This is a genomic window from Vibrio sp. 10N.247.311.14, from assembly GCF_041467715.1.
Classification (GTDB): Bacteria; Pseudomonadota; Gammaproteobacteria; order Enterobacterales; family Vibrionaceae; genus Vibrio; species Vibrio crassostreae_C.
The window spans coordinates 1-57,671 of record NZ_JBFSVE010000018.1 but is presented as its reverse complement, the minus strand read 5'-3'; the positions used below and the strand labels follow the sequence as shown (position 1 = coordinate 57,671).

At 46.0% G+C, this 57,671-nt stretch carries 38 protein-coding genes and 1 pseudogene (1 of these 39 running past the window's edge); 23 read left to right on the top strand and 16 right to left on the bottom strand.

The features are described 5' to 3' along the window. Positions 1-1,115, top strand: partial view of a GTPase HflX gene (gene hflX / locus AB6F11_RS08865; protein ID WP_102393531.1) — the 3' portion only. It extends 253 nt beyond the left edge of the window; only the last 1,115 of its 1,368 coding nucleotides appear in the window; its start codon lies beyond the left edge, outside the window; its stop codon occupies positions 1,113-1,115. A gap of 113 nt (positions 1,116-1,228) precedes the next feature. On the opposite strand, the gene pfaD is transcribed toward hflX, so the two are convergent. Genes pfaD through AB6F11_RS08845 form a run of 4 tightly spaced genes read right to left on the bottom strand, consistent with a single transcriptional unit; the run spans position 1,229 to position 18,439 of the window. Continuing rightward, complete coding sequence (gene pfaD, locus AB6F11_RS08860) at positions 1,229-2,866, bottom strand: eicosapentaenoate synthase subunit PfaD (RefSeq protein WP_102393530.1); 1,638 nt, start codon at positions 2,864-2,866, stop codon at positions 1,229-1,231. 38 nt (positions 2,867-2,904) lie between these two features. Further along, a complete protein-coding gene (locus tag AB6F11_RS08855) occupies positions 2,905-8,850 on the bottom strand; it encodes a beta-ketoacyl synthase N-terminal-like domain-containing protein (RefSeq protein ID WP_102393529.1) in 5,946 nt (1,981 codons plus the stop codon). Beyond that, a complete protein-coding gene (locus tag AB6F11_RS08850; protein ID WP_065583680.1) occupies positions 8,847-10,895 on the bottom strand; it encodes a PfaB family protein in 2,049 nt (682 codons plus the stop codon). Before AB6F11_RS08850 ends, AB6F11_RS08855 begins: the two co-directional genes overlap by 4 nt. After that, a complete protein-coding gene (locus tag AB6F11_RS08845) occupies positions 10,895-18,439 on the bottom strand; it encodes a type I polyketide synthase (protein WP_102393528.1) in 7,545 nt (2,514 codons plus the stop codon). The genes AB6F11_RS08850 and AB6F11_RS08845 overlap by 1 nt, the downstream gene beginning before the upstream one ends. Before the next feature lie 709 nt (positions 18,440-19,148). Here AB6F11_RS08845 and AB6F11_RS08840 point away from each other — a divergent pair. Next, a complete protein-coding gene (locus tag AB6F11_RS08840; protein WP_102393536.1) occupies positions 19,149-19,979 on the top strand; it encodes a 4'-phosphopantetheinyl transferase superfamily protein in 831 nt (276 codons plus the stop codon). 20 nt (positions 19,980-19,999) lie between these two features. Here AB6F11_RS08840 and AB6F11_RS08835 read toward each other — a convergent pair whose 3' ends face one another. Next, a complete protein-coding gene (locus AB6F11_RS08835; RefSeq protein ID WP_016795211.1) occupies positions 20,000-20,407 on the bottom strand; it encodes a thioesterase family protein in 408 nt (135 codons plus the stop codon). Between the two features lie 337 nt (positions 20,408-20,744). Between AB6F11_RS08835 and AB6F11_RS08830 the strand changes: the two genes are divergently transcribed. From AB6F11_RS08830 to AB6F11_RS08820, 3 genes are all read left to right on the top strand, one after another. Next, on the top strand, positions 20,745-21,740 hold the full coding sequence (locus AB6F11_RS08830) for a TRAP transporter substrate-binding protein (protein WP_017071719.1): 996 nt from the start codon (positions 20,745-20,747) through the stop codon (positions 21,738-21,740). A gap of 64 nt (positions 21,741-21,804) precedes the next feature. Further along, positions 21,805-22,560 (top strand): TRAP transporter small permease, encoded by a 756-nt coding sequence (locus AB6F11_RS08825; protein WP_048607896.1) that lies wholly within the window; start codon positions 21,805-21,807, stop codon positions 22,558-22,560. Positions 22,561-22,562: 2 nt separating this feature from the next. Then, positions 22,563-23,924, top strand: a complete 1,362-nt coding sequence (locus tag AB6F11_RS08820) for a TRAP transporter large permease (protein ID WP_017060625.1) — start codon at positions 22,563-22,565, stop codon at positions 23,922-23,924. 54 nt (positions 23,925-23,978) lie between these two features. Here AB6F11_RS08820 and AB6F11_RS08815 read toward each other — a convergent pair whose 3' ends face one another. From AB6F11_RS08815 to AB6F11_RS08805, 3 genes are all read right to left on the bottom strand, one after another. Then, positions 23,979-24,152: a hypothetical protein gene (locus AB6F11_RS08815; RefSeq protein WP_017060624.1), complete on the bottom strand. Its 174-nt coding sequence runs from the start codon at positions 24,150-24,152 to the stop codon at positions 23,979-23,981. 78 nt (positions 24,153-24,230) lie between these two features. Continuing rightward, positions 24,231-25,580 (bottom strand): sigma-54 dependent transcriptional regulator, encoded by a 1,350-nt coding sequence (locus AB6F11_RS08810; RefSeq protein WP_102393527.1) that lies wholly within the window; start codon positions 25,578-25,580, stop codon positions 24,231-24,233. 29 nt (positions 25,581-25,609) lie between these two features. Then, the gene (locus tag AB6F11_RS08805; protein WP_102393526.1) at positions 25,610-27,430 is read right to left on the bottom strand and encodes an ATP-binding protein; all 1,821 of its coding nucleotides are present in this window, start codon (positions 27,428-27,430) and stop codon (positions 25,610-25,612) included. Positions 27,431-27,593: 163 nt separating this feature from the next. On the opposite strand from AB6F11_RS08805, the pseudogene AB6F11_RS08800 reads away from it, so the two are divergent. The 8 genes and pseudogenes from AB6F11_RS08800 to AB6F11_RS08765 all read left to right on the top strand — a co-directional run. Beyond that, positions 27,594-27,776 (top strand): annotated as a pseudogene (locus tag AB6F11_RS08800) (hypothetical protein); the annotation flags it as partial. Positions 27,777-28,070: 294 nt separating this feature from the next. Further along, positions 28,071-29,369 (top strand): trigger factor, encoded by a 1,299-nt coding sequence (gene tig / locus AB6F11_RS08795; RefSeq protein WP_017060621.1) that lies wholly within the window; start codon positions 28,071-28,073, stop codon positions 29,367-29,369. 105 nt (positions 29,370-29,474) lie between these two features. Continuing rightward, on the top strand, positions 29,475-30,101 hold the full coding sequence (clpP, locus tag AB6F11_RS08790) for an ATP-dependent Clp endopeptidase proteolytic subunit ClpP (RefSeq protein ID WP_004736080.1): 627 nt from the start codon (positions 29,475-29,477) through the stop codon (positions 30,099-30,101). 81 nt (positions 30,102-30,182) lie between these two features. Further along, on the top strand, positions 30,183-31,463 hold the full coding sequence (gene clpX, locus AB6F11_RS08785; RefSeq protein ID WP_009847283.1) for an ATP-dependent protease ATP-binding subunit ClpX: 1,281 nt from the start codon (positions 30,183-30,185) through the stop codon (positions 31,461-31,463). A gap of 132 nt (positions 31,464-31,595) precedes the next feature. Then, on the top strand, positions 31,596-33,947 hold the full coding sequence (lon, locus tag AB6F11_RS08780) for an endopeptidase La (RefSeq protein WP_017060619.1): 2,352 nt from the start codon (positions 31,596-31,598) through the stop codon (positions 33,945-33,947). A 168-nt stretch (positions 33,948-34,115) separates the two neighbouring features. After that, a complete protein-coding gene (locus tag AB6F11_RS08775; protein ID WP_012604504.1) occupies positions 34,116-34,409 on the top strand; it encodes an HU family DNA-binding protein in 294 nt (97 codons plus the stop codon). A 218-nt stretch (positions 34,410-34,627) separates the two neighbouring features. After that, positions 34,628-36,493 (top strand): peptidylprolyl isomerase, encoded by a 1,866-nt coding sequence (gene ppiD, locus AB6F11_RS08770; protein ID WP_102393525.1) that lies wholly within the window; start codon positions 34,628-34,630, stop codon positions 36,491-36,493. Positions 36,494-36,717: 224 nt separating this feature from the next. Continuing rightward, positions 36,718-37,017, top strand: a complete 300-nt coding sequence (locus AB6F11_RS08765) for a helix-hairpin-helix domain-containing protein (protein ID WP_017060617.1) — start codon at positions 36,718-36,720, stop codon at positions 37,015-37,017. On the opposite strand, the gene rrtA is transcribed toward AB6F11_RS08765, so the two are convergent. Beyond that, positions 37,008-37,556, bottom strand: a complete 549-nt coding sequence (rrtA, locus tag AB6F11_RS08760; RefSeq protein ID WP_017060616.1) for a rhombosortase — start codon at positions 37,554-37,556, stop codon at positions 37,008-37,010. The genes AB6F11_RS08765 and rrtA overlap by 10 nt on opposite strands. Positions 37,557-37,565: 9 nt before the next feature. On the opposite strand from rrtA, the gene AB6F11_RS08755 reads away from it, so the two are divergent. Then, positions 37,566-38,165 carry a tRNA-uridine aminocarboxypropyltransferase gene (locus tag AB6F11_RS08755; RefSeq protein ID WP_017060615.1) on the top strand — a complete coding sequence of 200 codons (600 nt, stop codon included), beginning with the start codon at positions 37,566-37,568 and terminating at the stop codon, positions 38,163-38,165. Between the two features lie 26 nt (positions 38,166-38,191). On the opposite strand, the gene AB6F11_RS08750 is transcribed toward AB6F11_RS08755, so the two are convergent. The 3 genes from AB6F11_RS08750 to AB6F11_RS08740 form a co-directional block, all read right to left on the bottom strand. Next, positions 38,192-39,535, bottom strand: coding sequence for an anti-phage deoxyguanosine triphosphatase (locus tag AB6F11_RS08750; protein WP_017060614.1), 1,344 nt, complete (start codon positions 39,533-39,535; stop codon positions 38,192-38,194). Positions 39,536-39,590: 55 nt separating this feature from the next. Further along, positions 39,591-40,175 (bottom strand): 5'-deoxynucleotidase, encoded by a 585-nt coding sequence (gene yfbR / locus AB6F11_RS08745; RefSeq protein WP_017060613.1) that lies wholly within the window; start codon positions 40,173-40,175, stop codon positions 39,591-39,593. A gap of 344 nt (positions 40,176-40,519) precedes the next feature. Then, a complete protein-coding gene (locus AB6F11_RS08740) occupies positions 40,520-41,752 on the bottom strand; it encodes a pyridoxal phosphate-dependent aminotransferase (RefSeq protein ID WP_017060166.1) in 1,233 nt (410 codons plus the stop codon). Between the two features lie 296 nt (positions 41,753-42,048). On the opposite strand from AB6F11_RS08740, the gene AB6F11_RS08735 reads away from it, so the two are divergent. From AB6F11_RS08735 to menE, 6 genes are all read left to right on the top strand, one after another. Next, positions 42,049-43,356: an isochorismate synthase MenF gene (locus tag AB6F11_RS08735; protein WP_065583685.1), complete on the top strand. Its 1,308-nt coding sequence runs from the start codon at positions 42,049-42,051 to the stop codon at positions 43,354-43,356. Continuing rightward, positions 43,353-45,077 (top strand): 2-succinyl-5-enolpyruvyl-6-hydroxy-3-cyclohexene-1-carboxylic-acid synthase, encoded by a 1,725-nt coding sequence (gene menD / locus AB6F11_RS08730; RefSeq protein ID WP_102393524.1) that lies wholly within the window; start codon positions 43,353-43,355, stop codon positions 45,075-45,077. Before AB6F11_RS08735 ends, menD begins: the two co-directional genes overlap by 4 nt. A 9-nt stretch (positions 45,078-45,086) precedes the next feature. Next, the gene (gene menH / locus AB6F11_RS08725; protein WP_102393523.1) at positions 45,087-45,884 is read left to right on the top strand and encodes a 2-succinyl-6-hydroxy-2,4-cyclohexadiene-1-carboxylate synthase; all 798 of its coding nucleotides are present in this window, start codon (positions 45,087-45,089) and stop codon (positions 45,882-45,884) included. Positions 45,885-45,989: 105 nt separating this feature from the next. Further along, positions 45,990-46,856 (top strand): 1,4-dihydroxy-2-naphthoyl-CoA synthase, encoded by an 867-nt coding sequence (menB, locus tag AB6F11_RS08720; RefSeq protein ID WP_017064079.1) that lies wholly within the window; start codon positions 45,990-45,992, stop codon positions 46,854-46,856. 75 nt (positions 46,857-46,931) lie between these two features. Continuing rightward, positions 46,932-47,939 carry an o-succinylbenzoate synthase gene (gene menC / locus AB6F11_RS08715; protein WP_017060171.1) on the top strand — a complete coding sequence of 336 codons (1,008 nt, stop codon included), beginning with the start codon at positions 46,932-46,934 and terminating at the stop codon, positions 47,937-47,939. Between the two features lie 64 nt (positions 47,940-48,003). After that, on the top strand, positions 48,004-49,440 hold the full coding sequence (gene menE / locus AB6F11_RS08710; protein WP_017060172.1) for an o-succinylbenzoate--CoA ligase: 1,437 nt from the start codon (positions 48,004-48,006) through the stop codon (positions 49,438-49,440). Between the two features lie 124 nt (positions 49,441-49,564). On the opposite strand, the gene nagE is transcribed toward menE, so the two are convergent. Then, positions 49,565-51,010, bottom strand: coding sequence for an N-acetylglucosamine-specific PTS transporter subunit IIBC (gene nagE / locus AB6F11_RS08705; protein WP_170962372.1), 1,446 nt, complete (start codon positions 51,008-51,010; stop codon positions 49,565-49,567). Between the two features lie 193 nt (positions 51,011-51,203). On the opposite strand from nagE, the gene AB6F11_RS08700 reads away from it, so the two are divergent. Together AB6F11_RS08700 and AB6F11_RS08695 are read left to right on the top strand one after the other, a co-directional pair. Continuing rightward, positions 51,204-52,082, top strand: coding sequence for a LysR substrate-binding domain-containing protein (locus tag AB6F11_RS08700; protein ID WP_017064076.1), 879 nt, complete (start codon positions 51,204-51,206; stop codon positions 52,080-52,082). 106 nt (positions 52,083-52,188) lie between these two features. After that, the gene (locus AB6F11_RS08695; RefSeq protein ID WP_017060175.1) at positions 52,189-52,356 is read left to right on the top strand and encodes a hypothetical protein; all 168 of its coding nucleotides are present in this window, start codon (positions 52,189-52,191) and stop codon (positions 52,354-52,356) included. 133 nt (positions 52,357-52,489) lie between these two features. Here AB6F11_RS08695 and AB6F11_RS08690 read toward each other — a convergent pair whose 3' ends face one another. From AB6F11_RS08690 to AB6F11_RS08680, 3 genes are all read right to left on the bottom strand, one after another. Then, positions 52,490-53,410 (bottom strand): YeiH family protein, encoded by a 921-nt coding sequence (locus tag AB6F11_RS08690; RefSeq protein WP_017060176.1) that lies wholly within the window; start codon positions 53,408-53,410, stop codon positions 52,490-52,492. A gap of 146 nt (positions 53,411-53,556) precedes the next feature. Then, a complete protein-coding gene (locus AB6F11_RS08685) occupies positions 53,557-55,431 on the bottom strand; it encodes an MFS transporter (RefSeq protein ID WP_102393521.1) in 1,875 nt (624 codons plus the stop codon). Positions 55,432-55,448: 17 nt separating this feature from the next. Then, positions 55,449-56,039 carry a TetR/AcrR family transcriptional regulator gene (locus AB6F11_RS08680; protein ID WP_102393520.1) on the bottom strand — a complete coding sequence of 197 codons (591 nt, stop codon included), beginning with the start codon at positions 56,037-56,039 and terminating at the stop codon, positions 55,449-55,451. Between the two features lie 196 nt (positions 56,040-56,235). On the opposite strand from AB6F11_RS08680, the gene AB6F11_RS08675 reads away from it, so the two are divergent. Next, the gene (locus AB6F11_RS08675; RefSeq protein ID WP_017068945.1) at positions 56,236-57,144 is read left to right on the top strand and encodes a Tim44 domain-containing protein; all 909 of its coding nucleotides are present in this window, start codon (positions 56,236-56,238) and stop codon (positions 57,142-57,144) included. Positions 57,145-57,671: the final 527 nt, after the last annotated feature.

Here is a 57,671-nt window from a genome sequence, read left to right as displayed (position 1 = left end):
ATGAAGATTTTATCGATGAGTCTTTTGATTTTCGTGCTGGTATCGATGAGTTAGATTTTGATGATCTTCCATCTGAAGACGTGGAGTTTGGTACTGCTGACGTAGTGGTATTCGACTGTGATTTGAGCCCATCTCAACTGCGTAATGTAGAAGCTCACTTGGGTGTAGAGGTGTTTGACCGTACTGGTATCATCATTGAGATCTTCAGCCGTCATGCTCGTACTCGTACCGCACGTCTGCAAGTTGAAATCGCTCGACTAAACTACCTAGTGCCTCGACTGCGTGAGACGGCCGACGGTGATAAAGAGCGTCAAATGGGTCAGGGTGCTGGTGAAACCTCACTAGAGCTTGACCGTCGTAAAGTACGTGACCAAATTGCTGCGCTTAAGCGTGAGCTGGTTAGCGTACAAGATGAAATGAAGAACCGACGCACACAGCGTTCGGAACTTTTCACTGTTGCTCTGGTTGGTTACACCAACGCGGGTAAATCTTCGATGATGCGTGCAATGACCGCAACCGAAGTGAGTGGTGAAGACAAGCTGTTCGCAACCCTAGATACCACGGTTCGTGCACTTCAGCCGATCACTCAGCCGCGTATCTTAGTGTCAGATACGGTTGGTTTTATCAAGAAGCTGCCACATGATCTGGTTGCTTCATTCCACTCAACACTAGCAGAAGCGCATGATGCTTCATTACTGCTTTATGTGGTTGATGCTTCTGATGTTTCATTCCGCGCACAGCTTGATGTGGTACACGAAGTATTAGCGCAAGTGGGCGTTGAAGGCAGCGAAAAACTATTGGTACTGAACAAGTGCGATAGATTGAGCGAAGAAGAACAGTTAGAGCTGATTGAAGAATTCCCAGATGCAATGCTGACCTCGACTCGTGACCCGCTCGATATCACCAAACTACACAAGTACATTGTGGGTGTGGCTGAACAAGGCATGATCGAAGAAGAGATCACGATTCCTTATTCTGGACAAGGCATTATCGGTGAGATTCGCTCAAACATGAGTGTGGTGAAGGAAGAATACGACTACGAATGCATCAAGCTTACTGTACGCTCAAGTGCAATTGATTTAGCGCGCTTGAAAAAGTGTATGCAGAAGTCTTAATTTTGTAGCGAGCCTGGCAAGAACAACCAAAAGAAAAGCGACCCGATAAGGTCGCTTTTTTGTTTCCTGTCGCTGAGTAATTAGTTACTCGTCAACCAGTCCATTTAGGTCATTTACGCCATTCTTTGAGTTGGCTTCCATCGTGCTAGTTCTGGATCAAGCTTGATGCCTTGCGAAGTCAGCAGGTTAACACGTGCTAAGTAAGCCGCACCGTGCATCAGGTGCTTAGCAAGGTCGACCGCATTACGCTGCTGGTAATCATCTAGGTAGCTGTCTTTTGCCCACGCGTTGAATGCGCCAAGTGCAGGGCCAGCCCATACTTGATAATCCATTTCACGACCTTGTTCGCCCGTGTTTGACCAGCGGCTAGAAAGCCCCAAGTACCAGCGGAAAATCAACGCCATTTTACGCTTCGGGTTGCCTTCAGCGCGTTCGATCTGTTTAGGGTCGCGCTCGTTAAAGTGAGCAACAGTACCTGCCCAGATGTCATCCAATGTTGAACGGAATACCTGCTTCTCTAGCTTTTGACGTTCTTCAACTGGAATCGCTTCAATGGAGTCGTAGCGTGTGTAGATCTCGTAAAGCTTGTTTGCACGCATTGGGAACAAGGTACCGCGCTTAACCACTTGCAGCTTCACGCCCATTTCGAACATGTCTGCTGCCGGAGCCATAGTCACGTCAGCCATTTCAGTTGTCGAAAGCAGCTTACGTGTGTGTTCGCTCGCGCCAGCTTCAACACAGGCTTGGTTAATAGAACCAGTAACAATGTATGCCGCGCCCATGTTAAACGTTGCTAGAGCTGCGTCAGGCGTGCCGACGCCACCACCACAACCAACACGCAGCGGTGTTTTGAATTGGTACTGAGCTTGGATCTGTTCTTTCAACGCAAGAATCGTTGGTAACAGGGTGACTAGAGGGCGGTTATCGGTGTGACCACCAGAATCCGCTTCTGCAGTAATGTCATCCGCCATTGGAACCAACTGTGCTAGCTCCATCTGTTCTGCTGTGATTCGACCTTCATCAACCAAAGCTTGCAGCATTTTCACAGGAGCAGGCTGCATGAACTTGCTTGCGACTTCAGTACGGCTCACTTTTGCGATGACTTTGTTGCCAATCTGGATTTCGCCTTTTGCATCACGGCTTAGACCAGCAGCACGATAGTGAACAATTTGCGGTGTTAAACCTAAGAAGGCTGAAGCCTCAACCGTTTTCACTTTGTGCTTCAAAAACAGCTCTACACTGCCGCGCTCTAGTGCAGGTTCACTTGGGCTGTGAATCAGGTTAAACGCGTAAGGGCCGTTTGGTAGCGCTGCTTGAATACGGTTGATCGCTTGCTCAACGCGAGACGGGATTAAGCCTGCCGCGCCAAATGAACAAAGAATGCCTGCCTGACCAAGCGCAATTACAAGCTCTTCAGATGAGATGCCGTTGGCCATTGCGCCTGCGTAGTACGCGTATTTTACGCCATGACAGCGACGAAACTCTTCGTCGCCTAGGCTTTGTGTACCAAGAGCTGGAGCAAAGGCGCTAACAGGTTGGCTGTTCGCTGAGCTTGCTGAATCGCCCGATGCAATCTCAGATTTTTGGCTTACGCCTAAACCTTTTTCTGGGTGGTTCACGACGTAACAAGCAAGGCTTAAGTCTTTCAATATTGTCGACATTGCTGCGTTATCAAAGCGAGTTGTGCTCTCTTCGATCTGCCAAGGCCACGGAGATAGCTTTTCGTTATTGATAGTAGTTTGAGTTGTCATACTAAATTCTTTCCTAATTCTCTGTCTCTAATGGCGGCTTAAGCTTTATTGATACCAGAAGCTTTATCGGTAGCAGGGGCTTCTTCGATACAAATTGCGATGTCTTTCACTTCGTAAATACGCAGACCATCTTTGCTCAGGTTTGCGTCACCAACGATGATGCGTTTGCCGTCTTCGTCTTTAACCGCTGTGATATGTACATCGAGATACATCTGTTTGTTCAGAGGGTTAATCTGACCACGGTATTTCCATTTCACTTCAGATTGGATTTGACCGAACTTTGGATTGCGGAAGTCAGCGCCAAGATCTTTGTTTAGCGCATAGGTTTGCATCAGCTCGATGATCGCTTCGACACCTAGAGAACCTGGCATTACAGGATCTTGATGGAAGTGGAATTGGAAGAACCAATCACTTGGGTCAATCGTACGCTCAGCGTATAGGTAACCAAGACCGTCTTTACCACCATCGCTAGTGATCTGCACGGTATCGATAAAGTTCAAACGACCGCCGGCCAATTTGTAGTGCTCTTGTACTTCACCAGTAGACGAGACAGGTGCATTGAAGTAACGCGTCGTTTTGTCTAGCAGGTTGATGTTTACATCCGGCGTGCGGTTGTTATCAACGTGCCAAGGATGAGTCACCTTACCGTTGTCCAAACCCAGTTGGTCTTTCAGTGCTGCGCCTTTGAAGTAACCAAATACCGCTGTACCTTCGTAGAATGGCACGCCGTCAGTGCTCAGTTCGAAGCTAAAGCTCTGTACGATGTTTGTACCCATCATTACGGTTGAAAGCAGGCGAGAATCGTTGGTGATCGTTTTGCCACGCAAGTCGACGTTACGCAGCATTTTGCCGCTGCCGTCTAGGTTACGGAAAAACAGTTCTTCACCTGGGAAGCCTAGTGTGGTGCCCATGTAGCCAGAGATAAAGCCGTTTGGCTGCAGTGAAATCTCCATCAATACCGAATAAGGCATCAAGGTGTGGTGGCTGTTTTCATCAAAGTACCATGCATTTTCTGGCACTTCGTATTCTGCGATACACGATGAAGGCTTCTTGAAGTCGCCACGCTTGCCATCAATCTCTACGACACGAGTAGTTAGCTGCAGATCGCCACACGGAGTACGTGGTGGAATCATCCCACGGTAGATTGAGAAGTCAGGGCCGAAACATTTTTCGATATCGCCCGTTGCGAATTCGAACATGTGGTAAGGCGTGAATGGAACTGTATCTGGAGTGCGATTTGGGTAATCTGGAGTCACCGGCGCTTCAACGTGTTGAAGTGGAATCACACCTTTGTTTGGTGCAGTTTCTAGGTCTTCAATTTGCGCCATCAGTGGCGCATTTGCTGAAGCTTGTTGGTTCACTGCTGGCGTATGGCCTAAGCTTTTATGGTCCAAGTTTTCGATAACAGGAGTCGCGACAGCTGTTTCTAAAGAAGGTAGGTAACGAGTACATTCGTCGTCTTCTTTGATCATCACACCCAAGTTTTGGAAATCAACAATCACTTTGCCATTCAGCAAAATATCGATGTTAGCTTTCGCGTATGGGCGAGGGCTTAGACCAATCTCGGTCACTTCCATGCGGTAAGTCAGTTCTGCTGATTGTGGTAGAACTTGACCACGACAACGCACTTGTTGAGGGGCATTTTCAAGCGGTTGGAAACGACCATTTTGAACAAGCGTATGCATGCCAAGGTGCATCATGAAGAATTGAAGCAGCTGACCACAACCTTCTGCCATCAAAGATCCAGCCATTACTGAGTCATCTTTGAAGTGACAAGGGAAGTACCAGTGCTCAGGCTCTAGCTGCTTGTGACCTTCAATCAGACCAAGTCCCCATGTGCCGCCTTGCGGTTCAACACGGCTAACCTTTTCGATCATCATGAACTTCTCTGAGCTGAAGCACAAAGAAGGCTGGTGGCGATCAGATTGGTGAGTTGGGCCAAAACACTCTGCAATGTTTGCAGTCAGCAGGTGGCGCAGTTCTTGGTGGTTAAACTGCGTTTTAGGGCAGTGCAACATAGGGTCGAAGCGTTGCTTAGTGGCAAGTTTACGAGCCTTGATTTCATCTTCAGTGTGAATCACACCTTTGCCGTCTGCTAGCTCTTCGTCAGTGAAGAAGCCTGCACAACCGTTATCCATTTTCAGGATCATCTTGTCGCCAACGAAACATTCGTACGAGAAGAAGAACAGCAGCGTGTCGCCATTGCGAGCAAAGCTGTTGATTGAGATGTCGTAACGCAGCGTATCGCCACCACGAGGCAAGTCGCCAAGGAAGGTCAGCGTACAATCAAGCAGGCGATAAACACGCTCGCCTTTGTTTTCGAAGTCAATGCCTAAGTAGCTGATCAGCATTAGGTCACACTGACCTGATTCAACTGCAACAGCCCAAGGGATTTGACCATCAACAAGATACGGCGCATCAACTGGGATGTCGTATTCGGTGGTCATGGTGCTTGGCTTGTACTCGTTCACTGTCGCGTTGAGCTTGGTTACACGAGATACCAATAGGTAGTCTGTGGTTGGTAGTCGAACGCGGCGCGAGTAGCTATCGATGATCGCGTAGTCAGGGCCAAATACATTGGCGATGTCGCCTTCCGCGTATTCAACCAGATCATCGTAATCCCAGATACATGGCTTACGAACAGGTTTTACTGGTGCCGGTGTCGCAAGTACGTTTACCGGTGCTGACTGAACCTGAGCTGGTTGAGCTTGAACAGGCTGAGTTGATGTTTCGGCTGAGCTATCTAAACCAGACGTCACTGCGTTTAGCTGCGCCTTTAATAGTGCATCAGCCATCTGCATGCCTTGGGCTCGTGTGTGCAGGAATGCTTTGTGTACCTGTTGAGCCGCTTGCTGGTTTTGAGCAAACGCTTGGTTTTGGCTTAGATTTTGCGGCTGCTGTGAAGCTGCGTCGATTTGAGACACGCCATTTTTAGCGGATAGGACATGAGTCATATTGCTGTGGTTACCTGTTAGCTGACTGTGGCGAGTTGGCGCCAGAGTAGGGGATACTGATGTAGGAGTTTCGATGGCTGGTTCTACCGCGTTCTGCGCTAATACCTTCTTCTCTAACTCTTTTTGCACAAGGGCTGCTTGAATGCTTGCTGTCGTTGGAGCCGACGCCACTCTTGCTGCTTGTTTACCAGAAGCTTTCTGTTGAATGTGCGCTAGGTTAGCGATTGGTGTCTCTGCGATGTGTTGATAAATATCGCGACCACCAAGAGTCACTTGCTTAACCAACTGACGCTTAGCATCACTTACCAGTTCACTACTTAAACGAACAGAAAGTGATTGAGATTCAACACTCGATTGGCTTAGTAGCAGCTGTGAACATTGTCCTTCGCTGATGCTGGCAACAATCGCGTTTTTAGAACTGATGCTTGGATTCAGAGGGGCAAGGTTCAGGTTGAGGAGGCCGTGTAGTAGGCTTGCCATGCCAGAAGCTGCCGAGCAATGACCAACACGCTGACTCGCTTGAGTCGTTTTTGTGTTCGCGAAACTTAGAGACGTAGACTGATGTAATGAAGATTCGGGTGCATGGTTAAGCTCAAGCAGAGAAACATCGTTTGAGCTCATACCGACTTGAGTCAGTAACTCATCAGCAACGGCATTGTTACGCTCGCTTGAACCAAAGGCCAATGCGTTGATGCTGCCGTAAGCCATATCTTGGTTAGTCGTTACTCGACTCTCGTCAACAAGAACAATTGCACCTGCGCCTTCGCCGACATTCCAACTGCCGTCTTGCGGTTGTCCGAATTTAGGAGCAAGTGATACTGGGCTCACGCTGTTCTTCAGAATGACATGTTCTGCACTGCTACTAAGGTCAACGGCTGCAATTACAACGGCATCCATTGATTCTTGCGACATCAGGTTTTGCGCGACATCGATACAACGAGCAACCGACTGTTCAGCGGCAGAAATCGTAAAGGCAGGGCCGTTAAAGTCCCACAATGAAGAGATGCGCGAAGCCATGATATTGCCGATGAAACTGGTGTATTGGTTCAGCTTGGCTGCGTCCATCACACTGTCCATCGCGATGGTTTCTAGCGATTGGTATTCGTCTTGTGTTAGCTCAATACCCATGTTGGCAAAGCTGTCAGCCAATTGGCTATGCAGGTTTACGCGTCCACGGAATTGGTGCATCTCAAGCTCAGTTTCCATCGCTACCAGTACTGCAACCTTTTGGCCTGCCACAAGCTTGGCATCTTTGATCGCTTCGTCTGCAACTTTCATCAGTAGCAACTGCTGAGAGATCAAACGGTCATCTTCATTCGGCGGTACTTTGAAGCGTAGGAAATCGAGGTCGAATTGATCGATGTAAGCCCCGTTTGGAATGCCGTGTAAACCAAACTGATTCAGCAGTTCTGGATGTTGGTCTAAACCTTTCCAGCGCTTCTTAGGCAAAGCAATGAAAGCATCGTTGTTGGTTTCAATCGCAGTGCTCAGCGCGTTGATGCTTTGCAGAGAACCGAAGTGAGACGCTAGGCCAGTAATGCTTAAATTAGACGGCTGTAGTCTTGGAGACGCAGACTCTAGAGTCTGGTTTACATGACTCTTATCTGAGTACGCTTCAAGCAGTAAGTGTGCGTTACAACCACCGAAACCAAATACAGAAACACCCGAACAGCGCTCTGAGTTGCCCGCTTTACTTGGCCAAGGTTGAACTTGCGTTGGTAGCGTCTGTGAGCCAAATAAACCTTCTGGCGACGATAGCGGCTTGTCCAAATTAATACTTGGCGGAAGAACACCTTCTTTCATCGCAAAAATCATCTTCATGATCCCCGGCATACCCGCCGCAGTCAGTAAGTGACCGAGGTTGGACTTCGCAGAGCCAATCAATGGCGGGTTAGAACCATTCAGTTTGTCAGCAAAGAAACGTTCCATTGAGGTTAGCTCAACCTTGTCACCTAACGGTGTGCCGGTTGCGTGACACTCAATTACTTCGATGCTGTCTGGTGTTAGGTTAGAAGCTTCGTAAGCGCGTTCAAAGGCTTGTACTTGTCCTTTGCTATTTGGGCTTAATACGAACTGGCCACGGCCATCGTTCGACAAGCCAATACCGCTGACGACTGCGTAGATGTTGTCGCCATCACGCTCTGCATCAGCTAAGCGTTTTAGCACTAAAACACCGGCACCTTCGCCAGCAAACAAACCTTTACTGTTGCTATCAAACGGAACCGACACACCGTGGTCTGGGTAAGCGTGGAAGATTGAGAAACCCATGTTGATAAAGAATGGGTCAGCACCTGATACCGCGCCCGCCAACATCATGTCGGCTTTGCCCGTGTTCAAGTAATCACACGCTAACTTCAATGAATATACTGAACTTGCACATGCGGCATCTAGGCTAAGTTGCACGTTGCCTAAACCCAAGGCATCAGCCACTAACTTAGAGGCGTTATGTGCTGCAGCACCATTGATAGGGTTGAGGTCTTGAGCGTTTTCATTAGTTGGTAGCAGTGAAAACTGGTCATTAGCCAATTTAGCTTGTAGTGCTTTCTCGACCACCGAGTGATATATCGGCAGAAACAAGTCGTTTGAGCGTGTGGTTGGGAACGAAAGGGCACCCATGATCACGCCTGTGCGCTCTAAAACATCGGCATTCAGATCAATGCCAGCGTCGACTAAAGCCTTACGACTGGTGTCCAAAGCCCATAGGAAACTTTGGTCAACACCGTTGAATGACTCAGCTGTAAAGCGGTAGCCATTGCTGTCGAAATTGAAGTTTTCGATGTAGCCGCCTTTATCACAGTAAAAGCGGTCTGATTCGCCTTGCACGCCCTGATAGCTTTCAGGTTTAGCACCTAACTTTTCAGCGCTTAATGTGGTGCGAGAATCTTTTTTATCTAGCAAGTTTTGCCAAAAGTCTTTTGGCGTATCCGCTTCTGGATACTGGTTAGCAATACCAACAATCGCGATCTTATTGCACTTCACTTGCTGCTTATTCTTAGTTTGAGCCTGATACTGGTTCGATTGAGAACTCATACTAGCTCTCCTTGATGATTCACTGCGCTGCCTTGAGGCACACCACGTAATTGCTTAGCGGCGGTGATCTGTTGTTCTAGCCCTTGAATAAGTGGCTCGACAGACAGTGGAATTTGATGAGTAATGAGCTGGCCAATACACTTGATGAGCGTGACAATATCGTCACCACCCTTGGCATTGGAAGCGATTGTGCAGTACTGGTCGGCTACGTTGTCGCTACGATTGATCTTGTCGATCAATGTGCTGGTTTGACGATCGGCACCTACTTCGACAAACAGACGAGCACCTTGCTGACGCACACTCTGGATCAACGCGGTGAAATCCAGCGTCGAACAGAAAGTATCGGCAATTGAAAGGGCGATGCTGTCGCTGTCGATATTGATTGGTGCGCCCGTCGTTAGACCTGCTGCGCTGATAAAGCGGATATGCTTTGGCAATTCGTCGAACAGTGGTTGCGTGTAAAACTTACGCACTTGGCTATGTTGGCTCAATGCTGGTGTGGTGTGCATTGCGGTAACACGATTCGCGGCAATGCCACGTTTACCCAGTTTTTTGAGCAATGCACGACATGTGCTTTCACAACCTGCCAGTACGCAAGTGTCACCTTGGATGATAGCGAGATAAGCGCGTGGAAACTCTGGTAACAGAGCCTCAATCGCTTGCGCATCACTGCGAACCACAAAGCTGTTCCATTGGATGCTTTCGTCGCCGTTCAGCTGCCAATCTTGACGCACTGCAGTGAGTTCGCCAGAAATTGCCGTGGTGAAAATAGGGCTAGTTTGAGTCATCTCAATCAGCGCATGTGGGTTTTTCCAAACATTTAAGCTGGCCCACATGGAAGCCTCACCCTTGGAGTAACCCAAAGCGAAATCTGGCTGCACTTTGAATTCATCACATAGCAGTTGTGTTAACAGGTAACTACTGCCTACACCGGCAATTGCCAATTCACTAAGCGACATTTCTTGCGAATCTTCAGCGTAGGTTTTCTCTGCCTGCAGCATCTCTTTCAAGTTACCCTCACGTTCTAAACGAGCAAATAACTGTGGGAAATGGTGGTGAAAATCGCGCAACATACCGGGATAAACCGTGCCAACACCAGGGTAAACAAATGCAACGCCACCTTTGCTTTGAGGCTTTGGTGAGAAACAACTGCCTGCTGGAGTCTTGTATTGGCTATTGTCAGCCATTATTTTTGGCAACGCATTTTCTAGCGCTGTGATCTCTTGCAGTGCAGCATCGATTGAAGCCGCCTGAATCACGATATTCGCACCACAGTCAGCATTGTGTTGAGCGCTTTGGAAATGACTTAGGTTTGAATACATCAAGCTGGCGATAGCAAGTTCTCTGTCTGCCGAATCACTAACGCATTTAAGCTCAGCTCTTAGTGAGGCCAACTGAGAAACCAATTCAGTTTGCTCGCAGCCAGAAACCACAAACATCAAACTCTCGCTGGATAGCAATGGCTTTGGCTCGTGCAAACCGGTCGCTTGAGTCAATATCAGGCTGGTGGCTTTTGGGCTATCGTCACTGAAAGTTAACGCAGCAACACGTGCTTTGTTTGGCTCAGTGAACCAGTAATGGTTAGGTAATGAATGGCTCGGTAATGAACGGCTCGATATCGCATTAACTATATTCAACAATTCATCAAACTGCTGCGAAGCCGATAAGTCAGAGTGTTGCTGTTGATGACTTAAATCTGAAGCGGGGCGGCGTGCAATATCCAGAGCTAGCTGAATGCTATTTCCGGTAGCTGTATCTACAAAGCTCGCCAAATTCGCGTGTGGGTGAATCTTATTCTGAGCAGCATTCAGCGCACTTAACATCAACAATGATGGTGAGTGATGATCCAAACAGAGCTTAACGACATTACCTTGATTGACTGTCTCGATGGCGTGAGCAAGTGCTTGATTAAAATTGCCATCAACCACAACAGTTATCATCTCTGGGAACGAGGGAAATAAGTCGGCAGAAAGCTCAGCCGCGTTTGCTGGCTGAGCTAAAAGAGCGATGCGCAATGGCATCGCTTTATTAGTAGGAACAGTCACTATGACAATTGCTCCTTTTCTGGGTTCTTAGTCGCTTCTTTCTTCGGCACTGCTGAGCTAGATTTTGGCAAAAATGCGTCATTTAAGCTCTTGCTGATGGTGACTTTGGCACCTTTCATTACTGCGCTTAAACGACCATCTTGGTGGTAAAGCGAGATATCAGCTTGCAGTGAACGAGTCGTGCTTTTTATCACGCTCAGTTCTAGCCAACCTTGGTCACCATTGTGCATCGGTGCGTAACACACAAACTCACCGATTGCAGACGGTAGGCTTGCCGCGCCGTATTTCAATCGAGCCCATACCAACATGGCTTGCAACAGATAATCTTCAGCAAATGGTTGGCTATCGCCAAAGCCTTGCTTAGGAATAAATGATCCGCAGTCGCTGTTTTCAATCTGAGGCAACTGGCACTGAGCCAATAAGCCTAAGTCGTCAAAGCGCTCAACTGAGGTAATACCTTGCAATCTTGGTCCATGAAACAGAGTGCCGTCACTGTATAGAGCTTGTGCCGTTGTTACAGGTGCTGAAGTGCTGGCTTCAAAGCGTTTTGTCGACGCTTGTTGAACATCTTCAGACATTTGCACAGAGGCAACTTGCAACTGAGCTTGATACTGTGGTCGTCCTTGGCAGCTGATTACTGCTTTTAGCTGATCTTTTGATTTAGCATCAGAGGAAAGAACCAGTTTCAGCTCTTTCACTTCATCAGTATCAAAAATCACACCTTTCAGCAGTTTGTAGTTGTGAACGCTAACGTTCACCCCTAACAGTTGCTCTGCGACTTCACGCATCCATTGGATGGCACACACTGTCGGTAACACTGGGTTACCGGCAATGCAGTGATCTTGAATGAAAGGCAATGCCTTTGGATCAAGATGACGTGTCACAGTAATGCTTGTATTCAGCGGACTCTCTGCAAGGTGCACAGACTCCGCATTAAGCTTTTTTACAGCAGCTTCCTTGTTGTCAGAACCTTGCATGCTCGTACCAACCAGCAGTTGAATGCCAGTTTCGTTCAGTAGTTGAGAACTAAATAGCTCTGCACCCGCCTGAAGAGGAATTACGTACACACCGCGCTCTGTAAACATACGTTTCAGTGCTGCGTTGACCATGCCACCGTCCCACGGTCCCCAGTTGAAGCTCATCACTTTCGCTTGAGGGTTACGAGCAGACAGCTGTAGAGCCGCTTTGTTCAGGATCTCGTTGGACATTGAGTAATCGCTTTGGCCTGTGTTTCCGTAGAAACCCGCCGCCGAAGAGAACATCGCAATCAGTTTTAGCTTGCTGCTATCAAGACCACCAAGAACCGCTTCTAGTCCGCCCACTTTGGTGCCGTAAACCATGTTCAGTTCATCAAGCGTTTTGTCTTGAATATGCTTGTCAGCCAGCACACCTGCACCGTGGATAAGACCTGTGATGCCTTCGAAGTTTGCCAGTGTTTTTGCTACTGACTCATGGTTCGATACATCTAGGCTTAGGTATTCAGCGCTCGCGCCGATCTCATTGAAAGCGGCAAGTGCTGCGTTGATTTCAAGGCTGCTCAATACAGGTTTTAGCAAGGCATCTACTTTCTTCGGCGTTGGTTTGTCACCTGTTGCTTGTAGGTGAGCGATAGCCGCTGGTTTTAGCTCTTTCTCTTGCTTACCTTGTGCCCACTGAGGTAGCTCAACTGAAGTAATATGCTTACTACGACCTGCAAGAACGAAATGAGATTTACATTGCTTAGCAAGCGTCAGTGCACATTCAAACGTCACGCCTTTAGCGCCACCAGTTACGAGAACTTTGTCGCTCTTGGTGAGTTGAGCGCCTGTGTTTTTAGTTTGTGCAGCGCCTGGTGTTGTCGCAATCAGTGTTGCACGACCAGATTCACCGTTTTCCGTATGGCTAAGGCCGATTTCAACCGTGTTGGTATCGATATCGAACAGTTCGCCTGTGATAGCTTCAGCTAGGTGACGAGCATCAATCGAAGCGTCAGTATCCAATGCACGGCAGAATACGTTTGACCATTCATGGCTCAGTGTCTTAGTGAGACCAGACAGCGCGGCTTGGTTAAGTTCTGCGTTCGCTAATTGCTTAGTATCTAGGTAACCAAAGCCACCATCGATACGGCTTAGTGTGAAGAACACACTGCGACCAGAAACGGCATTCAGCTGACCATTTAGGTGCTTGGCGAATAGGAACGCTGTTGTCAGTGAAGCTCTTGAGTCTGCATTCAAGTTAACCGCTTGCTCACTGCTTTGTTTTGCATCAACGATAGCTTGTAGGTGAATGAAGCCAGCAATCACTTTCTTCGACGTTTTAAGGTCTGCTTCGATGTCGTTAATAACCGCAGTCACACCAGCATCATCGACGCTGTTGAGTGTGTAGCTTGCGATTTCACTGTTTAAAGGTGATGCGGCAGAAAGAGTACTACGCACTACAGCAACTTGAATGCCGTTAGCGGTCAACTTTTCTGCAAGAACACCAGCGTTGTGACCATCATCTGTGATCACGACACAAGCGTCTTTTGAGAAACAATCGACGAGTTTATCTGCCGCTGGTAGCTTTTTTAGCACTACCTCATTGTGTGGAGGAAGTTCCGCTGTCGCTTTTTCTGCGATAGGCGTTACTGATTCAGCTTTTGGAGTCGCTACGGGTGCAGCTGCGGATAACTTGCTTTGCATGTAAGTAACGATTTCACCAAGCGTACGACACTCAGCTAGGTCTTCAGGGTTTAGCTCTGGCAGCGTTGGTAGTTGGTCTTGAACCGTACCTAGAATTTCAACGCGTTTGATAGAGTCGATACCAAGGTCTGCTTCCATGTCCATCGCGAGGTCGAGCATTTCTGCTGGGTAGCCAGTTTTATCGGCAACCACTTCCATCATTGTCGATTGAACATGAGCAGGTTTTAGGTCGTTGCTCGTGCTTTCTACAGTTGCTGCAGCGACTTCTGGAGCCGGTGTTGCGTTAGGATCTTCATTAGCGCCTAGCTTGCTGTTCATGCTTTTAGTATTCATGTAAGCAACGATTTCACCCAGAGTACGACACTCAGCTAGGTCTTCAGGGTTCAGCTCTGGCAGTGTTGGTAGCTGGTCTTGAACCGTACCAAGGATCTCAACACGTTTGATTGAGTCGATACCAAGGTCTGCTTCCATGTCCATTGCTAGGTCGAGCATTTCTGTTGGGTAGCCCGTTTTATCAGCCACTACGCTTAGCATTGTGCTTTGAACTTGCTCTGCGTTTAAACCGTTTGATACTGCTTGCGCTGGTGCAGATGCTTGAGCTGCTACTGGAGCAGAAACCGGAAGCTTATTGTTCATGTAGTCAACAATTTCACCCAGAGTGCGACATTCAGCCAAGTCTTCAGGATTTAGCTCTGGAAGAGTCGGTAGTTCATCTTGAACCGTACCAAGAATCTCAACACGCTTGATTGAATCGATACCAAGGTCGGCTTCCATATCCATTGCTAGATCTAGCATTTCAGTCGGGTAGCCCGTTTTCTCTGCGACTACTTCTAACATGGTTTTTTGAACGACAGCCGCATCTAATCCGTTGTTAGCTGCTGCTGGCGCAACTAGTTCCGTTTGTGCTGCAACTGGTGCAGAAGTCGGAAGCTTGCTGTTCATGTAGTCAACAATTTCGCCAAGAGTACGACACTCAGCTAAGTCTTCAGGGTTTAGCTCTGGAAGAGTCGGCAGTTCATCTTGAACCGTACCAAGAATCTCAACACGTTTAATTGAGTCGATACCAAGGTCTGCTTCCATATCCATTTCTAGATCAAGCATTTCCGTTGGGTAACCTGTCTTCTCAGCAACCACTTCTAGCATGGTTTGTTGAACGACTTTTGCATCAAGGCCGTTAGCTGTTTGAACAGGAGCGGTTGCGCTTGGCTGTGCGGCAACAGGCGCTGCCGCTTGAGCCGCTACTTGTGGTGTAGGAACGGCTTTCTGTACTGGAGCTTGCTGAGCTGCTGTCTTTTGAAGCGGTGCAGCTTGAACTGGCGCAGCTTGTACAGGAGCAGCTTGTACTTGAGCTACAGGTTCTTGAACGATAGCTGTTGGAGCCGCTTGAATCACTGGTTGAGCATTTACTGACGCAACGAAGGTTGGTTGTGCCGTTTGTACTGAACCTTGCGTCAGCATATTAAGTGCTGAGTTGTTGCTGTGCGCTTGCATCTCTAGGTAATGAGCGTGAGCTTTTAGCGTCTCTGCTTGGTGCTGGTGGAACATCTCCATAGAACGTTGTAGGTTTTCAGGAATTGCTACGCCTGCTGTTGCCATTTTCGCTTGCTCAGACATTAGGGTGTTGAACGTGTCACCGTATTGCTGAGGAATCGCAAGGAACTGCTGATGTACTTCTGCTGCTTGTTGTTGAGCATTGAAGAACGACTGCAATGAAGACTCATCTACCGTTACTTGAGTTGTTGGCTGACTAGTCGTTGGGGCAGTTTGAACCACTTGTGATTGCGGAGCTGCTGTTGCCACTTGTGCACTTGGTGCAGGAGCAACTGACTGTTGTACATTTGAAGCTTGAGGAGCAGCCACAGGTACTTCAACGATTTCTGTTTTAATCACTTCTTTTTCCACGATTTTCTCGACTTCAACTTTCACTTCAACAATCTCAGTCTTTTCGGTGACGTTGCCTGAAGCCAATGATTGATCCATTTTCTTACGAGTAGCAGGGCTGATGTAGTTGGTTGCATTCAGCTTGATGTTCATTGGTGATGCCTTCGCAGGTTCAGCAATGTCAGCTTGGTAAGGGTCAATGTTGTCTAATGAAACACCTGCCACGCACAATTGAACCGCAGCTAAGCGAAGCTGTTGGTCACTGTCGCCTTTAGGGCTTGGGTTGATGCTGATTGCGTAAAGCTCTTCGTTCTTATCAGCCAATGTTTTCTCAACCAGTTTTTGAAGAATGTTCTTAGGACCGAACTCAACGAATACGCGCGCACCTGCTTCATACATCGCTTCAATTTGCTCGCTAAAACGAACCGATTGCAGCATGTGTTGCTTGAACGCTTTCTTGATCGCTTTCGCGTCTTTGCTGTGCAGTTTGCCCGTTGCGTTTGAGTAAAGCGGCAGCGTTGGAGCGCTGAATGAAGCTTTATCAATTGCAGAAGCAAATGGTTTTTGAGCGTGAGCAACAAGCGGTGTGTGGAAAGCACCAGACACTGGCAGAGCAATCGCTTTGAAGCCTTGTTCTGTCAGCGCTTGTGCTGCTTGTTGAACCGTCGCAGTTGGACCTGCAATAACCAGTTGAGTCGGAGCGTTGTAGTTGGCAATGCTCACGCCTTCGAATTGGCTGATGCAGCTTTCAACGGCTGGAAGTTTGTCTGCGTCTAGGATGACCGCAAACATCGTACCGCTGTCGCCTTGTTCTGGTGTCGCTGCCATCGCATCGCCACGAGCGAAAGCTAGCTGGTAGTAATCGTCCTGCGAGATAACACCCGAAGCACATAGTGCGCTTAATTCACCAAAGCTGTGGCCTGCGACCATGTCAGCTTTGAAGCCAGCTTGAGTCATGATGTCGAACTGACCCATAGACACAGTACCAATCGCACTTTGAGCATTGGCCGTGTTGGTTAACACAGCTTCTTGAGCTTTGGTTGCTTCTGGTGTGAAGGTTGGAATGGGGAACAGAATTTGCGACAGAGCCGTTTTCTTGTGCTGACCAAATACCTGATCCGCTTGAGCAAGCTGTTGACGCATCTCTGGGTAATGACAAGCAAGCTCGCGACCCATGTTGAGGTATTGCGAACCTTGACCTGCAAATAGTGCCGCGACTTTACCTGCACTGTTTTCAGCAATCAGTGCTGACTCACGGTAGCTAGTACCGCTCGGCATCTGCCAATGTGTTTTGGTTTGGCTCTCAAGCATAGAAATCGCTTGAGTCAGTTGCGCTTGAAGGTCTGCTTGGTCAGTCACGACTAAACCAAGACGAGCATGCTGAGCGTTTACTTCACGTAGAGAGTGTTGCTCAGCAAGTGCTTCCAGTTTGAACGCAGCATCGGCAGCTTGAGTTGAAACCTGTTTTAGCTCGTCGATCAGTGCTTGGCGAGATTCTGCGCTGAACAACAGAGTTTGCGGTACTTGGCGCTGACGGTATTTGTCACCGCGAGCGTGCTCTGGCGTGTACTCTTCTAATACAACGTGGAAGTTAGTGCCACCAAAACCGAATGAGCTGATACCTGCACGGCGCGGTGTGCCGTCGACACGTTGCATCCAAGGGCGCGTTTGTGTGTTTAGGTAGAATGGTGAGTTCTCGATGTCCAGTTTAGGATTCGGAGCCGATACGTTGATCGTTGGCGGCAGTACTTTGTGGTGCAGTGCCAACGCAGCTTTGATTAAACCTGCAGTACCCGCAGTTGATTTGGTGTGACCAATCTGAGATTTCACAGAGCCTAACGCAATGTGTTGCTTCTCTTCATTGTTCTCGCTGAATACCGAGTTCAAGCCACCAAATTCAGCAACATCCCCTGCTGCAGTACCTGTACCGTGCGCTTCTAGTAGTCCAAGCGTGTGCGGTGCGAAACCTGCATCATCATAAGCACGTTTGAGTGCTTTTGCTTGTCCTTCAGGGCGAGGCGCGTAAATACTCTTGAACTTACCATCCGAAGAAGAACCGACACCTTTAATCACTGAGTAGATTCTGTCGCCGTCACGTTCAGCATCTTCAAGGCGCTTAAGAGCAACCATGCCGATGCCTTCACCAATCATCATGCCTTTTGAATCGATGTCGAAAGGTTGAATGGTTTCATTGGTAGTGAATGCTGGGGTTTTAGAGAAGCTCATGTACATGGTTGGTGAGTTATCAGTACACACACCACCAGTGATCATCATTTCACTGCGGCCTTCAACCAGCTCGCTCAGTGCCATGCGCATTGCGGCTAGAGAACCTGCACACGCAGCATCTACTACACAGTTGATGCCACCAAGGTCAAAGCGGTTAGCAATACGACCTGAAATTACGTTACCTAATGAACCAGGGAATGAGTTCTCTTCCCAGTGGATGTATTGGTCTTGGAATTTTTTGATCAGCATTTCGCTGTCTTCGTCGTTGATGCCACTGCTCTTGAAGACTTTTTTCAAAACAGGGTATTGAAGACGAGCATTCAAGCTTTGAGCGATCTTCTGACCACCGCCTACACCGAGTGTAATACCGATCTTATCGCGATCGTAACCTTCAGGAAGTTTCGCATCTTCAAGTACTTCTTTTGCCACGATCAGAGATAGCAGCTGTGACGTATCAGTCAGTTCTAGGATATTTGGCGGAAGGCCGAACTCCATAGGGTTGAAGTCAACTTCTGGGATGAAGCCACCGCGCTTACAGTAAGATTTGTCTGGCGTAGTACGATCTGAATCGTAGTAATCTTCTGGGCGCCAGTGTGTATCAGGCACTTCGGTAATTGCATCGATCTTTTCGCTGATCAAATCCCAGAATTTGTTTAGGTAGCGAGAGTTCGCAAACATGCTTGCCATACCAACGATAGCAATAGGCATGTCTTTAAGACGTTTATTAAGTCGAGTGTCGTCGACTGATTCCGGTGTATTTTTTTCGGGTTGGCTCATTATGAGTCTCCACTTGAAATCACTGAGGGCGATGTCGTGTTTTGAGGCTGCGCTTTTAATTGAATCGAAAATAAATCTGAAACAGATTTGGGCAAACGCAGCTGAAGAGTAAGGCTGCCGAAAGTTGGCCACCTGACTGAAATAGGGGGTGCGAAGTTCATTGACTTGCAGACGTTGAGAACGTGTTTCATGCGTGAAGGGGGTATTCGAATGTGAGGTTAATGTCCATTTAAATCCTGTCCAAAGTACTGCTTTATGCAAAGCAGGTATCCGCAATAAAAACGTGTGAATTTGTTTAATGGTTGAGCAGGCTACCCGAGGTGAGTGGCCGATACAATGCTCCCAGAGGCCACTATGATCTGTTCAGACCAGATGATTTTACTGAACTTTTGTTTTTTGTATTTTTAATGCAATTAACTTATTGATAATTAATGGATATGGGTAGTTTTTTAGTGTTTATGCTCTATTTTTTGACTTGGTGAGATCTATGTCAGATTTTTGTAAGTAACATTTAATAGATAACTGTTCTGTAAGGCTAAGTGTGATCTGTGTTTTAATTTGTTATTATTTGAAAAATTAGTTTTAAGTCCGCATATGAAGGGTGTTTCTTGCCCAAATTCTCTATGTTTCTCTTAAAACATAGGTGAGTTAAATTTGTTCGTTTTGATGTTTTTTTGATAAGTGGTTTGAAGAAGTGAGCGTGAGTAAATTGGAAAACCCAGTGGTTGATTTGTGGCTATGTTCTTTGAGTGATTTGCGTGATGATATCGGCAGTAAGTCACACCTCAAACAGACACTTACGGCCGATGAAATAGCGAAAGTCGAGCGTTATCGAGTGCCCTCATCTCAAGTTCAAGCTCTGTATGTTCGTAACTACCTAAGAAAGGTGTTGTCGAGCTATTCTGATTTAATGCCTGAAGCGTGGCGGTTTGAATATGGTGAGAAAGGAAAGCCAAGTTTAGTCGCCGAACAGCAACTCAAGACGGGGTTAAATTTCAATATCAGTCATAGCAAAGAACATTTGTTAGTCGCGGTTTGCCAGAGAGAAGGGAAGCGAGTTCAACTGGGTGTCGATATCGAACATGCAAGAAGCTCGACCAATATCGATTCGATCGTGAAGCACTATTTTTCAGATAAGGAATTGGCGGATTTACTTAAACTTAGTAAAGAGCTGCAGAGAGAGCGCTTTTTCGATCTATGGGCGCTGAAGGAGTCGTATATCAAAGCGACGGGCAGGGGGCTAGCCACATCGTTGCGAAGCTTTTCGTTTGATTTCTCCAATCTGACGGAGCAAACATTGCCAATTCACCCTTCGAATTTTCAACCAAAGTTGCAGGATGAAATTAGATTACACGGTGAAATCATCGTATATAACGGAGTTGGGTTGAATTTGGACGCTTCTGAAGACCCCCTTTCTACAGATTGGCAATGTTGCTTGGGCCGATTAGATGACCAATACCGTTTTGCGGTGACTCTTGGTGGAAATTTGCTACCTATGCAGATAGAGATGAGAACCTTTTCGTCGTCTCATCTCTTCTAATCTAGTTTGGTGAGACGAAGTTAGCTCGACTCTCCAAGCATCGCTTTTAATACTTCAGCAGGCACTGGCTGCAGTTGCTTGTCTTTATCAAGACAGACCATTTCAATATCACCAATCACGGCAGGCTTAGTGGCATTTTTACGCCAAACCTCTTGTCGCCATAAGGTTTTGTATTTTCCATCGAGTTCAAAAGAGGTTCGGATGTCGCAGATCTCAGCGAACTCGACCCCATCTTGGAAAGTCATGTTGGCTTTATACACCGCAAAACCCAGTCCATGCTCATTCCACAACTCCGCCAGCTTATCGCTACCCAAGACATGCTCGCGCGCGCGCTCGAAGTATTTAAGAAAGTTAGGGTGATAAACCACACCAGAGTGATCGGTATCTTCATAGTAAATTTGTACTGGGTGATGGTAGATCTGACTCATTGGTATCAACTCTTATTAAGTGTAAATCTGACTAAGTTGTGCAGCACTCTACAGGATAGGTCGAAATTACTTCAAGGCATCATCGTGAAAGGGGCTTTTGGTCAGACCTCATTTATCACTGATGCTTTGGTCAACTCCCACCCATTTACAAATATTCTATGTGTCATTTTCCACCCATTAATTTTTGTAGCGAGTTAGCGACAACTGCAGGCAGATCTGATGAAGCCTTGCGGTTAAAGGCTTGTTAATGAATTGTGTCAATATGGCGCGCTAATTGCCTTAGTGAAAGCACGCAGTTCCCATTGAAGGGCTGCTTTGTTTACTAAGGAGAATAATAATGTTTAAGCCTCTTACCCTGCTGTCTGTATCTGCTCTGGCGCTCACAAGTTTTAATGCTGCTGCAAACTGTGACCCTGGTGAAATCGTGATTAAATTCAGTCATGTAACCAATACCGATAAGCACCCGAAAGGCATCGCCGCTTCTTTACTGGAAGAGCGAGTAAACACAGAAATGAATGGAAAAGCTTGTATGCAAGTTTTCCCTAACTCAACACTTTACGATGATAATAAGGTACTGGAAGCCCTGTTAAATGGTGATGTTCAAATGGCGGCGCCATCGCTGTCAAAATTTGAGAAGTTCACTAAGAAATACCGCATTTTTGACCTTCCTTTCCTATTTGAAGACGTAGAAGCCGTTGACCGTTTCCAAAACTCAGAATCTGGTGAAAAGCTGAAGAACGCGATGAAGCGTCGTGGCCTGCAAGGTCTTGCGTTTTGGCACAATGGCATGAAACAGATGTCGGCGAACAAACCTCTTATCAGCCCTGAAGATGCAAAAGGTTTGAAATTCCGTGTTCAAGCATCGGATGTATTGGTGGCTCAGTTTGAACAACTGGGTGCTAACCCACAGAAGATGTCTTTCAAAGAAGTATACGGTGGCCTACAAACTAAGGTTATCGATGGCCAAGAGAACACATGGTCAAACATCTACGGTAAGAAGTTCTTTGAAGTACAAGACGGCGTGACAGAAACTAACCACGGTATCTTGGATTACTTGGTAGTAACGTCGAACGACTTCTGGAAAGACCTACCTGAAGATGTACGTACGCAACTTGGCACAATCGTTCAAGAAGTGTCTGAGACTCGTAACGCAGAATCTTCAAAAGTTAACCTAGCGAACAAAAATAACATCATCGAAGCGGGTGGTGAGGTTCGTACGCTTACGCCTGAACAGCGTGAAGCATGGGTAACTGCGCTTCAACCAGTATGGAAGAAGTTTGAAAAAGACATCGGTTCAGACCTTATCGATGCAGCGTTAGCTTCAAACCAATAACACCGCTAAGGGAGTGGCGAGTATTCGTCACTCCTTATTAAAACAATTATAAGCGGAGTCAATTATGGAAAAGCCTCAAATGGAACAACCAAATTCTAGCGAATCAGCACTGGAAACCTCTCTTTTTTCCAAAGTCGGAAGAGTTACGGATGTGATTGAAGAGTCATTAATCGCATTTTTCCTTGGCGCAATGACGCTACTTACTTTTGCCAATGTGGTATTTCGATACGCATTCAATGACAACATCTTATGGGCACTGGAACTGACGGTGTTCATGTTTGCTTGGATGGTGTTAGTGGGCGCATCTTATGGCGTTAAAAAACACTTCCACATTGGTGTTGATGTGATCATCAACCTTGCCCCAGAAAAGCTACGCAAAGTGTATGCGCTAATCGCCGTGACAAGCTGCCTAGCATTTTCAATCTTACTGCTTATCGGCTCTTGGAATTATTGGTACCCATTCGCGACCGATCGCGCATGGTACGAGACCGACGATATTCCAATGCCAGAGATGCTTCAGTTTCTTGCTGACTGGCTGAATGAAGGCGAGCGATACGAGAAACTACCACGTTTTATTCCTTATATGGCGCTGCCGATTGGCATGGCAATGCTGACGTTCCGTTTTGCTCAAGTTGCTTACCAAGTCGTAACAGGCAAGCTTGACCGCATGATTGCAGGACACGAAGCCGAAGAAGAGCTGGATGCGTTGAAAGCAGACGTGCTAGCGGGCTCTGACGAAGATGCGACAGCGGTATTGAATTCGACTCCGCAGAACAAAGCGAATGAGTCGAGTACAAAATCTAACGGTAAGGAAGACTAATCATGGCAATGTTATTTCTATTTTTAATGGTAATTGCTTTCATGTTGGTCGGTGTACCAATTGCAATTTCCCTCGGTTTATCGAGCGTAATATTCTTATTGATGCACTCAGATGCGTCATTAGCTTCAGTCGCACAAACGCTGTTTAATGCATTTGCAGGCCACTACACACTCTTAGCGATTCCTTTCTTTATTTTGGCCTCTAGCTTCATGTCTACTGGTGGCGTGGCGAAACGTATTATCCGTTTTGCTATCGCGATGGTAGGTTGGTTCCGCGGCGGCTTGGCGATGGCGTCGGTTGTGGCATGTATGATGTTCGCAGCCCTTTCTGGTTCATCTCCTGCAACGGTAGTGGCGATCGGTAGTATCGTTATCGCAGGTATGATCAAAAACGGTTACTCAAAAGAGTTCGCGGCAGGGGTTATCTGTAACGCGGGTACTTTGGGTATCTTGATTCCGCCGTCCATCGTGATGGTGGTTTACGCGGCTGCGACCGATGTATCGGTAGGTCGTATGTTCTTAGGTGGCGTTATTCCTGGTTTGCTGGCGGGTGTGATGTTGATGATTGCTATCTACATCGCAGCACGTATTAAGAAGATTCCGGCACAGCCATTTGTGGGCTGGGGCGAGATGTTCGCAGCTGCGAAAGATGCGAGCTGGGGCTTGCTGCTGATTGTCATCATTTTAGGTGGTATTTACGGCGGCATCTTTACTCCGACAGAAGCGGCGGCAGTGGCTGCGGTGTATGCCTTCTTCATTGCCAACTTTATCTATAAAGATATGGGGCCTTTCGCTGACAAGAACAATACAAAGCCTGCTTTGGTTAAGGTGTTCCAAACGTTTTTCCATAAAGACACCAAAGACACACTTTACGATGCAGGCAAGCTGACGATCATGCTGCTGTTTATCATTGCCAATGCTCTGATTCTTAAGCATGTACTGACCGAAGAACGCATTCCTCAAATGATCACTGAGTCTATGCTATCTGCGGGCTTGGGTCCGATCACCTTTTTGATTGTAGTAAACGTTTTACTCTTGATTGGTGGGCAGTTCATGGAGCCATCAGGCTTGCTGATCATCGTTGCTCCTTTGGTATTCCCAATTGCAATTGCGCTCGGTATCGACCCAATTCACCTAGGTATCATGATGGTGGTGAACATGGAGATAGGGATGATAACGCCGCCTGTTGGGCTCAATTTGTTTGTGACCGCCGGGGTCGCGAAGATGTCGATGATGAACGTGGTAAAAGCCGCATTGCCGTGGGTTGGGGTGATGTTCTTATTCCTGATTATCGTCACTTACGTACCTTGGGTATCAACATGGTTACCAACCACCTTGATGGGACCAGAGATCATAACCAAGTAGCTATTTGAGTCATTCACTGACATGGAATTTAATCCATAAAAAATGAGGAGGTCGCTAGACCTCCTCATCTATATTTCTGCCACGATTTGAATGAGGCTTTATCTGCTCATACAAAGCGCGTTTTGCCTCTAATTCTGGCGTGTGTAGATCGACATGATTGTCAGCATAAAAAATACCATCTATCTCGAAAGTATCTGTAATCGATGGCACTTTTGTTTTCTCACCCATAACCACTTCCTTATTATATTTATTGCATAACATCCTGTTGTCGAAATAAGTATAGGTGATCTTGCTCCCAAATCTAATTTAGTTTGGTTCTACCTTATAAGATTCTTTCGTTAGCTGGTGCTTTTGCATCTTATCGTAGAGGGTTTTCCTCGGTAATTGCAGCCTCTCCATGGTCTCTTTTATACTGCCATTGCATTCAATAAGTGCCTGCTTCAACGTGTTTTTTTCAAAGTCAGATACCAATTCTGCCAAAGACAGTTCTTGAGTAGTTTCAGTGGCGCTGTCTGATAAGTGAGAAAGCTTACCTAAAAGTACAAAACGCTCTGCAGTATTACGTAATTCTCGAACATTTCCCGGCCAATCATGAGCCAAAAGTGCGTGCAGCTCCTTTTGTGGAAGGGCAGGGGCAGTCTTGCCATAACGCGCCGCAGCGACCAGTAAGAAGTGGTGGAAGAGTGCTGGGATATCTTCTTGTCGGCTTCTTAACGGCGGTAAATCTAAGGTCACAACATTGAGTCGATAATAGAGATCTTGGCGGAAAGAGCCTTCTTCAGCGGCTTTCTTTAGGTCGACTTTGGTTGCTGCTATCACTCGAATATCTAGTGGCACTAAACCGTTTGAACCAACTCGCTCAATAACGCGTTCTTGTAAGACGCGTAATAGGCGAATTTGTGCCTGCATCGGCATGGATTCAACTTCATCTAAGAATAGAGTTCCGCCTTGAGCAAACTCGAATTTACCCACTCGCTTGCTTTCTGCGCCCGTGAATGCCCCTTTTTCATGGCCATACAGTTCACTCTCAATCAGGTTTTCAGGAACAGCACCACAGTTGACCGCGACAAAGTTTTGCTCTCGACGGCTGCTTTGTTCATGCAGAGAACGTGCTACTAACTCTTTACCTGTACCTGTCTCGCCAAACAATAATATATCGGCATTGGTGTCGGCAATATGGGTGATGATGGAGCGCAGCTCAGTCATGGATTGCGTATCACCAATGATTCTAGGGCCGAGCGCTTGGCTGGCTTTGAGTGAACGTTTTAACTCAAGGTTCTCTAGTGTGAGCTGACGTTTTTCTATCGCTCGCTTAGTGGTTTCGATTAGGCGTTCATTAGCGAAAGGTTTTTCAATGAAGTCATAGGCGCCGTATTGGATGGCTTGAACGGCCATTGAAATATCGCCGTGACCAGTAATCATGATCACGGGGATCTCTTTGTCTTTGTGCATCACGGTGTTGAGCAGATCATGCCCGGATAGACCTGGTAGACAGATATCAGTGATGATCACGTGAGGTAAGCCGTTTTCTTGAATCGCGAGCAGAGCAGACTCCGCATCGGGAAAGAATTCGGCATCAATGTCGGCGAGCTCGAAGCTCTGTTCAATCGCCATTCTTAGATCGGATTCATCATCAATGAAATAGACGTGACACATAGTGATTCCTTTACTTCTTTGTATTCTGGTTATTGCTGAGTTTTTGTTTGCTGTTCATGTCCAACAAGGGGCAACTCTATGCTGATTCGAGCACCGCCTTGAGGGCTACTACCGGTAACGAGCTTGCCATTTATTCCGTTGATTATTTGTTGAGAAATCGATAGCCCAAGTCCAAGTCCGTTTTTCTTGGTGGTATGGAAGGGTTCAAAAAAGTTTCCGCTAGAAGGGGAGGTGAAGCCGGGGCCGTTATCATCGACATGAATCAACAAGGTATTGGCCTGTTGATGGTCGGACTCTCTAATCTCTAACAGAATAGCTAATTGTTTGTCATCTTGTTGTTCCACCGCCTGAATCGCGTTGGTCAGCAGGTTAATGATCACCTGTTCCAGTTGAATGGCGTTGGCGAGCACGCAAGCATCAAAGGTCTCAGGGAGTTCGTTGACCTTAACTTGCTCGCTCTTGAGTTGTGGCTTCATCAGCTCTTTCGATGAATGTAAAACTGGGAGTATTTGTAAGGTGTGTAGCTCTTCCGCAGTAGATTTTTTGGCGAACGAGCGAAGCTGGTGGCTGATTTTCGCCATACGATCAGTGAGTGCCGAGATTCGCGATAGATTGTCATCGACACGATCGGTTTTTTCTTTGGCAAGAAACAATCGGCCGTTGTCGGCATAACTGCGAATCGCGGCAAGCGGGTTATTCAGTTCGTGACTGATGCTCGCTGACATCTGCCCTAGCACTGCTAGTTTGGCGGCTTGGATGAGATCGTCTTGGGTTTGCCTCAGAACATGCTCGGTTTCGATACGGTGTTTGATCTCAACATGTAACTCCGATGTACGTGCAAGCACTTGAAATTCGAGTTTTTGCTTGGCTTCGGATTGCAGCCTGTCTATCTGTGCTCGTCTTTGTTGTCTATGGTGGTTGAGCTGCATTGTTAGATAAATAATCGCAAAGATTAGGCTCAAAACCACAAGGTAAGCAACCAAGTCCCACCAAACTAAGTGGGTTGGAGAAAATACCCGTATGGTGAGTCTTGGTTCGGCTAGGAAACGCGAAGAACTAAAGAACTGCTCTTGGACGAGTTTGTGTGGCGACTCAATACGACTGGTGGCACTGTCTAAATCGCCGGAGAAGTGCAGGCTTTCTATTTTTGTATCGAGATACTGCCTGCTTTCTTGAATTCGAGTGTGTTGTACTTCGCTTAGCGGCTGAAGGCTTTTGAACAGCCACTCAGGGTTACTCGACATAAATACAATTTGATCTTTATCGTCAGCAACAAAAAAACTCTGTTTGCCTTTCCAACTTGCTTCAATCAGCGATAAATCCATCTTTACGACAATGACGCCAATAATCTCGGCGGCATAGGAGACGGGGTAAGAATAATAATAGCCTCGCTTTCCAGAGGTTGAACCTAGCGCAAAATATTGATTTTCATTGCCAATAATCGCTTCTTGAAAGTAGGGGCGGAAAGCAAAGTTACGACGAATAAAAGAACGCGGTTGATTCCAGTTACTGGCTGCAATGGTGGTGCCGATACTGTCTAGTAGGTAGGTGTCGGATGCTTGAATCACCGAGTTTACGTGCTCTAGATAACGATTAGTGAGTTCGATTTGCGCAGAGTTACTTGGAGAGTGCAGGGCATCGACCAGCTCTTTGTCTTTTGAAAGCAGCTCGGGAATGTGCGCGAACTTATCCAATTGGCTTGAAATATGAACAGAAAAGCGGTCCAGCTTAGATTGATGATCATTTAACAAACTTTCATGGCTCGTGCTCCACACCCAATGACCGCCAAACACCATCAGTAAACTGTATGTGACCATTAACAGTATTGGGATTTTAAAAGCTTGAAACATGAAGGCTCTCCGCTGATTTCTTTGGTAAACAATCAAGCCTGTCTTCTCTCGTTTATGGTAGCAAATAGCGGTAGTTTTTGCTGAAAGCAGAGAGTGAACAGATGGATGTAGGTTAAGGGTTTGTAACGGGGATTGTTGAAAAAGTTATCGACTCTGAGGGGTAAAACAAGAGCAAGATCTCTTTTTAAGGTTTTTAGCAAAAAAAGCCCTCGATTCCCTTGAAAAAGTCGCTATTGTCCCCATTTCTGTTGTGCTAAGTGATGATTTGATCGTTTTTGTATCACTTAGTTGGACGAATTTAGAGCATTCATCATCATGCAGAGGTGAACGGCTCGACAGAGATTAAACAGATCGCTAGAATGTCGCGTCTAAAATTTCTGTCCTGAGGCTAATCGGAGATACCTTTCTTGTTTCTGAAAACAAGCTTTATTGCGTTTTAATCGACGTGTGAAGAACGAAGATATCGCTGATTAGTCTGGTGTTTGGTTGAATAATCAATTCAGACATCAATGCTCGATTTTAAATTAGGTGTTCGGATAGAGCACTACACAAGGATGCAGCCAACAACGTCTGCTTTTGAATTAAAGCTAAGTTACGGCTCATATGCTCAGATTACTGAGCCAGTTTTGAGGTTTATATAATGCAAGTTACTGTTGAAACGCTAGAAGGCCTAGAGCGCCGTCTTAATATTACTGTTCCTGCTGCTAACATCGAAGATGCAGTTACAGCTGAACTACGCAACATCGCGAAAAACCGTCGTTTCGATGGTTTCCGTAAAGGCAAAGTGCCAATGAAGATGGTTGCTAAAATGTACGGCAAAGCAGTACGTCAAGACGTGATGGGCGAAGTAATGCAACGTCACTTCATCGAAGCGATCGTTAAAGAGAAAATCAACCCAGCTGGCGCACCTACTTTCGCACCAGTTGAAAACAACGAAGGCGCTGACCTAGTATTCAACGCAACTTTTGAAGTTTACCCAGAAGTTGAGCTGAAAGGTCTAGAAAACATCACTGTTGAGAAACCAGCAGTAGAAGTTAAAGAAGCTGACGTTGAAGAGATGATCGAAACTCTACGTAAGCAACAAGCAACTTGGACTGAAGTTGAAGCTGCTGCTGACGCTGGTTCTCGTGCAACTATCGACTTCGTTGGTTCTATCGACGGTGAAGAGTTTGAAGGCGGTAAAGCTGAGAACTTCCCACTAGAGATGGGCGCTGGTCGCATGATCCCTGGTTTTGAAGACGGTATCGTTGGTAAAACAGCAGGTATGGAATTCGAAATCGACGTAAACTTCCCAGAAGATTACCACGCTGAAAACCTAAAAGGTAAAGCAGCTAAGTTTGCAATCAAAGTAAACAAAGTTGAAGCTCGTGAACTTCCAGAACTAAACGAAGAATTCGTTGCTAAGTTCGGCGCAACTGACGGCGTTGAAGGTCTTAAAGCTGAAGTTCGTAAGAACATGGAGCGTGAGCTTAAGCAAGCTGTTAAGAACCGCATCAAAGAGCAAGCTATCGACGGTCTAGTTAACGAAAACAACATCGACGTACCTTCTGCTCTAATCGATCAAGAGATCGGTGTTCTACGTCAACAAGCTGCTCAACGTTTCGGTGGCAACACTGAAGCTGCTGACCAACTTCCACGTGAGCTGTTCGAAGAGCAAGCTAAACGTCGCGTAGTTGTAGGTCTTCTACTTGGTGAAGTAATCAAGACTGAAGAGCTAAAAGCTGACGACGAGAAAGTTAAAGCTATCATCGAAGAGATGGCTACAGCATACGAAGATCCAACAGAAGTTATTGCTTACTACGAGCAAAACGAGCAAATGATGAACAACATGCGCAATGTTGCTCTAGAAGAGCAAGCTATTGATGCAATCATCGCTAAAGCTCAAGTTTCTGATAAAGAAGTTAGCTTCAACGAGCTAATGAATCAGCAACCTGCTTAATATAGTAATATCTGACGTAGAAGGTTGACGTACGGTCAACAATTCTGCTAACAATGGTCCGTATGATTTAATCATTCGGGCCATTTATTTTAGGGACATAAGAATATGAGCTACCAAGAAAAAAATACAATGCCATCGATTATGGACGCACTAGTTCCTATGGTGGTTGAACAGACTTCCCGTGGTGAACGTTCTTACGATATTTATTCTCGTCTATTAAAAGAACGTATCATTTTCTTAACAGGTCAAGTGGAAGACCACATGGCAAATCTTGTCGTGGCTCAACTGCTTTTCTTGGAATCAGAAAACCCAGACAAAGATATCTATCTTTACATCAACTCACCTGGCGGTAGCGTAACAGCAGGCATGTCTATCTACGACACAATGCAGTTCATCAAGCCAAACGTGAGCACAGTATGTATGGGTCAAGCTTGCTCTATGGGTGCATTCTTACTAGCGGGTGGTACTCCTGGTAAGCGTCACGTGCTTCCAAACTCACGTGTAATGATTCACCAGCCACTTGGCGGTTTCCAAGGCCAAGCGTCTGATATTCAAATTCACGCGCAAGAGATCCTAACGATCAAACAAAAGCTAAACAAACTATTGGCAGAGCACACAGGTCAGCCTCTAGAAGTTGTTGAGCGCGATACAGATCGTGATAACTTCATGTCTGCTGATCAAGCAGTAGAATACGGCTTGGTGGATTCAGTTCTTAATCACCGCGGTCAATAATTGCAGGGCAATTGTTTAACGCAAAGTGATTCAAATTGATATACACTCAAGCATAGAGAGTTAAGGCTAAGAGGTTAGCGAATGACAGATAAAAGCAAAGAGGGTGGTAGCGGTAAACTGCTTTACTGCTCTTTCTGTGGCAAAAGCCAACACGAAGTTCGCAAGTTAATCGCAGGTCCTTCTGTTTACATTTGTGATGAATGTGTCGATCTTTGTAACGACATTATTCGTGAAGAAATTAAAGATGTTCTTCCTAAGAAAGAATCGGAATCGCTGCCAACGCCGCGTGAGATTCGTGAGCATCTTGACGACTATGTAATCGGTCAAGAATACGCGAAGAAAGTGCTAGCAGTTGCAGTTTATAACCACTACAAGCGTTTACGTAATGGTGATACGACAGCTGAAGGCGTAGAGCTAGGTAAGAGTAACATTCTTCTTATCGGTCCTACTGGTAGTGGTAAAACACTACTGGCTGAAACATTGGCTCGTTTCCTAGACGTTCCTTTCACAATGGCAGACGCAACAACACTAACCGAAGCGGGTTACGTGGGCGAAGATGTTGAAAACATCATCCAGAAGTTGCTTCAGAAATGTGATTACGACGTAGCGAAAGCGGAACGCGGCATTGTTTACATCGATGAAATCGACAAGATTTCTCGTAAAGCTGAAAACCCATCAATCACGCGTGACGTGTCTGGTGAAGGTGTACAGCAAGCTCTACTAAAACTTGTTGAAGGTACAGTAGCTTCAGTTCCACCTCAAGGTGGTCGTAAGCATCCACAGCAAGAGTTCTTGCAAGTGGACACGTCTAAGATCTTATTTATCTGTGGTGGTGCGTTTGCAGGCCTAGATAAAGTGATTGAACAGCGTGTAGAAACAGGTTCAGGTATCGGCTTTGGCGCAGAAGTGCGTTCAAAAGATGAAACCAAAACTATCGGTGAATTGTTCACTCAAGTAGAACCTGAAGATCTAGTGAAGTATGGTCTAATTCCTGAATTCATTGGTCGTCTACCTGTTACAACAACACTGACAGAGCTTGATGAAGAAGCGCTAATCCAAATCCTTTGTGAGCCAAAGAATGCACTGACAAAACAATACGCTGCATTATTTGAGCTTGAGGATACAGAGCTAGAATTCCGTGAAGACGCTTTACGTGCCATTGCTAAGAAAGCAATGAACCGTAAAACGGGTGCTCGTGGTCTACGCTCTATCTTGGAGGGTGTTCTACTAGAAACTATGTACGAACTGCCATCTTCAACTGATGTAAGCAAGGTTGTGATTGATGAGTCGGTAATTAATGGTGAGTCAGAACCACTATTAATTTACAGCAACTCAGATAACCAAGCAGCTGTTGCAGAGTAGGTCTTTTTTAGACAAGTCACTCAAATTGAAAAAGGAGGTAAGCAATTACCTCCTTTTTTTTATTCTTCCATTGAATCCAGTCGTTTAAGCCCCATATACTGCTTTATAAGTTAAAGCGGAAGAGAGAAATATATGAACTTGGAACGTTCCGAGCGTATCGAAATCCCCGTGCTACCTCTACGTGATGTAGTGGTTTACCCACACATGGTTATTCCATTGTTTGTTGGTCGTGAAAAATCGATTACTTGCCTTGAATCGGCAATGGAAGCTAACAAACAAGTACTACTTGTAGCGCAGAAAGAAGCGGACACTGATGAGCCTTCAATTGACGACCTATTTAAAGTAGGTACTGTCGCTACCATTCTTCAGTTACTAAAGCTCCCTGATGGTACTGTTAAAGTGCTTGTCGAAGGTCAGCAGCGTGCAAAAATTCACCAATTCAAAGAAAGTGAGTTTTTCTTAGCGGACGCAGAATACGTTGTAACCTCAGAACTTGACGAAAAAGAACAAGAAGTGGTTGTTCGCAGCGCGATCAATCAATTCGAAGGCTTTATTAAGCTGAACAAAAAGATTCCACCAGAAGTTCTAACATCTCTGAACGGTATTGATGAGGCAGCTCGCCTTGCTGATACGATTGCTGCACACATGCCACTTAAACTGGTAGACAAGCAGCACGTTCTAGAAATCTTAGATGTGACTGAACGTCTGGAATTCTTGATGGGCCAAATGGAGTCAGAAATTGACATCTTGCAAGTTGAAAAACGCATTCGTGGCCGCGTTAAGAAGCAAATGGAAAAATCTCAGCGTGAGTACTACCTGAATGAGCAAATGAAAGCGATTCAGAAAGAACTTGGCGAGATGGACGACGCTCCTGATGAATTCGAGACTCTGAAGAAGAAGATCGAAGACTCTAAGATGCCTCAAGAAGCTCGTGAAAAAACCGAGCAAGAACTGCAAAAACTGAAAATGATGTCGCCAATGTCTGCTGAAGCAACAGTAGTACGTAGCTACATTGATTGGATGGTGGGCGTTCCTTGGGCTAAGCGTTCAAAAGTGAAAAAGAATCTAGCGAAAGCGGAAGAGATCTTAAACGAAGACCACTACGGCTTAGAGCGTGTTAAAGAACGTATTCTTGAATACTTGGCAGTACAAAACCGTATCAACAAGCTAAAAGGCCCAATCCTTTGTCTTGTTGGTCCTCCTGGTGTAGGTAAAACCTCGCTAGGTCGTTCGATTGCTGCGGCAACGGGTCGTAAGTACACGCGTATGGCACTTGGTGGCGTTCGTGATGAAGCTGAGATTCGTGGTCACCGTCGTACGTACATCGGTTCACTTCCGGGTAAACTGATCCAGAAGATGTCTAAAGTTGGTGTTAAGAACCCACTGTTCCTATTAGATGAGATCGATAAGATGTCTTCTGATATGCGTGGCGACCCATCTTCAGCACTTCTAGAAGTTCTAGATCCAGAACAAAACAACGCATTTAACGATCACTACCTAGAAGTAGATTACGATCTGTCAGATGTTATGTTCGTGGCAACATCGAACTCGATGGACATTCCTGGGCCTCTACTGGACCGTATGGAAGTGATTCGTCTATCTGGTTACACAGAAGATGAGAAGCTGAACATTGCTAAGAGCCATTTACTGGACAAGCAAGTTCAACGCAACGGTCTTAAGCCTCATGAAATTGAGATTGAAGACTCTGCAATCATCGGCATCATTCGTTACTACACGCGTGAAGCGGGTGTACGTAGCCTAGAGCGTGAAATCTCAAAGATCTGTCGTAAAGCAGTGAAGAACATCTTGCTAGACAGCGATCTTAAGTCTGTAACGGTTAACATTGATAACCTGAAAGAGTACTTAGGTGTTCAACGCCACGACTTCGGTAAAGCGGATGAAAGCAACCGTATCGGTCAAGTAACAGGCCTAGCGTGGACTCAAGTGGGTGGTGATCTACTGACTATCGAGACCGAAGCAATGCCGGGCAAAGGTAAGCTAACGCAAACTGGCTCACTTGGCGACGTGATGAAAGAGTCGATTCAAGCGGCAATGACAGTGGTTCGTTCTCGTGCTGAAAAACTGGGTATCAACTCAGATTTCTACGAAAAACGTGACATTCACGTTCACGTACCAGAAGGTGCTACACCGAAAGATGGCCCGAGTGCGGGTATCGCAATGTGTACTGCACTTGTCTCTAGCTTGACGGGTAACCCGGTTAAAGCAGAGGTCGGTATGACAGGTGAAATTACCCTTCGTGGTGAAGTTTTACCTATCGGTGGCTTGAAAGAAAAACTGCTTGCTGCACACCGTGGCGGCATCAAAACTGTACTGATCCCTAAAGACAATGAGCGTGATTTGGAAGAGATTCCAGACAACGTAATCGCTGACTTGAAGGTGATCCCGGTTCAGTGGATTGATGAAGTACTCAAAGTCGCGCTAGAACGAGATCCGTCAGGGGTCGAGTTTGACGTGAAAAAATAGTGATGCATAGCAAAAATAAGTAAAGAATTACGCTGATAGGCCCGAAAAGGCTTGTCAGCGTTTTTTTTGGACGCTAAGTTATTGATCAAAGCGGCAGCCCTTTTGCAATAAGGCTTGCGGCTAAATTAAAACCAAAATGGAACGTACAGTCATCAGAAGTAGTCACAGATGACACATAGGGGAAAAACAGTGAATAAAACACAACTAGTAGAATCAATCGCAGAAAACGCAGACATCTCTAAAGCTTCAGCTGGCCGCGCTCTAGACGCATTCATCGAAGCAGTTGGCACAACGCTACAATCTGGTGACCAAGTTGCACTTGTTGGCTTTGGTACTTTCAGTGTTCGTACTCGTGCTGCTCGTACAGGTCGTAACCCAAAAACTGGTGAAGAGATCCAAATCGCAGAAGCTAAAGTACCTGGCTTCAAAGCGGGTAAAGCACTTAAAGACGCATGTAACTAATTTTCACTGCTGAAACCTCCATTTAAGAGGGGAAGGCAGTAAAATGCGTTTACTGTTTGAAAAATGATGTTTCATTCTTAAACAGTATGTGTACAAAGCACATTGAACTTATTTAAATTATGCGCATCCTACTGATGCGCATTTCTTTTTCTGATAATATCGCGTGAATAGATTTTTATTTTGAAGCCAATGCTTCATATCCGGAGAGCACTTAAATTATGATGGATCGATTACGCGAAGGCGTGAATAGCATCGCGGTAAAAATTATCCTTGGGTTGATTATCCTGTCATTCGTATTCGCAGGTGTAGGCAGCTACATCACCGGTGGCGGTAACAACGCAGCAGCTAAAGTTGGCAACACAGAAATTGCTCGTGGTGAGTTCGAACAGGCTTACCAAAACGAACGTAATCGTATGCAGTCTCAACTTGGCGATTACTTCGCGCAAATGCTTGCAGACCCTGCTTACGTAGAGTCTTTCCGTAAATCAGTACTTGATCGCATGATCAATGACGTACTGCTTGAGCAGCAAGCTGAGTCTCTAGGCCTACGAATCAGTGATTCTCAAATCCGCACCATGATTCTAGAAATGCCTCAGTTCCAAACGGCGGGTCAATTCGACCAAGAAGTTTACCAATCGGCACTACGTCGTGCAGGTTTCAGCGCAGAGAGCTTCGCTGAATACATGCGTCGTGACCTTATGCGCAACCAGCTTGTGACTGCACTTCAAGGCAGTGAATTCGTTCTTCAGGGCGAAATCGATACTCAGAGCAAGCTTATCGCACAAACTCGTGACATTCGCACAGTGACACTGTCTGTTGCTGACCTTGCAAAAGACATCGAGTTAACTGACGAGCAAATCGAACAGTACTACCAAGAGAACCCAGCAGCTTACACTCGTCCAGAGCAAGCTAAGGTATCTTACATTGAGCTTTCTGCTGAAGCGCTTAAGTCTCAGCTTGAAGTAAGCGATGAAGAAGCACAGAAATACTACCAAGAGCACCTAGACAAGTACTCAACGGAAGAGCAACGTAAAGTTAGCCACATCCTAGTTCAAGGCGATGACGAAGCGAAAGCTCAGGCAATCCTAGACGAGCTAAATGCAGGCGCTGATTTTGCTACGCTAGCGGAAGAGAAATCTGACGACTTCGGTAGTGCAGACCTTGGCGGTGACCTAGGTTGGATTGAGCGCGATGTTATGGACCCTGCATTCGAAGACGCGGCTTTCGCTCTTGAGAATATTGGCGATACTACTGGCCTAGTTAAATCTGATTTCGGCTACCACATCATCAAGCTAGACGAACTAAAAGCGTCTCAAGCTCAGCCTTACACTGAAGTAGCGGCAGAGATTAAGACAGAGCTTCTAGACCAACACGCAGTTGATCAGTTCTACGAGCAACAAACTGAGCTAGAAAAAGTAGCGTTTGAATTCCCAGATTCTCTAGATGATTCTGCAGAAGCTATCAACGCGAAGATCACAACGACAGATTTCATCTCTCAAGTTGACGCTCCAGAAGTTCTGATGACGCCTGCAGTTATGCAAGCTATCTTGAGCCCTGAAGTGAAAGAAGACGGTCTAAACTCGGAAGTTATCGAAGTTGCACCTGAGCACGTAATTGTTGTTCGTGTAGAAGAGACTCGTGATGAGACAGTTCTTCCTCTAGCTGAAGTGAAAGATCAAGTTGTCGCTGCACTGTCTGCTGTACAAGCAGAGCAGCAAGCGGTTGAGCTAGGTGTTTCTCTAGTGAACGAACTTGAGCAAGGCAATGAAGCAGTACTAGCGGACAACAACCTTGAGTTCACTGAACTTGAAACGATTGACCGTAACTCGCCATTAGCGGCATCTGTATTCGCTCTAGCGAAACCAGAAGCAGGTCAAGCTGTGTTCGGTCAATCTAAAGACCAAGACGGTAATATCGTTGTTGTTGAGCTTTCTAAAGTAACGGCTGAGATCAACCCAGCCTACAGCACTCAAATTGGTGCACAGTTGGAGCGAGTTGGTAACCAGCAAGACCTGACTAACGTATTAAACGTACTTCGTAAAAACGCAGACGTTGAATACTACGTAGTGGGTCAAGGTCAGTAAGCGTTTGATTACCTCAGTAGCAAGCTCAAGTTAGAGCTTACTACTGAAATCAACACGTGATTGTTAGGCTTTAATTCAGATTTGTGAGCCAACAAACAAGCTGATGAAAATAAGATGTATAACGAAGCGGGTCACTTAGGTGATCCGCTTTATTTTTATCTGGTGATTGTGTTATCTAGCGCGGCAAATGCATAAGTTACGTTTTTTGAACAAAGGAACTATTTATGCGCACGATATATTCAACACTAATTCTTTCATTTCTGATGCTCTTAAGCCCTGCCGTGTTTGCAGACAGCCCAACCAAGGCTGAGCTTTACGAAGGCATTGAGATTACGGTCAACATCAATACCGCGACGGCAGAAGAACTTTCAGCACTATTGGTTGGCGTGGGTGACAAGAAAGCCAAAGAAATCGTCGATTACAGAGATCAGAACGGGGCATTTACTACTGCTGATGATTTGGTGAGTGTCAAAGGGATAGGTGAAGCGACGGTTGAAAAGAACCGCGAAAGAATTCAACTTTGACCCGTTTTTCTACTTGTTAGAAATGAAGCGATAGATATGAAGCCTCCGGCCAATGCACCTGCTAGGTGGGCTTCAATCGCGATACGAGCATTAATCAGTTCACCAGTCGTGCTAGAAGGGCCAATAAGCTGCTCCCAAGCGATTTTAGCGACTAATCCGAATACTAACAGCCAACTAGACTTCCTGCCGTTTAAAGCCTCTCTGAGCGCGAATAAGCCAAACAACCCATGCAAAGTGCCCGATAGGCCAACGTAGATCTGAATACTTGAAAACAACAGAGCGACGCCAGTCACTAAACTGATCACAAGCAAAGCAACAACAAGCTGTTTTTTACTCGGTTGAAACAGGTAGCTGATGATCCACAAGCCTGCTAGATTCATCAGAAGATGCGAGTAGTTGGTATGTGAAAAGTTTCCTGTTAGGATTCGCCACCATTGCCCATCGGCAATCGCATTGCTATCCCAAACGACCCAAGCTTGTATTGGCTCAAATTGGAATAAGACGCATAAAAGTGAAATGAAAATTAAAACAGGGTACACATTAAATCCATGTCTCGTTATTGCCCCCAATGCAGCAAGGCTTTGAAAGCTTGTATTTGTCAGTGGGTTACACCACTCGAATCGAATGTTGAGCTTATCATTCTTCAGCACCCATCAGAAGAGCATCGTCCGATGGGAACAGCGCGTATTCTCTCGTTATCTCTTAATAACAGCGTGACGTTTGTTGGCGAAGACTTTTCAGACAACGAACAACTCAACGCATTGTTGTGCGATGAACAGTATCAACATGTGATTTTATACCCAAGCGAAAACTCTGTTTCAGTTGAGTCGGCGACATCTCCCAATAAGAAGCTGCGTGTGATTTTATTGGATGGCACGTGGAAGAAAGCATTCAAGATGTGGCAAGTATCGAGTAACTTGCATGCGTTGAACACGGTTCATTTACCGAAAGATCTCAAGGGTAATTACCGAATTCGCAAAGCACCCAGTGAAAATAGCCTTTCAACCGTTGAAGCTGGCTATCATTTACTTAGCTTGTTAGAGCGTGATGGCGACTTTAGCCCTTTGCTAACGGCATTTGACCAAATGATTCAGTTTCAAATCAATCAAATGCCGCCGGGCGTGTTTGAGAAAAACTACTTAGATTAAGCCGTTTTAGTAAAGTGAGTCAGGAATTAAAACTCGGTATGAGCTGAGAACAATTGCTGATGCATTTTCTGCGCAAGATCATCAGTCATCGATGAAATGTAATCGGCTATCACGCGCATTTTTCGAGACTCATCTTGATGTTGTAGCCATTGCTTCTTGATGGGCAGTGGCAGCAAGCGTTCAGGATCTGCGCTGAATGCTTCAAACATATCCATGATGATCTGTTGACCTTTGTATTCGATGACCTGAACCTGTGGCACTTGAATAACGAACTCGCTGACAAAGTGTTTCAGCTTATCGAGTGTGCCGTCCATGCTCGGCTCGAGCACCGCATTGTAAGCCAACAGTACATTCTCAAAGTTAGCCTCCACTCGCTTAATCGAGATACTGGTCAACAGTGCGTTGACTATCCCACCAATCGCATCCTTTCGACGATACTGTTCACCAGAGAAAAGCATCTCTGTAATTGAATCTAGGTGTTCACAAATCCATGGGTCGGCCATCTCTTTCAGTTGAGGGTAAGCCGATTCGACCCACTGAGCTTTGGTCACAGAGCCAAGCACAATCGCATCTTCTAAATCGTGCACGCCATACGCGATGTCGTCAGCAAGTTCCATGATCGAACAATCCAGTGACTTATATTTGGTCTTGTTGTGCTCAAGTGGCTCGGTATGCGTTTTTCTTTTCTGTTTTAGGAGCTGTTGGTCGCTGCTTGAAAGCGGTTCAAGCACCCAGTTAAACAACTCTTCATCATGATCGTAGATGCCTTTTGCTGGCATCCAATCTTTAGCTCGGAGTTGTCGTTGATGCTTAACGGGTTCAGACTGCAATTTAGCTTGAACCTCACTCAGCAGAGAAGGGTACTTAATTAGACCTAACAAAGTGCGTCGAGATAGGTTCATCCCGTGATGTTCAGTGTAAGGTTCTAGCTGTGTGACTATGCGAAACGTTTGAGCGTTGCCCTCAAAGCCGCCGTGGTCGCGCATCATGTAGTTGAGTGCAACTTCGCCGCCATGTCCATAGGGTGGATGACCGATGTCGTGAGCCAAACACAGTGAATCAATCAAACTGTCTGAGGGTAATAGGTCTCGAAATTCGGGCTGCTTTTTCTTCAGTTGAGCGACGATACCGGTGCCAAGCTGAGCGGCCTCAAGAGAGTGGGTAAGGCGCGTTCGGTGAAAGTCGTTGACCGTGGTGCCATGGATCTGGGTTTTCGCTTGTAAGCGACGGAAAGCAGCAGAGTGAAGCACGCGCGCACGGTCACGCTGATACGGGCTGCGGTGGTCATCACGTCTTATTTTATGTTCATCGTCATTTCGATGCTGCCATTCTTGTTCGAGTACAAAGGGTGGTTCGAGTTGAGAATTCAAAATAGCACCTATCGAATTGATTTTATTTAGCTAATTAAAAACAACTTATACCCAGCTAGCTTATCTCGTCTAGTGATAATTCAAAGCTCGGCGCAAATGTGGTGAGAAAGTAGTCCATTTCTGGGCTTTTGCGTTGTTCGAGTGTTTCTTCCAATCGGCGCTTGGCTTGCTCGTATTCATGATTGCCCGCACTGAGCTCTTCCAAGCATTTCAAGTAAGCACAGATAGTATCTGCCTGCTTGACGATGCTTTGCTCTTCTTTACTCGCAGTACCAGATATTAAGAAGGGGGCGAAGTCGTCTCGGAACTCTTCTGGCAACATCGAAAGCAGTCTTTGTTCTGCTGCGGCTTCTATCTTCTTATACTCTTGTGCAATGTCCGGGTTGTAGTATTTAACTGGCGTTGGCAAATCACCCGTCAGTACCTCACTGGTATCGTGGTACATGCCAAGCAGAGCAATGTGCTCGGGGTTAAGCTGACCATCAAACTTCTTGTTTTTGATCAGCGCCAAAGCGTGTGCCACGAAAGCAACCTGTAGGCTATGTTCTGAAATGTTCTCGCTTGAGACAGATCGCATCAGGGGCCAGCGTTGAATTAGCTTCATGCGTGCGAGATGGGCAAAGAAATGGCTCTGTTTCATAAATGTCCTCATAGTACCAATCGTAGTAAATAACTGGTCATCCTAGCTTGTTAAAAAACTCGATAACTATGTTAGAATTTTTGATTGTAGAATAACTACTTATCGAAGCTGCTTGTCGAAAATAGCTGCCTTGTTCTCAAGCTTTTTCCCTACGCTATTTCTGAACACTTACTTACTGTGATTGGTATAAACAATACTCCACTCGTATCTTGTGTTTGCACAGGGATACGAGACAGCGGATACAAAAAAGGCTCCTAAACAGGAGCCTTTTAAGCATAGAAGTGAATGAATACAAGTTAAAGTCTTTTAAAACAGCAAATTGTAGCCATCTTTCTTTGTGCTCATTAACCTTCGATGAGGTCGTCTTGGCTGTAAGTCTGTAAGAAGCGCTCTAAACGACCAATTGCGATTTCTAGATCTTCGATGTGCGGCAGAGTCACGATACGGAAGTGATCCGGTTTCGGCCAATTGAAGCCCGTACCTTGAACCAATAGCACCTTCTCTTGCTTAAGGAAGTCGAGTACAAACTTCTGATCGTCTTTGATGTTGTACATGTTGGTGTCGATTTTAGGGAACAGGTACATTGCACCTTTCGGTTTCACACAAGAAACGCCAGGGATCTTGTTGATCAGTTCCCATGCACGGTCACGCTGTTCAAGCAGTCGACCGCCTGGAAGAATCAGCTCATTGATACTCTGATAGCCACCGAGTGCGGTTTGGATAGCGTGTTGCATCGGAACGTTGGCACACAAACGCATTGAGGCCAGCATTTCTAGCCCTTCTACATAGCCTTTCGCTAGGTGTTTAGGGCCTGTTAAGAACATCCAACCACCACGGAAACCACATACACGGTAAGCTTTAGATAGGCCGTTGAACGTGACCATTAATACGTCTTCAGCAAGCGTTGCCACTGAAGTGTGTACCGCACCGTCGTAAAGTACTTTGTCGTAGATTTCATCGGCGAAGATGATCAAACCGTGCTCACGAGCAATCTCAACCACTTGTAATAGGAAATCACGGCTGTATACCGCGCCTGTTGGGTTGTTCGGGTTGATAAGAACGATGCCGCGCGTCTTTGGTGAGATCTTCGCGCGCATGTCGTCTAAATCTGGATACCAATCAGCATCTTCATCACACATGTAGTGAACCGGTGTACCACCAGAAAGCGCAACAGACGCTGTCCATAGTGGGTAATCCGGAGCGGGAACTAAGATTTCATCACCATTATCCAGTAGCGCTTGCATAGACATAACGATAAGCTCTGATGCGCCGTTACCAATGTAAACGTCTTCTACATCAAGGTTACGTAGGCCTTTTTTCTGGTAGTGCTGAACAACCGCTTTGCGGGCTGAATAGATGCCTTTTGAGTCGCAGTAACCTTGAGATGTCGGTAGGTTACGGATTACGTCAACAAGGATTTCATCAGGGGCGTCAAAACCAAATGGGGCGGGGTTACCAATATTAAGCTTCAGTATTTTATGCCCTTCTTCTTCCATGCGCTTAGCATGTTTGAGTACAGGCCCCCTGATTTCGTAGCATACGCTGTTGAGTTTTGACGACATCCCGATATTTTGCATTGCCGATTTCCTGAAATTAATTTAAATACTTTATTAAAGTACCGCAAAATGGCGTTTGATAGAATAAAAATCTGATGAATGTCGCATTTCAGTATCACGTTTAGCCTTTTTGTTGTCACTCTTTTCTAAATTTTAATTAATCGCTTTCTTGGTTATTGGCTAAGATGAATAAAGGGGCGGGATCGCTTAAAATCACAGGAATGTTGAAAAGATATAGTACATTCTTGATCTAAGTGGGTACTGCCCATAAAGTATCAAACTAATATAATAATAATTTAGATGTGAACGAGGTCGATTTGTCACATTTCCAGCAAACTATCTCCGCTTTGATTGAGCGAGTACAAAATGCCCAAGCAAGCGAAGTTCGTTGTGTTGAAGTTCTAACGCAAAAACCATCGTTTGCATTTATAGAATGGCTTCATGCTCAACCGCTCTTTCCTAAGTTCTACTGGCAGTCACGCGACACTCGTGAAGAGGTTGTTGCGCTCGGACAGTTACATACGTTTTCAGATCCTGCACCCGCGTACGCTATTCTTGGTGAAGACCAACGAATCTGGGGTGGACGCTCGTTTGATGGGCACACCGCAAAGAACCGTCGCTGCATGGAGTCGTTTTTCTTCCTTCCTCAGGTTGAATTGATCCGCTTTGACAATACTTGGTCGCTGGCGGTTAATTTGTCCCCTGATCGCGTTTCTTCTATTAATGCTTTGAATAAGCTTTCTGTAGAAGCCGCGATATTGGCGCCTTTGTCTGCCCATATTGAACAGATCAATCACGTTCCAGAAAGAGAGCAGTGGGGCAACCTTGTCGATAAAGTGCTGCAAGGCATTAGCGATGAAGAGTACAAAAAAGTCGTTTTAGCACGTAAAACCACACTGCAACTCGATGCGCCTATCTGCGCAGCTCAATTACTTAAAGCCAGCTATCTGCAAAATCACCACAGTTTCCACTTTATGTTGGTGCTGGATTCTAAACACAGTTTCATTGGCTCGACACCAGAGCGCTTATATAGCCGACATGGTACGGAGCTTGATACCGAGGCGCTTGCTGGAACCATTGGTCGCGGAGAGAACGCTACTGAGGATATGGAACTGGCCAACTGGCTTTCTCAAGACAGCAAAAACCTCAATGAGAACCAGTATGTGGTCGACGACATCATTGAGCGTCTCACTCCTCATTCTCAAACGGTCCATGTTGAAAAGGATGCGCGTCTAGTGCGCTTGCGTAAGGTGCAGCATTTGAAGCGCAATATCCATGCTCAGCTCAACAATGGCGTTAATGGTGTGCAGTTGCTTGCTGCCTTACAGCCAACTGCTGCGGTGGCGGGTTTACCTCGTAAAGAGGCGATGGATTTCATTCTTGAACACGAACCGTTTGCACGAGGTTGGTATGCAGGCTCTGTAGGCTATATCAGTCATCAGCGAGCGGAATTCTGCGTGGCGATTCGAAGCGCCTTGATTGTAAACGATCAAGTACAACTGTTTGCTGGCGCGGGGATCGTGCCGGGATCGGTTGCCGAACATGAATGGCAAGAGCTGAACAAGAAGATGTCTACTCTGCTTAGCTTAATTTCAGATCACCCTCCATTGGGTGTCGCGTCATGAATCACGACCAAGCCGTATTAAATAGAGTTTGGTGTCACACGTTACTTGAAGAGCTTGCACGCAATGGCGTTGAACATGTTTGTGTTGCTCCGGGCTCTCGCTCAACGCCGCTAACTCTCGAAGCTGAAGCCAACTCCAAGTTAACCTTACACACGCACTTTGATGAGCGTGGTCTTGGGTTTTTAGCTTTAGGCTTAGCAAAGGCTAGCAACAAACCCGTTGCGGTGGTTGTTACTTCTGGAACTGCCGTAGCTAACCTTCTACCAGCGACCGCTGAATCTGGATTAACGCGAGAAAAGCTAATCTTGTTGACCTCCGATCGACCGATTGATTTAGTCGACTGTGGTGCCAATCAAGCGATTCAGCAGCAGGGTATCTTTTCGTCTCACGTTGAAACGGCACTAAACCTTCCAAGTCCAACGACACAAGTTTCTTTGAATTGGCTTTTGACGTCGGTTGATAACGCACTGGCGAAACAGCGCAGCGTCGGTGGGGCTATTCATATCAACTGTCCGTTCCCAGAACCGCTTTATTCCGCTAATAGCGCCGAGATGTATGCGGATTATACAAAGAGCGTGGCAGCTTGGAGAGCTTCAACCTGCCTTTACTCGAACACTTATTTGCCCAGTCATTTAATCGCTCAGCCTGTCTCAGCAAGTGATTATGTCGCTCGTAAAGGCGCAGTGATTATTGGTTCTATCGAGAATGAAGCCGCAATTAAAGCCAAGCAGTTTGCGACAGCTTTGGGCTGGCCAGTATTCTGTGACCCTCAATCGGGTGTCAGTAGTGACTGGAAACACTATGATTTATGGATGCAAAGTGACGCAGCCAAAGCACAGCTTAGTCAGTGTGATTTTATTATCCAGTTTGGTGAGCGCATCGTATCTAAGCGTCTTAACCAATGGGTAAAAGAACAAGCTGCCACATTTTGTTCATCGCAGTACATCGTTGTTTCACCAGATGCACATCGTATTAATCAAGATCATCTGCCTCAAACTCATATTGTCGCTGATATCGAACATTGGTTATCAGAGCAACATCTACCAACGCTGTTGGGAGAACATACTGGCTGGGCGGCATCTTTGGCGGAAGTCGCGAATACGGTTCAGCAGTTAGCGTTGGCGCAAATCTCTAATAACGACCAACTGACAGAGTTGAGCGTTGCCGTTGACTTGTCGTCTAGACTTAAGGGCAGAGAGCTTTTTGTGGGAAATAGCTTGATGGTAAGGCTGGTGGATATGCTGTCATCAATCTCTGCGACTCAAGTCTACAGCAACCGCGGTGCATCGGGCATTGATGGCTTGGTGGCGACGGCTGCGGGAGTGATAAAAGCCAACCAGAATCCTTTGATGATGCTGATTGGTGACACCTCTTTGTTGTACGACCTAAATTCGCTGGCGCTACTTACTCACAGCACAACACCAATGGTTATTGTGGTTACCAATAACGATGGTGGGGCAATCTTTGATTTTTTGCCGGTTCCTGAGCAACAAAAACAGTCTCTATATCAAATGCCTCATGGTTTCAATTTTGAACATGCTGCTGCGCAATTCCATCTTGGTTATGCGGCGCCAGAAACCTTGAATTGCTATCAAACGCTCATCGAACAACATTTTGAACAAGGTCAGGGTACCTTGCTCGTAGAAGTTAAGACGCCTCCCGAACAAGCGTCTACTTTGCTGAAGCAATTCAGTTCAATGCTCACCGAGGCATTAGCCTAAGGACTTTACATGCTTTACTCCGATTATTACCCAGCTGTACAAGATTCTTCTGACAAACCTTTGCTTGTTTTCTTACATGGTTTACTCGGAAGCGGGGATGATTGGAGTGCATGTCATCCATTCCTCGAGGATTTTCCTCTCCTTTGCATAGATTTACCCGGACACGGACAAAGTCGCTTTATCGATCCGGTAGGGTTTGATCATTGCTGTAAGAAAATTGTCCAGTGCATCACATCCCAACTGGCTCTCAACGATCTTCCTGCCGATTATCCTATCGTGGTGATTGGGTATTCTATGGGCGGAAGGCTCGCTATGTATGGGGTGACAAGCCCTTGCTTTGAGGCACTCAACCTAGAGAAAGTCATCATTGAAGGTGGCAACTTTGGCTTGGAATGTGATGAAGAAAGAGCACAAAGGTTAGTACACGATACGCAATGGGCTGTTCGCTTTGCACAGCAGTCGATTGAAGATGTTTTAGACGATTGGTATCAACAAAGCGTCTTTTCTTCACTAAATCATGAGCAAAGACAAACTTTGGTCATAAAGCGTAGTGGTAACCTTGGAGTATCCGTAGCAAATATGTTGTTATCTACTTCGTTAGCTAAGCAACCGGATTTACGTGCCACATTGAAATCTCATGAGCATTTATTGCATTATGTATGTGGAGAAAAAGATCGTAAATTCATGGAGCTAGCTGAGAATAGTGGCTTTGAATATAGTCAGGTGGATTACGCGGGTCATAATGTTCATTTTGAGCAACCAGAGATGTTTTCAAATCTGATCATCCAATGTATCGCCAGTCGTTGATGAACTGACTGAGCGAACCTCTCGTATCAAGCGCTATAGAAAGCAGAGCAACACCGTCGCGACTCTACGCTAGTCGCGCTCTCTAATAGAACAATGGGAATCATCATGGCTAAAACAGTAGGCATCACAGAAGAAGAACTTTACGCAGCCGTTAACTGGCGCGATGAAAGCAGTCAATATGAAGATATTCAATACCACAAGTCTGATGATGGTATTGCGAAAATCACGATTGCTCGCCCTCAAGTGCACAATGCGTTCCGTCCACAAACCGTAAAAGAGATGATCAATGCACTGGCTGATGCTCGTTATGACGAGAAAGTTGGCGTAATCATTTTGACTGGTCTTGGTGAGAAGGCGTTCTGTTCTGGTGGTGACCAAAGTATCCGTGGTGACTACGGCGGTTACCAAGATGACTCAGGTACGCACCACTTGAATGTACTTGATTTCCAACGTCAAATTCGCACTTGTCCAAAACCAGTTATCGCAGCGGTATCGGGTTGGGCAGTCGGTGGCGGTCATGTACTTCACATGATGGCAGACCTTACTATTGCAGCTGAAAACGCGCAGTTCGGTCAGACGGGTCCTAAAGTGGGTTCTTTCGATGGCGGTTGGGGTGCTTCTTACATGGCTCGTATCGTTGGTCAAAAGAAAGCACGTGAAATCTGGTTCTTGTGCCGCTTCTACGATGCACAAGAAGCACTGGACATGGGCCTTGTAAACACCGTTGTTCCTGTTGCTGACCTAGAAAAAGAAACCGTTCGTTGGTGTCGTGAAGTGCTTCAACACAGCCCAATGGCACTGCGTTGCTTGAAAGCGGCACTGAACGCTGACTGTGATGGTCAAGCAGGCTTACAAGAGTTGGCTGGTAACGCAACCATGATGTTCTACATGACAGAGGAAGGCCAAGAAGGCCGCAACGCATTCAACGAGAAACGTCGACCGGACTTCGACAAGTTCCCGCGTAATCCATAGTCTTTCTCCTCTTCAAAATGAGTCGCTAATAGCGGCTCGTTTTGTTTTGATGTTCCCCGTTTTTTAGGAAACTTTATGAACTCAGTGAATTCTCAGCGTCACGCTAAACTTTACCGTTATCAATTACCTATGGATAGTGGTGTGGTTCTTCGTGACAATAAGTTGAACGAACGTGTTGGCTATATCATCCAACTTGAGTGTGATGGTAAAACTGGTTTTGGCGAAGTTGCGCCTTTGCCCGGTTTTAGCCAAGAAGATGCCGAACAAGCTGGCATTCAGCTTCAACACGAATTAGAGCTTTGGAGCCACAATAAGCCTCAAACGCCTTTCGACGAGCTGTATCCTTCTGTCGCGTTTGGCTTTTCAATGGCGATGATGGAATTGCGAGGCGATCTTAACGCTCAAGGTAACTACCAAGCGGCGCCTTTGTGTACAGGCGATCCAGATGAACTGATTCCTGTATTGAATGAGATGGTAGGCGAGAAGGTCGCGAAAGTGAAAGTCGGCCTCTACGAAGCGATTCGCGATGGCATGTTGGTTAGCTTATTCCTTGAGTCGATCCCTGATTTGACTCTAAGACTTGATGCCAACCGTGCGTGGAAGCCAGAGAAAGCGAAGCAATTCATTAAATACATTTCGCCGTCAATGCGCCAGCGTATAAGCTTTATCGAAGAGCCTTGCCAAAAGCCAGAAGACAGTTTGGCCTTTGCCATTGACCATGGTGTGGCGATTGCGTGGGACGAGACACTGCAAGAAGCGGTGCGCAGCCCGGAATTTGATCTTAGCGACCTTACTGGTGTTAAAGCAGTCGTGATCAAGCCAACTCTTATTGGTTCTGTCGAGCGTTGCGTGGCAATCATTGAGCGAGCACAGAAGCTTGGAATGAAACCTGTATTGAGCTCAAGCATTGAGTCGAGCCTAGGTCTGACTCAGATTGCTCGTCTGGCGCAGCAATATTTGCCAAATGAAGTGCCGGGGTTGGATACGATTGGCTTGTTCAAGCAGCAGCTAGAGGTTTCTTGGCCGGGCTGTCAGTTGCCTGTCTCTACGCTTGAAAAGCAACAATTGATTTGGTCTTCTTAGACCGAGCTATTTGAATGGCTATTTAGTTAGCTTAACAAGTTCTTAATCTATTTTTGGTTATCATATGATGCGCCCACAATCTAATCATCCCCCGCTCTGGGTAAAGTGGGCGCAGCAAAACCCACTTCAACCAGCGTTAGTGACCACTCACCGCACTTATACTTGGCAGCAAGTGTTTGTGTTGGTTAGTGAGTACCAACAACAGCTATCTCATCAAGGCCTATCTGAAGGTGATGTACTGACGATTGTTGGTAAGAATCAAGCTGAAGTGATCCCTGTTTATCTTGCCGCACTCAATTTGGGTGTGGTTTGTGCGTTTACGATGCCTCAGCCTAGTTTACGCCTGAAGCAAAAGCTCGATTCCTTATATCAAGCAGATCAACAGAGCTACCTTTGGCTCTTGGGCAATAGCGGAATAGAGCAATCAGAGACTGCCGATTTGAATACTCAGTTGGTGACCTTGCCTTGCCTAAGTGAACTGAAGTTTGATGGTGATGATGAGCAGATAACGACACCTCAAGAATCCAATTTCAATCCGCAAAATCTAGCGAGCATCGTATTCACTTCAGGTTCTACCGGAAACCCAAAAGCGGTCGCTCATACACTTGAGCAGCACCTATGCTCTGCGTCAGGGCTGCTTGAGGTGTTTCGTTATCAACAAGGTGACACGTGGTTACTGAGTTTACCTATGTACCATGTGTCGGGGCTGGCGATAGTTCATCGTTGGTTGGCGGCTGGTGGTTGCATCAAAATAGGCACAGGTCAGCTTGAAACCGATATAGAAGAATGCAGTCATGCTTCATTGGTCGCTACTCAACTACATCGATTGTTAAAGAGTAAGCAAGCACTTACTTTAACGCATGTACTTTTGGGTGGTAGTCATATACCAGAAGCACTTGGGCTCGAAGCTCAACAAATGGGCATCGAAACATGGCTTGGATACGGCATGACTGAAGCGGCTTCAACCGTGACTGCGAAGCCCGTTGATGCCGGCAGCACCGCCGGTTTTGTCCTTAACCATCGCCAGCTAAAAATTGAAGAACAACGTATCTTTATTGGTGGCGAGACGCTCGCGTCCGGGTATTACTATCAAGGTAACTTAACGCCATTAGTTGATAAGAGCGGTTGGTTTGATAGCAAAGATCTTGGTGAGTGGCTTGGCGAACAAGTGTCGATTATTGGCCGTGCCGACAACCAGTTTATTTCTGGTGGTGAGAACATTCATTGCGAAGAAATTGAGCGAGTACTCAATCAATTGTCTGAGGTTAATCAGGCTTTTATTGTTCCCATTGAAGATGATGAGTTCGGATTTCGACCTGCAGCGATTGTCGATTGTGCTGAGTTGCCAACCAAAGAGTGGTTTATCGAGCAGTTAACTGGTCGTCTTGAACGGTTCAAATTTCCTATTGAGTATTATCGAATGCCTCAGCAGGAACAACATGGTATTAAGGTTTCGCGCGCTGGATTGGCGCAGTGGTTACAGCAGACCCGTTCTAAATAGAGCGAAGAGCAATAAAATGAAGCGCAATACACGGTGACTAGTCGTAATTGCGCTTCAGGGGGTTGTGACGGTGGTGAAGCCGTCACAAATTCTAATTATTTATCGTGTCATTCAAGATTTGGCGTTAAGCGAGTGCCTTCTTCATTTGTTCAGCGACTTTATCTACCTTACCTAGACCAATGATAACTTGTAGACCACCTTTCCCAACCGGTACCACACCTGCCGCACCGAGTTTCTTCAGTTTCTCGCTGTCTGCTGCACCTGAGTCTTTCACAGTTAAGCGTAGACGAGTAATACAGTTATCGACTTCTAGAATGTTGTCTGCACCGCCAACCGCTTCAATGTAGCTGTTGGTTAGGTTAGCCAATGCTTCTGGCGTTTCAGTTTCTTTTTCTGCTTCCATCTCTTCACCACGACCTGGAGTACGTAGGTTGAACTTGATGATAGCGAAGCGGAAAATACCGTAGTAAAGCGCGAAGAACACCACACCTTGAACCAGTAGCATGTACCAGTTAACCGCGAGTGGGTTTTGGCTTGATAGTACTAGGTCAACGAAACCAGCAGAGAAGCCGAAGCCTGCCATCCATTCCATGCTTGCTGCAATGTAAAGCGATAGGCCTGTTAATACTGCGTGCAGTAGGAACAACACGGGTGCTAGGAACATGAAGCTGAATTCTAGTGGCTCTGTGATACCCGTGAAGAATGAAGCCATAGCTGCCGCAAGCATGATTGCGAATACTTGGTTTTTGTTTTTCGCATCAGAACAGTGATACATCGCCAATGCTGCTGCTGGTAGGCCAAACATCATGATAGGGAAGAAGCCCGCTTGGTACATGCCAGTTTTACCTGGAATACCCGTACCGTTAGCGATAGATTGCGCGCCGCCTAAGAAGTTTGGAATGTCGTTAATACCAACAACGTCGAACCAGAACACAGGGTAAAGAGCGTGGTGCATACCTACTGATAGGAACAAACGGTTGAAGAAACCAAACAGACCAGCACCCACCGCACCCATGCTTTCTAGTTTAATACCCAGAACGATCAGAGCGTTGTAAACAGCTGGCCAGATGTAAAGTAGAGCAAAAGAGAGAGCCATACCTGCGATTGAGGTCAGGATAGGAACCAAACGCTTACCGCTGAAGAACGCTAGAGCTTGAGGAAGTTCAACCGTTGAGTAGCGGTTGTAGATCTCAGCAGAGATGATACCCACAATGATACCTACGAATTGGTTGCTGATTTTGCCAAATGCCGCAGGCACTTCACTGAGTTCAACATCCATTAACTGAGCAACAGAGCCCGGAGCAAGTAGCGTGGTGACGACGAGGAACATCACAAAGCCAGACAGTGCCGCAGAACCATTCTTATCACGGCTCAAACCAAATGCGACACCCACCGCGAATAGAACCGCCATGTTGTCGATGATCGCGCCACCAGATTTGATCAAGAATGCGGCTAAGATACTTTCAGAACCCCAACCAACAGGATCCAACCAATAGCCGATCCCCATAAGGATTGCTGCAGCTGGCAGTGTGGCTACGGGAACCATCAATGCCTTACCTACTTTTTGCATATACCCGAGTATATTCATATGTGCCCCTAAGTTTGTAATTAATTTTTTTAATGTTTCTGCTCGTCAACGTATGGAGTCAAATATTGATCGAGGCAGGATTTTAAGTAACTGCGGTTATTAAAAACTTATTTCTTGATGCAAACAAACGAAACGGGTAGTAGTATGAATTAAAATTTTTAATGCATGAGTTCGTATGGCTAACCATCAATCTTTACTTAGAAATCTTCATACTTTTAATGTTGCTGCAGAGAAAATGAGCTTTACGCTAGCGGCTAGAAAGTTGCATTTGACTCAGGGAGCCGTTAGCCATCGAATCAAAGTGTTAGAAGGTGAACTCGGATTTAACTTGTTTGTGCGAGGGACTCGTAAACTGGAACTAACGGAAGAAGGTCAGCGCTTTCAACGAACGTTATCCAAGTCGTTAAGCTCTATTTTTGGTGAGATCGAAGACATTACCAACACAGACTTGTATGGACAGATCAATATCGGTACCAGTCCTGCATTTGCCAACAGTTGGTTACTGCCGAGGTTGGCTGATTTTAAACAGCGATACCCAAAGTTTAATCTCAATATTTTCTCGCAAGAAGAGCAGGATTTTCATCAAAATCATCTCGATGTCGCTATTTACTATGGTGCTGAAAATCTCAAAGACATGCATCGACAGCGCCTGTTTGGTGAAAAGTATATTCCGGTATGTACACCGAGTTACGCGGCTGAACACGACATCTTTGATGATGGCTTAGAATCGCTGCACCGGATTAATTTCATTCATGCACTAGGGTCAGATGTATGGCAGCGTTGGATTAAACACCACGGCTTAGATGTGAACTTGTTTGAGCAATTTTACTGTGTGAGCCACCGGGATATGGGCGTAAGAAGTGCCCTCAGCAATATCGGTGTCGCGATGGGGCGCTATCATTTTGTTAAGCAGTATGTTCAGACTGGTGAGCTGATAACACCTTATCCGAGCATGGATACAGACCAAGGGTATGACTTAATCTGCCCGCTAGGCACGGAAAAACGCCCTAAGGTAAGAACCTTTATTAAGTGGTTAGAAGGGCAGTTGCGCTAGGTTAGTTAATTTAGCAATTAGATAGTTCAAAACAGAATTTATTATCTTTATAACCATCCATCATAATAAGCCATATAAATAACGGATTATAGAATAAGGTCTTATTATGAAAATTGCCCTCACCATTGCGGTTTTACTGCAGATAGGCCAAGCAATCATCTCGTCAGGGTTGACTCGTTCGTTGGCTGAGCTCACCGCATTTGTGTTGGTTGTGGTACTTGTTTTAATGAAAAGAGAGAGCAAGAAGAGTGATAAGCCCCTGTTTGATTCGTGATTGTTACAACAAAGAATACCCTTACCACAAACGATAAAGGCAAAGCCCATTGGAGCTTTGCCTTTTTGTTTTTCTGCTCGCTAACCCGAGTGTCTAGGTAACCAGACAATCATCTAAAGCGTTTCTATGCGGGCTAAGCGAGAGTTAACCACGCCAATGAACCCGTTGAGATCATGACCCACATTGTAATACCAAACATCAGTGGTTTCGGCCCTGCCGCTTTTAACTTCTCAACTGAAATACCACAGCCAATTAAGAACAAACACACGACCAGTGCTCGCTTAGACACATCAAAGATTCCTTGATAGACCATCTCAAATTGTGGCAGTAAGTCACTCACCGCGATAGCGGCGCAATAGAAGAAAATGAAGTAGGGAACCGTAATCTTCTTTTGATCGTTCTTGAAGATCATCGCACTAATTAAAGCGATTGGGATGATCCAAAGTGCGCGAGCGAGCTTCAATGTTGTCGCTGTCGTCAGTGCTTCTTCGCCATACGCTGAAGCTGCACCTACTACAGAAGACGTATCGTGAATCGCTATCGCTGCCCAAGTACCAAATGTTTGTTGGCTGAGCTCAAGCGCGTGACCAATCATCGGGAATAAGAATAGAGCAACCGAGTTCAACACGAATACGGTGGCTAATGCCAAGCCAATCTGTTCATCGTCTGCTTTGATCGCGGGTGCCACTGCTGCTATCGCGCTACCACCACAAATCGCGGTACCAGAAGATATAAGATAGCCCGTAGTGCGGTCTAGCCCCATTTGTTTCGCCAAGAACCAACCAATGACTAATGTACCGATAATCGTCGTTACAATGAGCCCAATACCATCGCCTGTTACTGCTAATGCTTTTTCAAACTGAATACCAAAACCCAAGCCAACAATAGAGTAGGCCAGTAGCTTTTTGGTAAGTTTGCCGACTTCCAAGTGTTCAGGGACTAATCCTAAACTAGCAAGCAGGAAACCGATAACCAGGGCTGTCGGTGAGCTAACCCAAGGCGTTAAGCAAAACAGTGCAGCAAGATAAAATGGAACGGACTTTTTTAGGTTCATTGTATTTAGAGTCTTGTTTTGTTGTGGCGTTATTGTGATGAGACCACTATACGTTCAATAAAATGATAAGTAAGTCTAAATGAATTGAACAAACGTTAAGGAAAACTTAACGCTTGTTCAACTGATATGAATAAAGGGCTGGTTAACTAGCGTAATGATCCGCGAAGGTCAGAGACTGACTGTCGAAGCGTTTCACAAGAGGCTTGTTTAGGTGAAATCGGCTCGCCAGCTTCTATCTCTAGCTTAGTCCAGAAGCGAGTGGGTAACCCTTTGCAGGCACGGCCTTTGTAACGACTAAAGTAGCTACCCCATAATCCTTTAAGAGCCATAGGAATCACTGGGACAGGGGAACGTTTGATGATCAGCTCCATACCACGCATGAACTCAGCCATTTCGCCATCAGAGGTGAGCTTTCCTTCTGGGAAAATACACACGATGTGATCTTCATGCAGGGCACGCTCTACTTCTTTGAAAGCGTTTCGAATCGAGTTGCGGTTGGTCGCGGAGATTGGAATCACCCCAGCTCTTTTCAAGAAGCGTCGAATTGGCGGCAACTTGGTGTAATCCTCTTCCATCACAAAACGGATCAAGCGAGGGCAAACCGCACTCAGCAGCAGTGCATCCATATAACTCACATGGTTGCAGACAATCAACGCACCGCCCTTTTCTGGCAGGTGATGTAAGTTCTTATGTTTAACTCTGTACATGGTGTGAGTGACCACCCACGTAAAGAAGCGGAAAGCGTAGATAGGCACCTGATAAAACAGGTACAGCATCACCAAAGTGTTGCCCACTGCGAGCAAGATAAACAGCTGCGGAATTGAAAGATCTAGAACACTAAGGCAAACAATACCTAATACCGCACTTCCCACCATGAACAGTGAGTTGTAGATATTGAGCCCGGCAATCACTTGGGCACGCTCGTCGGGCTTGGCACGTAACTGCATCAGTGAATACAGAGGAACAATAAAGACACCGCCAGAGATACCCAGAAGCAGAAGGTAAGCAAACAGTGGCCACAGCTCTGAGTAGGTTACGAATTGATGGAAAGAACTAAAGTCAGGCAAAGACTCCGGGATGGATATCGCCATCAGAAGACCGAAGATCGAGATACCTAAGCTGCCCATTGGCACGATGCCGATTTCAATTCGGTGATTAGATAACTTATCACAAGCTAAAGAGCCGATTGCAATGCCTACCGAGAATAGTGCCAGTAAAAAGGCGACGGAGCTTTCAGTGCCGTTTAGATGCAGTTTAGTGAAGTTGGGAAACTGAGTTAGGTAAGCCGCACCAAGGAACCAGAACCAGCTGATAGACATCAGAGCTTGAAAGGTCGGGCGATCTTTTTTTGCAATCGCCAGTGTCGCGCGGGTCAGTTTTACAGGTTGCCACTTTACTTTAAGGTCTGGTGCATTACTTGGCGCTTGTGGGATAAACCAGCTTGATACATAGCCAAGCACGGCGAACGAAACAATACACACCGCAGCAATGAGCTTCGCGCCTTCTTCAGATGCAATGATGCCTGCGCCGAGAGTACCAATCAGGATCGCTAAGAATGTACCTGTCTCGACGAGAGCGTTACCAGATACCAGTTCTTTTGTTTCTAATTGTTGTGGAAGCAGGGCGTATTTCACCGGGCCAAAGAAAGCACTCTGCGTTCCCATAAGGAACAGGAGCAGAAGTAATATTCCGTAGCTTTCGTAGATGAATCCGATCGCACCCAGTGACATGATCACTACTTCGAGGAGCTTAACTTTACGGATAAACCACGATTTTTCGTATTTGTCGGCCAGTACACCTGCTAAAGCTGAAAATAGGAAGAAGGGCAGAATAAAAAGGCCTGCGGCCAAATTAATGAATAGATTGCTGGAAATAGGCAGCGTGTCTACGCTTGCGAAAGCAACAAACAGTAACAGGACATTTTTGAATATGTTGTCGTTAAAGGCTCCTAGAAATTGGGTAATAAAGTAGGGTAGGAACCTTTTTTGCGTTAACAGCGAAGATTGGCTGCTGTTGTTCATTGTCTTTCCTTGGATGATTACCAGTTGGTTAAGTAGTTTGAGACTAGGTTATTGATCAGCTCTTTACCATCAATAGGCTCAGAGGCGAAAAATTTATCATCAACGCTAAGTAGAGTAATTCCGTGTACTCCAGACCATAATACACGGCTGGCTTTAACGACTTCGCTTTTCGTATGTTCAGGAGCAATCGCTACTAGCAACTGTTCTAGCATGCTTGTCATTCTATCGATGCGGTTCGATTGCCATTCAGGAAGGTTTTCACCGTTCATGTTGTGCTCAAAGATAAGCTGCCAACGGTGAGGGTGTCTCTGTGCAAAATCGTGGTAGCAGTAGGCAAGGTTGAATAGAGCTTGTTGAGGGTTGCTCGATTGTTCAACAGTTGCAGCGGATTCTGACGCCAGTTCATCTAATGTTTGAGCGACCACATGCAAAAGCAGTAGGTTGTAATTACCAAATACATTTACTAAGGTACTTGGAACGTAACCAATCATATTGGCGATTTTACGTAGACTTAGCTCGTGATAAGAGTGCTCTTCTAAGAAGTCGGTCACCGTTTTTAAGGTTAATTGCACTAATTGTTCGCGAGTATGATCGTTTCGTCTTGCCATGGGTACTTTCTATTAAATGAACATCGTTCAATATTTTAATGCTGCCCCAGAGTGCCGTCAATCCCTTCGCTAGTTTAGTAATCAATTAATAGCCGCAATATTATGATACATGTGTAAACACGGTGAATATTTCATTGTTCTTTGTTAACGAGTATGATTAAGGTGTCGAAAGATAAAAAACCTATAAAGGATAATAATGAAACGATTTTTCTCACTAGTCGCGATCCTGTTGGTAACAGTCGCGGTGACGCCAATCGCGGAAGCGAAAAAGTTTGGTGGTGGTAAGTCATTTGGCAAAAGCTTTAAAACGGCTCCAGCACCAAAACAACAAAACACGAATTCGATCCGTCAAGATCAAACAGGTAAGAACACAGCAGCTAACTCTAGCAAGAAAGGCCTTATGGGCGGTCTGCTAGGTGGTTTACTTGCTGGTGGTCTTTTAGCTGCATTCTTTGGTGGCGCATTTGAAGGTATCCAGTTCATGGATATTCTGATCATGGGTCTGATTGCTTTCCTAGCGTTTAAATTCCTACGCGGAATGTTGGGCGCGAAGCAGGGCTCAATGAATCAGCAGAATGCACGTGGCCAACAGCCAGCATTCGGCGGCATGGGTCAGAACAAGTTTGAACAACCTAAGCAACAACCAAATGTTCATAACTTCGAGCAAACACAACCTCAATCACAAGGCGCTGCTGGTGGTTTCGGTTTTGGTGCACAAAGCGATGTTCCACATAACTACCCACCGGGCTTTGATCAAGCGGCATTCATCAATGGTTCTCGTGAGCACTACCGTACACTGCAAGGTGCATGGAATCACAACGAGCTAAACACGATTGAAGAATACGTATCTCCAAGCCTATTTGAAGACCTAAAAGCTGAGCGTAATAAGCTAGACGGTGATCAGCACACAGACGTAATGTACGTTGATGCTGAAATCGTTCGCGCAGACCACGATGGTAGCAAAGCACAGCTAAGCCTTCAGTTTAGCGGTCGTTACCGTGACACAGCGGATGGCGTTGAAGAAGATATCACTGATATCTGGCATCTAGAGCGTGACCTAACAACTAACAATGCACCATGGTTAATTGTTGGTATTCAAGGTTAATTCCAGGATTTAACTCAACATCAATAGGATGTAGTTATTCGGAATGACACCAAATAATAGAAAGCCCCTGCTGAGAAATCAGCAGGGGCTTTTTTGCGTCTAATGATATGTATCTTAGTTAAAGATTGGATTAACCTGAGACTAACTAACTAACTAACTAACTAACTGATTTTATTTGGATGTAATGAGTAATGACAAAGTTCTTTGAACCCGTATTGGAGCCTGAGGTTGCTTTGCAGCAGAAACAGATAATTGCGAACGAATGCGAAGAACATGTATCGAGCAATTGTTTAGGCTGCGCTGCTTATCTGGTTTGTGAGCGTCATGCTGAAGTATGGGATCACTGATGTTTGAATGATTTAGCTCGATTAGTTATTTGTAGTAGCGGGTTAGTGTTTAGGAAGTTGAGGGTTGTTTTAGAAGACACGTTTAGTAAGAGATAAAGCTCAGAAACGAAAAAAGCCAACTCAATTGAAGTGACCCCGTAAAGTTGGACATTTCTGTTAAGCGGCTTTCAAGGCCTGAGT

Coding starts and splice junctions, on each gene's coding strand:
- pfaD (WP_102393530.1), bottom strand. CDS start 2,866: ATGACAACTCAAACTACTATCAATAACGAAAAGCTATCTCCGTGGCCT.
- AB6F11_RS08855 (WP_102393529.1), bottom strand. CDS start 8,850: ATGAGTTCTCAATCGAACCAGTATCAGGCTCAAACTAAGAATAAGCAG.
- AB6F11_RS08845 (WP_102393528.1), bottom strand. CDS start 18,439: ATGAGCCAACCCGAAAAAAATACACCGGAATCAGTCGACGACACTCGA.
- AB6F11_RS08835 (WP_016795211.1), bottom strand. CDS start 20,407: ATGAGTCAGATCTACCATCACCCAGTACAAATTTACTATGAAGATACC.
- AB6F11_RS08830 (WP_017071719.1), top strand. CDS start 20,745: ATGTTTAAGCCTCTTACCCTGCTGTCTGTATCTGCTCTGGCGCTCACA.
- AB6F11_RS08825 (WP_048607896.1), top strand. CDS start 21,805: ATGGAAAAGCCTCAAATGGAACAACCAAATTCTAGCGAATCAGCACTG.
- AB6F11_RS08820 (WP_017060625.1), top strand. CDS start 22,563: ATGGCAATGTTATTTCTATTTTTAATGGTAATTGCTTTCATGTTGGTC.
- AB6F11_RS08815 (WP_017060624.1), bottom strand. CDS start 24,152: ATGGGTGAGAAAACAAAAGTGCCATCGATTACAGATACTTTCGAGATA.
- AB6F11_RS08810 (WP_102393527.1), bottom strand. CDS start 25,580: ATGTGTCACGTCTATTTCATTGATGATGAATCCGATCTAAGAATGGCG.
- AB6F11_RS08805 (WP_102393526.1), bottom strand. CDS start 27,430: ATGTTTCAAGCTTTTAAAATCCCAATACTGTTAATGGTCACATACAGT.
- tig (WP_017060621.1), top strand. CDS start 28,071: ATGCAAGTTACTGTTGAAACGCTAGAAGGCCTAGAGCGCCGTCTTAAT.
- clpP (WP_004736080.1), top strand. CDS start 29,475: ATGAGCTACCAAGAAAAAAATACAATGCCATCGATTATGGACGCACTA.
- clpX (WP_009847283.1), top strand. CDS start 30,183: ATGACAGATAAAAGCAAAGAGGGTGGTAGCGGTAAACTGCTTTACTGC.
- lon (WP_017060619.1), top strand. CDS start 31,596: ATGAACTTGGAACGTTCCGAGCGTATCGAAATCCCCGTGCTACCTCTA.
- AB6F11_RS08775 (WP_012604504.1), top strand. CDS start 34,116: ATGACACATAGGGGAAAAACAGTGAATAAAACACAACTAGTAGAATCA.
- ppiD (WP_102393525.1), top strand. CDS start 34,628: ATGATGGATCGATTACGCGAAGGCGTGAATAGCATCGCGGTAAAAATT.
- AB6F11_RS08765 (WP_017060617.1), top strand. CDS start 36,718: ATGCGCACGATATATTCAACACTAATTCTTTCATTTCTGATGCTCTTA.
- AB6F11_RS08755 (WP_017060615.1), top strand. CDS start 37,566: ATGTCTCGTTATTGCCCCCAATGCAGCAAGGCTTTGAAAGCTTGTATT.
- yfbR (WP_017060613.1), bottom strand. CDS start 40,175: ATGAAACAGAGCCATTTCTTTGCCCATCTCGCACGCATGAAGCTAATT.
- AB6F11_RS08740 (WP_017060166.1), bottom strand. CDS start 41,752: ATGCAAAATATCGGGATGTCGTCAAAACTCAACAGCGTATGCTACGAA.
- menD (WP_102393524.1), top strand. CDS start 43,353: ATGAATCACGACCAAGCCGTATTAAATAGAGTTTGGTGTCACACGTTA.
- menH (WP_102393523.1), top strand. CDS start 45,087: ATGCTTTACTCCGATTATTACCCAGCTGTACAAGATTCTTCTGACAAA.
- menB (WP_017064079.1), top strand. CDS start 45,990: ATGGCTAAAACAGTAGGCATCACAGAAGAAGAACTTTACGCAGCCGTT.
- menC (WP_017060171.1), top strand. CDS start 46,932: ATGAACTCAGTGAATTCTCAGCGTCACGCTAAACTTTACCGTTATCAA.
- menE (WP_017060172.1), top strand. CDS start 48,004: ATGATGCGCCCACAATCTAATCATCCCCCGCTCTGGGTAAAGTGGGCG.
- nagE (WP_170962372.1), bottom strand. CDS start 51,010: ATGCAAAAAGTAGGTAAGGCATTGATGGTTCCCGTAGCCACACTGCCA.
- AB6F11_RS08700 (WP_017064076.1), top strand. CDS start 51,204: ATGGCTAACCATCAATCTTTACTTAGAAATCTTCATACTTTTAATGTT.
- AB6F11_RS08695 (WP_017060175.1), top strand. CDS start 52,189: ATGAAAATTGCCCTCACCATTGCGGTTTTACTGCAGATAGGCCAAGCA.
- AB6F11_RS08690 (WP_017060176.1), bottom strand. CDS start 53,410: ATGAACCTAAAAAAGTCCGTTCCATTTTATCTTGCTGCACTGTTTTGC.
- AB6F11_RS08685 (WP_102393521.1), bottom strand. CDS start 55,431: ATGAACAACAGCAGCCAATCTTCGCTGTTAACGCAAAAAAGGTTCCTA.
- AB6F11_RS08680 (WP_102393520.1), bottom strand. CDS start 56,039: ATGGCAAGACGAAACGATCATACTCGCGAACAATTAGTGCAATTAACC.
- AB6F11_RS08675 (WP_017068945.1), top strand. CDS start 56,236: ATGAAACGATTTTTCTCACTAGTCGCGATCCTGTTGGTAACAGTCGCG.